Consider the following 52525-nt stretch of genomic DNA (forward strand, 5'->3'; position numbering starts at 1 on the left):
ATCGCTTTAAATCTTCTTAAAAAAGATATCAAAGCTAAAGTGGGTATTAAAAGCAGAAGACTAAAAGCGGCTATCAATAATCAATATATGCTAAAAATACTCAAATTATGATGCGTTTGCCCTGCTAGATGAGTACTCTTATTCGTTTTAGTGAAGAAAATTTTTTAAATTAGCTTATAATAGTTTATTGCCATGGAATTTCAAGAGAAACTACAAGAAAAATTATTAATTAAAGAAGAAGTCGTCAAGCAAAACGAGATTGTATTGTTTAATGACGATGTTAATACTTTTGACCACGTCATTGATACGTTAATATATGCTTGTGATCATACACCAGAGCAAGCAGAGCAGTGTTCTATTCTTGTGCACTATAAGGGAAAGTGTACTGTGAAAACAGGTCCGTATGAAGACTTAAAACCACGATGTTCTAAGCTTTTACAGGCCGGACTCAGTGCTGAAATAGTATAAATAAAAAATCCCGTAATAAAGGTTTTTTTTTATTTTGTCATTCGCCCTACAGCACAACTTACAAAAGACTTTGCTTTTTTAGGAAGAGAATTATTTTTCCCAATTAAGGGATAACCTAAATTTGAAAGTCTTTTTGTTACGCGCTCTAATTGTGTTTCAGTATCAAAGTTGAGAGAAACTACCTTGGTGTCATTATTTACGATAACATTAGAAACACCTTCAATTTTTGAAAGTTCTGTAACGATTGTATTGGCACAGCCACCACATTTTAAATTCTGTATTGTGAAGCAAGTTTCCATATTATTGATTTATCTATTTTATTTGCGTTTACAAGTGCTTATCCCAAATGGTGTATACAAAGGACAAAAACTAACAAAACTTGTCAATAAGAAAATGATAGCCAGTGCCATTAAAACATAAGCTAATGTTCCTTCAATAACATTGAAATAGTATAGTGAAGCAATTGCAGCTGCAATTACCACTCTTATACCTTTGTCTAAATCACCCATATTTTTTTGTACGAATAAATTATGTTTAAAGTTCATGTTTTCAACATTTTTTTCACAACGTTGTTGGACATACAAAATCTGTAGTTGGTAAATCTGTTTTTTTAATAGCTCCAAAGCCACCAGAGATGTCCACTAATTTGTCAAAACCTCTAGCTTTTAAAATCGAAGCAGCAATTACTGAACGGTAACCACCAGCACAATGTATGTGGTAGGTTTTGTCTTTACTAATTTCATTCATGTTATCATTAATAAAGTCTAAGGCAAAGTGTTGTGCATCTTCTAAATGCATAGATTTAAACTCACCGTCTTTACGTACATCAAGAATATTTATGTTTCCGTCTTTAACACGTTTAGCAAACTTTTCAACAGAAATAGATTCTAATGTATCAATTTCTTTTCCAGCTTTTTGCCAAGCATCAATACCACCTTGTAAGTAACCTAAAGTATTGTCATAACCTACACGAGATAAACGTGTAACAGCTTCAGCTTCTTTTCCTTCTGGTACTACTAAAATTAGAGGTTGTTTTAAATCCGTAATTAACGCGCCAACCCATGGTGCAAATTGACCATTTAGTCCAATAAAAATTGAATTAGGAATATGACTTTTTATATAGTCTGCTTGAGGGCGTACATCTAAAACTAATGCAGATTCATGATTTGCTAAAGCTTCAAAATCTTCTGGTTTTAGAGGTGTATCTCCTTTTTGTAGTATGTCTTCAAAAGTGGAGTAGCCTATTTTGTTCATCATGGCATTCTTTGCAAAGTATTGTGGAGGTGGAGTAATACCATCGAGTACTTCTTTCACAAATTCAGCTTTTGTCATGTCTGCACGGAGCGCATAGTTGGTTTTCTTTTGTTCTCCTAAAACGCCAACTGTTTCTTTACTGAGATTTTTACCACAAGCGGAACCAGCGCCATGAGCAGGATACACAATAACATCATCCGCTAAAGGCATAATCTTACTTCTAAGTGAATCGAAAAGCATAGCTGCCAAATCTTCTTTTGTTAAATCAGATTTTATAGCTAAATCTGGTCTGCCAACATCACCTAAGAATAATGTGTCTCCAGAGAAAATAGCATGGTCTTTTCCGTTTTCATCTATTAGAAGATAAGTTGTAGACTCTAGTGTATGGCCAGGTGTGTGTAAAACTTTAATTGTAAGTTTTCCTAATTTAAACTCTTCATTATCCTTTGCTGAATGAATATTGTATTCGGTTGTTGCTCCTGGTCCAAAAACTATAGTTGCTCCTGTTTTTTTTGCTAAATCTACATGACCAGATACAAAATCTGCATGGAAATGCGTTTCAAAAATATATTTGATTTTAGCATTATTGGTTTCTGCTTTATTAACGTATTGTTGTGTTTCACGTAAAGGGTCAATAATAGCTACTTCACCTTCAGATTCAATGTAGTAGGCACCTTGAGCTAAGCATCCTGTGTACAATTGTTCTATTTTCATGATTTTTCTTTTTTAGTCTTACAAATTTACAAAACCTAATTTTTACATATGTGACATTTATCACATTGTGTTAAAAGATTTCTTTCCAAATAATATAACCACCCATTATTAAAGTAAAATATCCAAAGCCTTTCTTTAGTTTTTTTTCATCAATAAATTTTGAGAAGTAAAGTCCTAAAATAATCCCAATTATGGAAAGAACTGTAAAGCTTAAGAGAAAATTCCAATCAATATCTATAGTCTTCAAATCACCTAAAAATCCTATCAAAGACTTCATTGAAATTATAAACAAAGAAGTACCAATAGCTTTTTTCATTGGTAATTTTACAAATAACACCAAAACAGGAATATTTAAAAAACCACCACCTGCTCCAACAAAACCACTTATTGTCCCTGTGAGTAGGCCTAAAATAAAAACGGTTACTGCATTGTAATCAATGGTCTGGTCTGTGTCATTGATTAACCTTCTTTTATCAGAAATCATTGAATAGCTAGCCATAAGCATTACTATGGCGAAAACAATCATTATAAAAATACCACTAGTGACTTTAAAATCACCAACAGTAAACATGATATCGGGTAAAATAGGAACTACATAACGGCGGGTTAGATACACACCAATTATTGATGGAATAGCAAAAATAAGTGCTGCTTTTAAGTCTACAAGCCCTTGCCTTAAACTTTGAAATGCGCCAACTGTAGAAGTAGCACCGACTACAAATAAAGAATATGCTGTCCCAACTATTGGATTAAAGCCCAATAAATAAACTAAAATCGGAACGGATAATATTGAACCGCCACCACCAATTAAGCCCATAATGATACCGGCTATTACTGATGCTAGATATCCTAGAATTTCATTGGTTTCCATTTAATGCGGGAGTTTGTCTTTTAGTAGGCCATAAATATAAGTTCCAAAAAGTGCAGCAGCAATCACTATTAATATCGAAAAAACACCTGTGCCAACGAGAATATACATGGGTCCAGGACAAGCACCGCATAATGCCCAGCCTAGCCCAAAAACACTTCCTCCAATAAGGTATTTTTTAAAACCCTTATCCTTTTTCGGAACTCTTATTAATTGACCATCTGTTGTCCTTTGCTTTTTTGAAATAATTAAAAGTAGCGCTCCAGTAAATACAGCAGAGCCAATAATACCGTACATGTGAAAAGATTGAAATTTAAACATTTCAAAAATCCGATACCATGATACAGCTTCAGACTTTACTAAAACGATACCAAAAAATATACCCACCAAAAAGAATTTTATGTACTTGCCCATAATTTAAAATAAGATTGGATATATAACATGAATCATGATTAGTCCACCAATAAAAAAGCCGATAACAGCAATTAAGGATGGTAATTGTAAACTACTTAGCCCTGTAATGGCGTGTCCAGAGGTGCAACCTCCAGCATATCTAGTTCCGAAGCCTACCAAAAAGCCACCAATACTAAGTATTAGTATTCCTTTGATACTAAATACATTTTTCCAATTAAACAATTCTGGTGGAAGTAATGATTTACCAGCATTTTCGAAACCTAAAGTATTTAAGTCCTTAATCGTCTCTGGACTTAGATTAATATCCGTAGGATTAGACAAAAGATGTTGTGCAATAAATCCACCTACTATAGCGCCTAAAACAACTATGAGGTTCCATTTTTGAGCTCTCCAATCAAAATCAAAAAAAGGTACTTTTTTTCCGGCTCCACCAATAGCACAGAGCGTTCTTAAGTTTGAAGACATGCCAAATGTTCTTCCAAAATATAAAAGCAAATACATAACTATTGCTATGCATGGCCCAGAAATATACCAAGGCCAAGGTTGTAAAATGTAATCCATAGATGTTTTTTGCAAAAATAAACTTATAAATTATAGTAAATGTGACAAAGGTTACTAAAAGTCCAAAACCTCAATTCTATTCCTGCCAAGTTTAATTTTCCCTTTGTTTTCTAATTGCTTAAGTAATCTTGAAACAACAACTCTAGAGGTGTTTAAATCTTCTGCAATGTCTTGATGGCTTATATTAAGTGTAGTAGAAGCGCTGAGTTTTACTTTATCTGTCAAGAGCTTAAATAAACGTTTATCCATTTTCATAAATGCCAAGGTGTCTATAGTTTCTAGCATTTCGTCAAAACGAATTTGGTAACTTTGAAGGATGAAATTTCGCCATTTTTCGTTATTATGAAACCAAAGTTGCATGTAGGCTATAGGAATCATAATAACATCAGTATCTCCATCAGCAACAGCTCTAATTTTACTAGAAGATTTAGACATACAACAAGTTAAAGACATAGCGCAAGTGTCTCCTGACTCTAGTACATATAACAGCAACTCTTCTCCATTTTTATTTTCTCGTGAAACTTTGATATTTCCTTTTATAAGTAGTGGAATATAAAGAAGCTGTTGGTCGACATCGATTATAATATCGTCTTTTTTAAAAGATTTTAAATTTGCAACATTTGCAATTTCTTCTATCAGCCTTTCGTCGAATAAATAATCGTACGATTGAAGCATTTCTTTGTTTATCATATTCAAAAATAATCATTTCAATTTTTTGAAATAAATAGTTTGGTTGTTTTTTAAATATTGTATTATATTTGCACCCACTTTAAAAGGCCTCGTGGCGCAACTGAATAGCGCATCTGATTACGGCTCAGAAGGTTACAGGTTTGAATCCTGTCGAGGTCACAACTTGAAAGTGTAAGATGTTTTAAATGAGTGTCTTACACTTTTTTTTATTTCTTTTTTCCCCATATTTTCACGACAATATTGTTTCTTATTGTACGCTATTGTACGCTTTCTCTACGAAAACAACTTCACAATTAAAGACTTTACAATATTTGTCTATTATATTTTGGTTCATTGCTTTCATGTGATTTTCAATATCAGAAATTACATTGACGCTATCTTTCTTTCCATAAATTAGGTATACTAATTTTGTTTGGCTCAATCCTAATGCTATACGTTTCTCTCTAAAAAGTTTGAGGTTGTAATACCAAAAGGTGATGTTATTTTTTATATTCTTCTTGCCATTTTGTTTTAAAAGAATTTACGGTAGATTATAATTGCAACGATTATTAAAGTAGTTGCATTAGATATTTTAGCGTTTCTTACTGTTCTTTTTTCTTGTTCTTCTGGTGCGAACTTGCAATACGTATTTTGGTTGACGTAAAAAATGTGCTTTATCAAACATACTACCTTTAGATAAGTCTATTACAATACGTTTAAATATGAGGTGTTTACGCAAAAAGACATCTTAACTCATATTACAACAACTCTTAACGCAGAAGAACTTCAAGAAAAAGATGGGGAGCGTATTAGGTCACGGATGCGCGAAATGTTCAACTTAATTAGCTTTTCTGCAAATTGTAAAGACAAACATAGTTGAACATTTACAAGTACTTATTTATACCAATTGTTATTTAAAATGAGCTATAAATAATTTGGAATATATTGTGTTTAGACGCAATAGAAGCGAATTATATGGCTTATTTTGAGTAATAATTGGTATTACAAAATAGATAACAGAAATAATGCACAACACCGACGCAACACCGACAAATCTCAGATAAAATAGTATCAATGAAGATGCGTTAAAAGACAACAAGCAGTATCATAAGTTATTTATATTTACCAATAAAATGGTTATTTTAATAAAATATATGTATATTTAGACATTATAATGGTAATAATATGTTAGAGGTAATAACAATAAAAGATGTAAAAGTCAAGATTGGAGAGGCGTGTAAGGCACTTCGTAAATCAAATGATCTATCTAGAGAAGATTTAGCAGAGGTGTTAGATGTCTCAAGCACAACCATTCAAAACATCGAAAAGGGTAAAAATGCTACGCTCGACAATGTGCTAAAAGTAGCAAATCATTTTGGGTTATTGCCATCTATTACCAAAGAAATAGATAAGACTATAACAAATCAAAACGATATTTCACTGTATTAATAAATGGCTAGAGATAAAATCATAGATATACTTGCTTTTGGCTTAGAAATCGGAAAATTAGGTTATGACTTAGATCAGGGTAAATCCTTTTTTCAATACAATCCGGGATTCTTAGATTCTGGAAAGTATTCAAAACTATTTCCGTTTATTTTCAAACACACAAAACAAGTACAGGTGTTCACAGAATACCAACAAGACACTTTTCAAGGCTTACCACCTATGATAGCAGATTCCTTGCCTGATACTTTTGGTAATATAATATTTCAAGAATGGCTAACTACACGAGGAATACAAAAAGTAACACCTTTAGAGCAATTGGCCTATGTCGCAGACCGTGGTATGGGTGCACTAGAATATAAACCTATTAGAGAATTGCCCAATGCAACAAATATTAATATTGATGAGGTAATCACAATCTTAGAAAAGGTTCTTAAACTAAAAGAAGACACAACGGGTAAAGACCTCAGCGAATTAGCATTACTAAACGTTTTTAAAATAGGAACCTCAGCAGGTGGCGCAAGACCAAAAATAGTAGTATCAGAACATAAAAAAACAGGAGAAATTATTGCGGGTGATAGAGAAATTAGTGAAGACTATAATCACTATTTAGTAAAACTTCATATAGATGATAGTGATGGCTATAATAAAGAAAAAGTAGAATATGTCTATTACTTATTGGCAAAAGAAGCAGGTATCGATATGATGCACTCTAAGCTGATAGACAATAAACATTTTGCTACACTTAGATATGATAGACAAAACGGAGAAAAACAGCACGTATTAACCGTTACTGGTTTAACGGGTTGGGACTTTAAGAGTCAACCGGAAAACTCTTCCTATGAGAATGTTTTCAAGGTAGCTTTAGGTCTAGAAGTGCCACATAAGGATTTACAGCAACTATTTAAGCGTATGGTATTCAATTTGGTTTTTAAAAATGTAGACGACCATTTAAAAAACCATAGTTTTATCTATAACAAAGAAAGTAATCGTTGGAATTTAGGGCCTGCATACGATTTAACCTATGCGCTCAATCCACTATTCACATTCAAAACAACATCTAGAGCCTTATCCATTAATGGTAAGCGTACTTCATTAACTATTAAAGATGTCCTTACTATTGCTGAAGAATTTTCTATAAAAAACCCTAGAGGCATTATTGAAGATGTCCAAGCCTTAATTCCGCGATGGTCAGCGCTTGCTACTGAATTAGAAATACCTGAGAATATTATTAAAGCAATTCAAAAAGAAATAAAAGAAATAGAATATGGCAAATAGCACACACGCACATTTGAGATATAATATTCTAGACCATTGCTTTCGCAATAAGTCTTATGGTTTTGAGGAATTATTGAATGTAGTTAATGAAGGTATTGAAGAGCTATATCCCGGAGAAAATATTTCAGAAAGAACCTTACGTGAAGACATTAAAGTGTTCAGAGATAAGAAAGACGGATTTGGAGCACCACTAAAAGAAGGTATGAGAATTTATAAGTACTCAGATACTAATTTCTCTATTGCACAGCGACCTTTACAAAAATACGAACACTACTTAATTGAAGCTGCACAACAGTTGTTGTCTAGATTTGAAAATCATCCTAAGTATAACAAACTGGCAGAAGCATTAATTAAGTTTCAAGATGAAGAGGAGCAAGAAAACGATGCATCCAGAATACTGTTTTATGACCATAACGAAGAATATAAAGGTATAAATCACCTTAAGCCGTTATATCTAGCTATCAAGAAAAAGCAAGTTTTACAGGTAATTTATAGAGGCTTTAAAGATAAGGAATCCTCAGTTTTTGAATTTCACCCACATATCTTAAAACAATACAATAGACGATGGTTTGTTTTTGGTTTTAACAAAACTAGAGCCATTAAAGCATGGAGTATACCATTAGATGAAAGACTTATCAGTTTTAAAACACTCGAAGATGTCAATTATTTAGATGCAGACAAAGATTGGGAAGCCTTTTTTAGATCTATGGTTGGTGTTGTAAGACATAAAGACGCACACTTAGAAAGAGTTGTGCTACGTTTTTATAATGGCAGAGAACAATATTTTAAAACCAAACCATTTCATCCAGATTATGAAGAATTTTTTGCGGATGACAAACAAGACCAAATTTGGTTTGAAACAATTCTTAACCAAGAACTTATTCAGCAAATCTTATCCTATGGGCAAGATGTAGAGGTTTTGGAGCCAGCGCTATTAAGAGAGCAAATAAGAGCCCATACTCAAGCAATGCACCAATTTTATAAAAACTAACTATGCAAACACCCTGCACACTTCAGCCCTAAATTCGTAGTGTTATCAATATAAAAAATAAATTATGAATAAAGACAACACCGTAAAATGCCCAAATTGTAAAGAAGTTTTCAAGGTAGATGACAGCGTGTATACAGACATCGTTAAACAAGTACGTGATCAACAATTTCAAGACGAGCTAAACAATCGTTTGGAGTCAGCTAATAAAGAAAAGCAGACAGCATTACAATTAAAAGAGTCTGAATTAAATAGTGCTTTCCAGCAACAGTTGGCACAAAAACAAAGTGAAATAGAAGCACTAAAACATAAAAGTAAATCTGAACTAGTTGATGAGGTTTCAAAAAAAGAAAAACAGATTCAAGAGTTGCAATCTAAAATTGATAAATCAGAAACTGAGAAAAAACTAGAACTACAGCAAGCTGTTAATGCTATAGAAAAACAAAAAAATCAGCTAGAAAATGATATCAAACTCAAAGAAGCAGAAAAAGAAAACCTAGAAAAATCTTTAAAAGAAGATTTTAGACGCGAATTAGATCATGTTGCTAAAGATTTAAAATTAAAGGACGAAGAAATAGAGCGCTTAAAAGATTACAAGCAAAAGTTATCTACAAAAATGACCGGTGAAACTTTAGAATTGCATTGTGAAAATGAATTTAATAAATTAAGAGCCACAGCGTTTCAAAATGCTCATTTCGAAAAAGATAACGATGCTTCTGGTGGTACAAAAGGCGACTATATCTATAAAGAAGACGATACTAACGGAAATGAAATTATTTCCATCATGTTCGAGATGAAAAATGAAAACGACCATACAGCTACCAAAAAGAAAAACGAAGATTTCTTTGCAAAACTTGACAAGGATAGAAAAGCGAAAGGTTGCGAATATGCCGTACTCGTATCTATGTTAGAAGCAGATAATGAATTATACAACACGGGTATTGTAGACGTATCTTACAAATACCCAAAAATGTATGTCGTAAGGCCTCAGTTTTTTATTCCTATAATTACATTATTACGAAATGCTGGCATGAAGTCTTTGCAATATAAAACAGAATTAAGTGTCATTAGAAATCAGAATGTAGATGTCACTAATTTTGAAGAAAAACTAAATATATTTAGAGAAGGGTTTAACAAAAACTACTTTAATGCAGCCAATCAATTCGATACAGCAATGAGCGAAATTGATAAAAGCATTGATCATCTTAATAAGATAAAGGAAGCCTTGCGTTTAACATCCAATCATTTACGTTTAGCCAACAACAAAGCAGACGGTCTAACCATCAAAAAATTAACCCATGGTAACCCTACCATGAAGCAAAAGTTTGAAGATTTAAAATAACGTTAATCCAAAGATTTAAAACTACATTTACAACACTAAAAAAACAGCATATTTAACCAATGATTACAGGCGAAATAAAATCTAAAATAGACAAAATCTGGAACGACTTCTGGACAGGCGGTATTGCCAATCCACTCACGGTAATAGAGCAATTTACCTATCTCATCTTTATCAAACAATTAGATGATAAACAAAACCGTATGGAAAAACAGGCAAGCCTATTAGGTGTTCCTATGGACAAACCCATTTATACAGAGCATCTCAAACCCTTACGTTGGAGCAGTTTTAAACACAAAGACCCAGAGGTGTTGTTTGATTTGTTTACCAAACCACAACGCGATTTGGATGACCTTACAGCTTTTGATTTTATAAAAACCATTGGCGACCATGGCGGCGAGTTTGCCAAGTTTATGAAAGGTGCCATTTTTATGATTCCATCAGCGAAGTTGCTGGATAAGGTAATACAACAAATAGACACCTTACCATTGGATAATCGCGATACCAAAGGCGATTTGTACGAGTATATGCTCTCTAAAATTGCAGAGGCAGGTACTAATGGACAGTTTCGTACACCACGACATATTATTAATATGATGGTAGAGATGGTACAGCCACGACAAGACGATGTCATTTGTGACCCATCTTGTGGTACCGCAGGATTTTTAGTAAGTGCTGGCGAGTATATCTACGACAACCATAAGGATTGGTTTACCAACAAAAATTTTAGAGCGCATTTTAATACCCATATGTTTCATGGCATTGAGTTTGACCCATCCATGTTGCGTATTGCCGCAATGAATTTGCAATTGCACGGTATAGAAACCCCAACTTTGGTAGGTAAAGATGCCTTGAGTGAAGCCAATGCAGATGTGGAAGATGACTACACACTTATTCTTGCCAACCCACCATTTAAAGGCAGTTTAGACTACGATGCTGTAGAAAGCAGTTTGCTACAAACTACCAAAACCAAAAAAACAGAATTACTGTTTTTATCTCTAATGCTACGTGCCCTAAAAGTGGGTGGTCGTGCGGCAGTAATTGTACCAGATGGTGTGCTCTTTGGCAGCTCTAAAGCCCATAAAAGCTTACGTCAAGCGTTAGTAGAAAAACAAAAATTAGATGCAGTAATATCTATGCCAAGTGGCGTTTTTAAACCCTATGCTGGCGTAAGTACTGCCATTTTACTATTTACCAAAACCAACTCTGGCGGAACTGATAACGTTTGGTTTTACGATATGAAAGCCGATGGGTATAGCCTAGACGACAAGCGCAACGCCATAAAAGATAACGACATCCCAGATATATTAGAGCGCTTTACGTCATTGCGAGCGGATGCGAAGCAATCTCAAGAACACCAACGCAAACGCACAGCCCAAAGCTTCCTAGTACCATTCTCTGAAATAAAAACCAACGACTGGGACTTAAGCATTAACCGTTATAAAGAAATTGTTTATGAAGAAATCAAATACGATGCACCAGAGGTAATTATTAATGCCATTGAACAATTAGACCAAGACCGCCAGCAGGCTTTAAAAGAACTTAAAACATTGTTGGGATAATGAAAGAAGTCAAATTAGGCGAAATAGCAAGTTTTAGTCAAGGGCAACAAGTACCAATTTCAGACCAGAAAATTGAAAAATTTTTCAATTCTGATACTTTTCTTAGAATCATTAATTATACTCAAAGCTCTAAAGAATTCAGATACATACCAAAACAAGATAAAAAATATCACGTAAAATTTGATGATATTATAATGGTTAGATATGGTGCAGTAGGTTTTATTGGTAGAGGACTTTCAGGTGTACTTGCAAATAATATGTTCAAGATTAATTTTAATAAAGACATTGTATGTCCAGATTTTCTTTACAGAGTTCTATGGAGTGATTTAGCTCAAAAACAATTACTTAAAGCTTCACAGAGCACTTCAATGGCAGCTATTAACTTTAAAACAGTTTCTAGAGTCAAAATCCCACTACCACCACTACCGCAACAACAACACATTGCCAAGGTATTAGACACCGCAGATGCTTACCGCAAAAAAACAAAAGCCCTCATAGATAAATACGATGCCTTAAAACAAAGCCTGTTTTTGGAAATGTTTGGGGACGTTAGAGTCAATTCAAAAGGATGGGATAAAATAAAATTTGAGGATGTCGTTTCTTTAAAGAGGGGTTATGATTTACCACATTCTAAGAGAGTAAATGGAGATATTCCAATTGCAGCATCAACTGGAATAGTTGGTTATCATAACCAATTTAAAGTTAATAAGAATATTGTTGTCACTGGACGTTCAGGTTCAATAGGTAAAGTTCAATTGATTAAAGGCAAAAGTTGGCCTTTAAACACAAGTTTGTATAGTTACAAAACCTTTGAAAATAACATTGTTTATTTGAAATTTTTTATAGAAAAATTTGATTTAAAAAGGTTTTCGCATGGCGCTGGGGTTCCTACTTTGGATAGAAAGTTAGTACATAGAGAATTAGCACCTATACCACCAATAACATTACAAAATAAATTCGCTCTGCGCATTCAAGATATAGAGTCCCAAGAAGCCATTGCCCAAGAGCAGCTTAAGCAAGCAGAGCACTTGTTTCATAGTTTGTTGCAAAAGGCGTTTAAAGGAGAGTTGGTTGGTAGCAGCTTAGACCCTGAATCCTGTTCAGGGTGACAAACCGTTATTATTATGATGCACCACAAACCTGTCATGCTGCACCACAGACCTGTCATGCTGAACTTGATTCCGAATCAAGTTCGGAATGACAACATATGGGAGGAATGACAACATATGGGAGGAATGACAACATAAGTTAGGCATCAAAAAGCGGAAGTAATATAAAATAGCCTATCTTTAATTTATGAAACGTGCCTATCATAACTATTGGGTATACATCCTTACCAATAAACCACATGGCACGCTTTATATTGGCGTTACCGGTGGTTTAGATAACCGAATGGAACAACACGTATCTGGAAAAGGCAGTACCTTTACTACAAAATACAACCTAAAACAACTGGTGTATTACGAAGAATTTAAGTACATACAAGAGGCTATAAAACGCGAAAAACAACTCAAAAATTGGCATCGGCAATGGAAAATAGACCTTATAGAACAAGAGAATCCTAATTGGAATAACTTGTGGAAACCCTTAGATCCCTAATCAAGTTTGTAATAACAAAGATAAACTTGCCTATCCAGTGAAAATTTAACATCTTTAAATTCTAAAACTCAGCAGCCTTTGCAAACCAATTTCAATTTCATACAAAATGACTTTCCAGACCTCTATAAAGAGGCTTCGGAGGCAGAGCAGTATGTGTATATTGCACCTAAATATGCGGCGCTACAATGCCGTATTGTTTTAGAACTTACAGTGAATTGGCTGTATGATAATGACCCAGATTACGAGCGTCCTTACGATACCACACTAGCGGGTTTAATGTATGATAACTCCTTTAAATTTGATGTAAGTTCCCAACTACTACAAGAGCTAACTCTTGTGCGTAAAATTGGCAATGACGCTGCTCACGGTAAGTCCATAAAAAATAGACAAGCACTCATTTGTTTGCGGAGTATTTTTAGGCTACTGTCCTTTTTAGCCATTCATTATAATGAAGCATATCCAGAGATACCTAGCTTTCGCGAAAGCATAATTCCACAAGGTGCTGTAGATGAGAAAACAAAACAAGAGTTACAGGATAAGTCGGAAGCCATTGGTAAATTAATTGCAGAAAACAAGGAGAAAGAAGAAAAAGCCAAACAATTACAAGAAGAAAATGAGCTTCTAAAGCGTAAAGTAGAAGAACAAGAAGCGCAATTAAAAGCGCGTAAGGAAGCACGCCAAACGGAAGTTATTTTTGAAGAAGTAGTACCGCCTTTAACACCAGAAGCAGAAACGAGATTGCTATACATTGATGTGCTGTTACAAGAGGCAGGATGGCACAATTTAAAACCAAAACAAGACCTGGAGTACAAGGTCACAGGAATGCCTACATCCGTAAATCCTTCAGGCATTGGGTATGTAGATTATGTGTTGTGGGATGATAATGGCAAGCCATTGGCTGTTGTAGAAGCTAAAAAATCACTTGCTGATGCTAAACAAGGCAAACATCAAGCCCAACTATATGCCAATTGTTTGGAGGCAGAAACTGGGCAACGCCCAATCATCTTTTATAGTAATGGTTTTGAGACCTATTTATGGGATGACCTATTTTATCCAGAACGAAAAGTGAGTGGCTTCTATACCAAAGAAGAGTTACAGTACCTCATAGAACGCAGAACAACTCGTAAAGATGTAAGGCAATTTCAGGTGAATACCGATATTGCTGGAAGACCATACCAATTAGAAGCCATAAAGCGTGTCGCAGAAGCTTTGGTGACGACCAAAAATCATCAACTTAAAGGCAATAACAGAGAAGCCTTACTAGTAATGGCTACAGGTAGCGGAAAAACAAGAACGTCTGCGGCTATAGTAGATATGTTAACCAAGAGCAATTGGGCAAAACGTGTGCTATTTCTTGCCGATAGAAATGCCCTAGTAACACAAGCCAAAAATGCGTTTAAAGAACACCTACCACATTTAAGTGCCATAGATTTAACAAAGGAAGAAGAAGACCATTCCACACGATTGGTTTTTTCTACCTATCCTACGATAATGAACCGTATTGATGAGTTAAAAAATGAAGATGGGCGTTTTTATGGTTCTGGCCATTTTGATGTGATCATCATAGATGAAGCACATCGCTCAGTCTATCAGAAATATGGCGCTATTTTCGATTATTTTGATGCTATATTAATTGGTCTTACAGCAACCCCAAAAAAGGATATTGATCATAATACGTATGATTTATTCAAAATAGATGACGATAATCCCACCTTTGCCTATGAACTCAACCAAGCGGTAAAAGATGAATATCTAGTGCCACCAAAAGCCATTAACGTACCAGTAAAGTTCGTACATCAAGGGATTAAATATGAAGAGTTGTCTGACAAGGATAAAGAAAAATTTGAAGCCACCTTTTTAGATGGCGCTGAAGGCGATGATGATATACAGATTGGTAAATCTGCCATTAATTCATTTTTATTCAATGAAGCCACGGTTGATGTTGTGCTAGACCATTTGATGCATAATGGCATAAAAGTAGAAGGTGGCGATAAACTAGGAAAGACCATCATATTTGCTAAAAACCATAAGCACGCATTGTTCATTGAGGAACGCTTTAATAAAAACTATCCAGAATTTTCAGGCAATTTTTTACGTGTCATTGATAATTACGAGAGTAAAGCACAGGATTTATTAGAAAATTTTTGTGAAGATAAAATAGAATTGGAACCTCAAATTGCGGTTTCTGTAGATATGATGGACACAGGTGTAGATGCGCCAAGAGTCGTAAATCTAGTGTTTTTTAAACAAGTTAAATCGTATTCAAAATACTGGCAGATGATTGGTCGCGGCACACGCTTGCGCCCTAATTTATTTGGTCCAGGTATGGATAAAACAGCGTTTGTTATTTTCGATATCTGCGATAACTTCAGTTTTTTTAATGAGTTTCCAGATGGCTTGAAAAGCACAGCGTCTAAAACATTATCGGCTAAGATATTTGATGCGCATCTTAATGTGATTATGGCAATCCGTGATAATACAGAAAGCACCCAAGAAGATGACCACCTCGCAGAGCAATATACCAGTCACTTACATAATATTATTAGTAATCTTGATAAAAATCGTTTTGAAGTACGCAAGCATTTAGCCCTTGTTGAAGCATTTAAAAATAGACAACGATGGGATAATTTATCTCAGGTAGATGTTCACGACATTAGTGAAAACCTATCAGGCTTGGAGGCCTATAATCCTAATGATGATGAAGGTGCAAAACGCTTTGATTTATTGATGCTCAATTTTCAATTAGCACTGTTGTTAGGTGCCACTAACAAACAGCATCAGTATATCGGTAAATTAGTGAGTATATCTCAAGGTTTGCTTAAGAAACGAACCGTACCAAATGTAAAAGCCAAACTACCATTATTAAAAGAATTACAAGAAGAAACCTTTTGGAAATCTGCTAATGCAAGTGTTTTAGAACGTATTAGAATAGAAATTAGGGATTTATTACAATTTTTAGGTAAAGAACAGCTTAAGCCTGTTTACACAGATTTTGATGACCATATTGAGCGCGATAAAGTTACTGAGGTAGATATACTACCTACCTATGCCAGATTAAAGAGTTATAAAGACCGTGTGGAAACCTTCATTCGCAAAAATAAGACACATTTAGTGATAGATAGGCTCCATAAAAATATTCCAATTACACAAAAAGAATTAGAATTATTGGAAACCTTTTTATTTAATGACGAATTGGGCTCTAAGGAAGAGTATGAAAAAGAATATGGTGAGCAACCTCTAGGTAAGTTTGTTCGGAGTATTGTTGGTTTAGATATTAAAGTGGTAAACCAATTATTTTCAGATTTTATTCAAGATAAAAATTTAAGTCCTGTTCAAATTACATTTATTCAAACCCTAATCAATTATCTAAATACCAACGGTACATTAGACAAAAAAATATTGACGCAACCGCCATTTAACGAAGCTAGTGATGATGGTATTATTGGGTTGTTTGAAGATAATAAAGTTAAGACCATAGTATCCATTATTGATGAAGTGAATTTGAATATTGGGTAATAACTAGTTCTTTTCCATTGTGCAGTTACACTGCATAATTATCCTTTAATATTGCAGTATTTATCTTTAATACTTTTAGTATGACTGCATATCAAAACTTTTGGGACGCTGAGATAGAAACGCTTCTTTAGCAATTAGACACACCACAATCTCTAGAAGAGAATATCGTGGATACATTAAACAATTCGAGAAGAACCGGAATCTTCCCTAATCAAATTATTAATGCACTTCGTATTGGTTTGTCTTTAAAAGAGGCTAATCATCGCTTTCAGATAAGAAATACATAAAATAGAAGAATCAGATTTGTCAGAATCAGAAAACTCATTTCTAGGAATACAAATATCTAAGGATTTCTTACAACAACTAAGGTTAATTGTTAGAGATAGACATTTTCAATCGATACAAGATGAAATTAAATTTTTTAAGGTGTAAAAACCCTATGTTTATGCAAGGTTAAAATTTTTCGTAACACTACTTAAAAATACTTTAGAGAAGCCTAAAGGATCAATAATAAGACAACGTAAATATATTGATCAGCAAATAGAAAATATCGATAAACACATTGTCAATTCTCTTTTTGGAAGACCAGAAGAATGCCACAAATGGCAAAGCTCTTGTGAAAATATCTTTTTTAGAAATAATGGAACTCAAAGTATAGTAAGTAATCAGGTGTTTAAGATTTTATTGCCAAGAATATAACCAAGAAATAGAAACTTACAACGTCTTTAATAAGATAAATAATACTTATTTAATCCAAAGCATTTTTGGTTACATAAGCACGCCAACCAATGATAGCTAACTGAAATTTACTTGCTTTAGCTAGGTCTAGTTGTTTTTTTGTAAATGATGGTAAGATTAGCTTATTTGCTTTTGCTAAAATTTTAAAGGCTGCTTTTTTCATATTGTTTAGTCTCAAAAGTAACTAAAAAAAGAAAACTTAGCTTTTGGCTAAGTTTTTCTGTTTTGATTGATTGATTTAGTTTTTGATTGGTTGGTCTTTTTTTAAATTGAGAATATTATTTCTACAATTACTTTTACAATAGTTAGCATGGTTTTTAAGGTTTTAAAAGGTTAATATTTTACTCTAATTTTTTGATTGAGTTTTCAATATATATAGGTAATTAACCTCCTGCCAAATAGTTTTGTCAAAATCTGTGAATTTAAATATGAATTTATAAGTAAAAAAATATATTTAGTTTTAATATGAAAGCTTATATCCTTGAATGAAGTTATTATATGAAATGTAAATAGTCGTATATAGTTATATATTATAATAATTGTAGGGTGTTTTTGGAACTATTTTTTTAAACTAAGGGATAATTTTTCAATAAATCTTCAATATTTTAATGTTTCGTCTTTTTTTTAAATTCAACAGGAGCATTTTTCAAAATAAGAACTGACAAAAATCATATGTTTTTTAGTAAAAATTATTTAATGTTTATAAGCAAGTATTAGGTGTATATTTGAAAAAAAAACTAATATGCGTAATATTTTTATCTCTTTTTTTCTTGTGTTCGTCACTTATGGGTGGTCTCAAGTATTGGTAATTAATGAACTAGATGCCAATGACACAAGTATAGATGATGAGGAGTTTATTGAAATAAAATCTCAAACACCTAACTTTACTTTAGATGGTTATATATTGGTGTTTTTTAACGGTAACAATACCGCAGAAGGAAATAACTTAAGTTACTTGGCTTTTGATTTAGCAGGTCTTAAAACCGACGGTAATGGCTTATTTGTTATGGGTAATAAAAACGTATTTCCATTTCCGCAAGTAGTTATAAATGATGGGTTGTTTCAAAATGGACCTGATGGTGTTGCCATCTACCAAACTTCCATAAATAATTTCCCAGATAAAACACCAGCGACTTCAGGTTTTAATCTTGTAGAAGCTTTAGTTTATGATACATCAACTAATAGTCCAGTAGATAATGATTTATTAATGGCGTTAGGTGAAACTACTCAATATTTTGAAGGTTCTAGTTCAACTAACTTATTAAATTCCATACAAAGAAAAGCAGATGGAACTTATGAGTCTAAATTGCCAACACCAAGAGCACTAAATGATGCTAGTGGTGTAATAGTTAATCCAGTTACTATCATAGTAGACCAAATTGAATATAACGAAGGTGATAGCTTTTTTATCACATTTACAGCGGCAACAAATGTAGATACGGATACTAACTTTAATATCACTTTAGTAAATGGCGAATTTACAACAGGAGATTATTCTGGCTCAACTAATATTACCATATCTCAAAATACAAATACAGCAAGTACATTTATAGTGCTTTTAGATGACTTTTTAGATGAAGGTGATGAAGAATTGATTATAGAAATTGAAAACCTAGAGCAAGAATTTCAGCCTACATCTATAAATCCTGCTGTTGCTGGAAATAATTTTATAACTATTAGAGTCATAGATAACGATTTTACAACAGCACCTTGGGGGACACCACTTATGCCTACCTATACTTTTGTTACTAGCACTCAACCAGCAAATTATTATAGTAGTTTAAATGGTAAATCAGGACAAGCACTTCGAGACGCTGTAACTGCAATTATAGCAGATGAAAATACCGTAAGGACACATAGTTACGCAGACGTTTATGATATTTTGGCAGAAGCGGATCAATACCCATTAAATAGTAATCAAGTTTGGATGCTATACGTAGAGCAGCCAAGGTCTAAATTAGATAGACAAACTACGGGAAGTAGTACTGGAAAATGGAATAGAGAACACACATTTCCAAGATCTCGAGCTGATTTTGATGAATGGGAAGATTTTGATGATTTTGCTACAGGAATTAATTCATTTATTTCTACAAGCGTTGATTCATCACGACATGGTTATTCAGATGCGCATGCATTAAGAGTTGCTGACGGAGGAGAGAATAGCCGGAGAAATAATAGGAATTACAGTAATAATTTTGGAGCAGAAGAATACAATGGTGCTATAAAAGAGGATATGTCTATATCTACAAGCTTTAGAGGAGATGTAGCGCGTAGTGTTATGTATATGGAGTTAAGATATAACGGATTAACAGTTGTTAATGGCTTTCCTCCTTTACCATTCCCTAGAACAGGCGAGTTAGGCGACTTAGCTACATTGTTACAATGGCACCAAGATGATACACCTGATGATTTTGAGATGAATAGAAATAATATTGTATATCAGTGGCAGCGTAATAGAAATCCATTTATAGACTTACCAGATTTAGTAGATTATATTTGGGGAGATAAAGTAGGAATGATATATAATGGTGCTTTAAGTACTGATGACAATGAATTGAATAGATTTACCTTTTATCCAAACCCTGTGAATAACAAATTGATTTTTGAAGGGTTAAATTCTGAAGCTAAAGTAGTCGTTTATTCTATCGAAGGCCGAAAGATTTCAACTTTAAAGATAGATGCAAATAATACAGCACAATTAAATTTAGATCCTGGTATTTACTTACTGAAAGTGAAACAGAATGAAGCTATCCAGACCAAACGATTGGTTGTAAAGTAAAATAAAAAAACCTAAACACTTAATTTCAGGCTTTATTCTCTCAAAAATTTTACGCTTAAAACTTCTTAGAAGAAACCACAAGTGTACCGCCTTGTTATCCAAAATTAATAGTTGGTATGCTGTTTTTGTTTTCAAAAGTAGCAGTGCTAGAGTTGGCGTTTTTATCTTTAAGACTAATTTTAATCTTTACAATTTCACCAGATTTATTACGCTTTAGTTTAGAAACTTTTGCAGTAATGCCATTAGATTTTAATCAAAAAGAATTCCTCGAGGCTCTGCCTCGGGATGTAGCTGAATTTCGATTTATGGGAGAACACATTTTCAAGAGACATAACAAAACGTTACTTCTTTATCACTTAGTATTTCCTTTGAAATACAGAAAGTCAGTTATAAATGAAGAAATAGGAGAGGGATTAAAACAGATTTGTATAGAAATTTCAGCACGATATGGGTTCATTTTATAGAAATAGGTTATGAATCAAATTACGTTCATTTATTAGTACAAAGTGTTCCAAATTATTCGGTTTCAAAAATGATTAGGATGTTAAAAAGTATAACAGCGAAAGAATTGTTCAAAAGATATTCTGAAATTAAATTAAAATTATGGGGAGGTAAATTTTGGACGAGTGAATTTTATGCAAATACAGTTAGACAGTATTCAAATGAGGAAGTTATAAAAGCATATGTAAAAAATCAAGGTATGTATAAAGAATACAGAAAAGTACATTCTGATCAACTAACTTTAAGATTGATACTCAAATTTATTTAAGCTAATTTAATAATGCTTGAATTCAACCAATAAACGCAACTTTTAGGGAGTTGTTTTTATAGCAATTTTTAAGATTTTGTGAATTGATTAATATTGATAAAAAGACTAGTTCAATCTTAAGTAGTATCTTCGCAAAAATTGTTTTTTTGAATGAATGTTTTACTAATATTAATAGGTCTATCATTACTTGTTATTGGTGGAGATTTTCTTGTACGAGCCTCAGTCGGCTTATCTTTTAAACTAAAGCTTTCTAAGCTTGTTATTGGTATGACAGTTGTTTCTTTTGCGACTTCTGCTCCAGAGCTTTTAGTGAGTATACAAGCCGCTTTAGATGGTGTTAGCGACATCGCTTTGGGTAATGTTATTGGGTCTAACATTGCTAATATTGGTCTGGTTTTGGGTATTACGGCTTTAATCTCTCCATTGGCTATAGACAGGGAGTTTTATAAACTCAATTGGCCTATGCTTATGTTTATGTCATTTGCTTTATATTTTTTCTTGAAAAACGACAATTTACTCTCTAAAATAGAGGGAACTATACTTTTTATTGTTTTGGTTTTATTCTTAATTGTTTTGGTTTGGGATTCACGAAAAAAAACTAAAGCTAGTATTGTAGATGTAGTTGATGAAAGTTTAGCTATAATTTCCAATTTTAAAATAGGAGCTTGGTTAGTTATAGGTGCAGCAGGTCTGTATTTTGGTTCAGAGTGGTTAGTTGATGGGGCAAAAGGGCTTGCTCAATCTTTTGGTATTAGTGATTATGCGATTTCGGTGACAGTTATAGCTATAGGTACAAGCGTGCCAGAGTTAGCTGCTTCTGTAATAGCAGCTATTAGAAAAGAAAAAGCCATATCTCTTGGAAACCTTATAGGTTCAAATATTTTTAATATAGCTTCCGTTTTGGGGCTTACGGCAATTATAAAACCCATAGCTGTAGAATCTTCAAAAATATTATCGACTAATATATTTTGGATGATTGGTTTTTCAGGAATACTTATTCCTCTGGTATTTTTTGGAAAACGATTTGAGATTGGTCGTAGAAAAGGACTATTGCTTTTTATTTCTTATCTGGTGTTTGCTGGATTGGCTTTTATTTAAGATACGCTTAATTTTATTAGCGAATTTTACTTTGCTAAAACTATTTCTACGCGTCTATTTTTTCTTATCCCTTCAATCACCATATTAGTTGCGATAGGATTTTTTTCCAAAACCTTGAGACTTTAACCTATTAGGGCTTATTTCATTTAAAATCAGTAGTGTCCGATAAATATTTTAAAAAGCGGGATTTGCTTGATGGATTTTCCGCTTTAGTTTATATCTTGATTTTTACTACAAAATTAGATATATAAACAAAAGTAATAACTTTAGCGGACAGCCTATTATCAAACAACTACTAAAGCTAATTTCTCCTTCTATTATTACTCGGACAGCTCTACAGCGTTTAGACCTATGTTGAATGTCCAAGGGTTATAACGGTCTTGTGCATTTGCTTCATTAAAACAATATAAAAAAAAGAGTACTAGAACTACTTTGTGTAAATTCCCCATAATTTAAACACTTAGTTATTAAATAAATTTGTGTTCAAATATATAAATAAAAAAGCGACTCATACACGAGTCGCTTTTTTTAAAATACTACCTTATAGGTAGTTATGAAATATTTGCAGACTTTACAGTTTGAACAATACGTCCAGCGATTTTATAAGGGTCACCATTAGAAGCAGGTCTTCTGTCTTCTAACCAACCTTTCCATCCTTTTTCAACAGTTATGATAGGAATACGAATAGAAGCACCTCTATCAGAAATACCATAGCTAAAGTCATCGACGTGAGCCGTTTCGTGTAAACCAGTTAAACGCTCGTCATTAAACTCACCGTAAACAGCCATGTGCTCTTTTACTACAGGTCTAAAAGCTTCACAGATTTTTTCATAAACTTCTTGACTTCCGCAAGTTCTTAATGTGGTGTTAGAGAAGTTGGCGTGCATACCAGAACCATTCCAATCACCTTTTACAGGTTTTGGATGGTACTCAATATAATAACCGTATTGCTCGGTTAAACGATCTAGTAAGTATCGTGAAACCCAAATTTCATCTCCAGCTTTTTTAGCACCTTTTGCAAAAAGCTGATATTCCCATTGACCAGAAGCAACTTCTTGGTTGATACCTTCAAAATTTAATCCAGCAGCAATACATAAATCGGCATGTTCCTCAACAAATGAGCGACCGTGTGTATGGCGTCCTCCAACAGAACAGTAATACATACCTTGTGGTCCAGGATATCCTCCTATAGGGAAACCTAAAGGCAATTGCGTATGCTTATCCATAATAAAATATTCTTGCTCAAAACCAAACCAGAAATCATCATCATCATCATCAATAGTCGCTCTTCCGTTTGATTCGTGAGGAGTGCCATCAGCATTTAAAACTTCCGTCATAACCAAATATCCATTTTCTCTTGTAGGATCAGGATAAATTGCTACTGGTTTTAAAAGACAGTCTGATGAACCACCTTCGGCTTGTTTTGTCGATGAACCGTCAAAAGACCATATTGGACAGTCTTCTAATTTTCCACTAAAGTTTTCTTCAACCTTAGTTTTACTTCTCATGTTTTGTGTTGGCTTGTAACCATCTAACCAAATATACTCTAACTTGTATTTGCTCATTTTGTGTTGTGTTAAATTAGCGAAAGCCCAAAGATAATTTTTTTTTCATTTTTAGCCATCAACAAAGGGGCGTGTTTTGTTCATTCTTATTAACATCTATATGTAATTTATTAACTATAAGGTTTTCGCTTTTGATTTGTAGGTTTTCAAAGGTTGCTAGAAGCAGAAACAGGATTTACTAGAAATGAGCCTATACAGTTGGCTGTCACCGAAGCAGTTGAAAAAGCTATACACGCTCTAGTTATTGAAGGTGTTTCGGACAATCTTTGGGCAGTAAGTGATGAAGATTCAGAGGCGGTTAACGACTTATTGACAAATTATTACGAAGAAAAAAACATAGTGGGAGAAACCAAACGCTATGATAGATTGTATAGAGATCGTCGTGGTAAAGGAACTATAAGTTTAGCTGCTGGTACCAGTATAATTGATGGCGATTTACCTGCATCTAGACCTGAGATTTTTGGTCGTATTGGTTACAAAAGATACTTAAACCCATATCTAAATCTTAATGCATCAATTAATCAATTTAATTTAAAAAATGAAGGAGTGCTGAATGAAGCTTTTACATCAATCGACTTTAATGCTGAGTTTACAATATTACCTTAAGGGAATCTCTAAAAACAATAAAATTCTCTTTTAAATGTTTTTTGTTTTATTTTTTTCAATCTTGAATTTTATTCTCTTTTATATATTCACATAATAAAGCATTCAATTTTTTGGATGCTTTTTTTCTTTTAGGATTAGTAATAGAAATTAATTCAATTATTTTTGTGCTTTATACCATTTATGATGAGCCAAGACATTAGTAAAAGATATGCGCAAAGAGGAGTTTCAGCATCTAAAGAAGACGTCCACAATGCCATAAAAAATATAGATAAAGGACTATTTCCTAAAGCATTTTGTAAAATAGTACCAGACTATTTAACCAATGACGAAGATTATTGTCTCATTATGCATGCGGATGGTGCAGGTACAAAATCGTCTTTAGCTTACATGTATTGGAAAGAAACTGGTGATATCTCCGTTTGGAAAGGTATAGCCCAAGATGCACTTATTATGAATATCGATGATTTACTTTGTGTTGGAGCAACAGATAATATCATGTTATCTTCAACTATAGGAAGGAATAAAAATTTGATTCCTGGCGAAGTCATTTCAGCTATCATTAACGGTACTGAAGAGCTGATTAAAGATTTAAAATCTTTTGGTGTTACAATACATTCCACAGGTGGTGAAACTGCCGATGTTGGTGATTTGGTACGTACTATTATTGTAGATTCTACTGTAACAGCAAGAATGAAACGCATTGATGTTATTGATAATGCAAATATTGTACCTGGAGATGTCATAGTTGGGTTAGAATCTTTTGGTCAAGCTACTTATGAGACTGAATATAATGGTGGTATGGGAAGTAATGGTCTAACATCTGCACGACATGATGTGTTTCATAAATATTTAGTCAAAAAATATCCTGAAAGTTTTGATGCTGCTGTACCAGAAGATTTAGTTTATTCTGGAAAAACTAAGCTTACCGATGCGGTTGAAAACTCACCAATAGACGCAGGTAAATTAGTGTTATCTCCAACTCGTACCTATGCGCCTATTATAAAAGAAATCTTATCTAAATTCTCTTATAAAGAAATTCACGGTATGGTACATTGCTCTGGTGGCGCACAAACAAAAATTCTTCATTTTGTAGATAATCTTCATATTATAAAAGATAATATGTTTGACATTCCGCCCTTATTCAAATTGATACAAGAACAATCCAAAACAGATTGGAAAGAAATGTACCAAGTGTTTAACTGTGGACACCGAATGGAACTTTACGTGAAACCAGAAATTGCAGAAAAAATTATCGCTATTTCAAAATCGTTCAATGTTGATGCAAAAATAGTTGGTCGTGTCGAAGCATCTGATAAAAAGCATTTAACCATAAAAAGTGAATACGGTACTTTTGAATATTAAGTTTTTGTATATAAGCTAACTATCATAAGCTAAAAATAAATCTGATTTTCTGTATTTTCGAGCGTGGTCACAAAGCATGGTCACAGAGCGTAGTCGAAGTGTAGTCGAAGTGTCTTTAACTAACTGGAATGCTGGAGGCGCTCACTCAATTTCGGCAATATTTAATGGCAAATCACAAGCTAATTATAAGAGCATAAGCTATTCTACAATTCGAGTTTACTAATAACCTATGGCGTCAATAAACAAGAAAGTGAACCCTTAAGAAAGACAGAAGATGCTCTTTCTATAATTTCAAACTTTGGTTACGAAAAAAATAAAAATAGCAATTGGTTTTATTCAGCAAGATCTAGCTTTAATACACAATTTGCAGACGGATTTAATAATCCTGATGAAGACCCAATTTCTTGTTTTATGGCTCCAGCGTATCTTTTTTTAGGTGCAGGATTAGAGTATGGAAGACTTATAGAAAAGTTATCGTTCTATGCCTCTCCTGTAACTTTCAAAACTACTTTTGTTTTGGACAATGACTTGGCTAATTCTGGAGCATTTGGTGTTAATCCAGTAATTTTTGATATGGATGGCAACTTACTTCGTGAAGGCGATAATATAAGAACAGAATTTGGCTTTTTATTGACCAATCAATATTCAAATGAAGTCTCATAAAATATTAAATTAAATAGCTTGATAAGGCTTGATTCTGACCATCTAAATAATTTTGGAAACATAGATTTGTAATGGCAAATTAATTTTAATTTCACAGTAAACAAGTAAGTTAGCGCTATTTTTGGTTTACACTTACGTTATGATGATGATATTAAAACCGAAGTGATACAGAATGAAATCACTGACGAAACCATTGTTGTTGAAGGTCCAAAACTTCAATAGAAACAGCTTTTAGGTGTCGGCTTTGTAGTTAATCTCAATGAGGTTTTACACAAGAAAAATGATGTTAATTAATAACTGCTACTTGGTAGATATCCATAATCCTCAAGCTCAGTTAGCTTATTAATAAGTTTGGTAGTACCGTTATTCAATAGGTAAAGTTTGTCAGTTGTATTAATAACATCTTCATATTTGTGATCGGTTAGGATAATTATTTTATTGCTTTTCTCTTCAGCAATTAATGCTTTTACACCTTCAATCATTAATGGCGAAATACCATTAAATGGTTCGTCCAGAACTACTATTTTACTTTTAGTCTTAAGGATAATATAGATTTCAATAAATCGGCGTTGACCCCCAGAAAGATTACCGAATTTGTAATTTTTGTATGTTGAAAATTCTTCAAATCGTTCAGAGAAAGTAGCCCAGTTTATTTCAAATACTTCGAAAAGTCTGTACAGTCTAAAATCTTTAGGAGCAGAATCATATTGAGGTAGGTATTTTACAAAGCCTGTTTTGTAGAGTGGCTTTAAAATAGGTTTACTATCTATTCTGATAAGCTTGTATTTTGGTTTTAGATTACCAAAAGCAATATCCAAAAGACTCGTTTTTCCACAACCGTTTCTACCTAAAATACCAGTCACTTTTCCAGTTTCTGCTTTCAGATAAATACCGCTGAGTATACGTCTATTCTTAAAGTGAAGTTCTACATTATCGAGTTCAAATAGCATTAGAGTAGTTTTAATTCATTTATAAAATTTCTTTATTTTTTTGTTTAATCTATTGGTCGGTTATTGGGTTTAATAAGTAATATCATGTAAATTCCTTAAATATAATAAGGAAGATTATGGTTAATATAATGTCTATTATACATAAAGTTGAAAATAGTTTTAAGGGTGAAATTCCCAAGTTTTTATAAAAGGTCAATTTTCTTCGTTGATTAGTTTCGTGAACATAATACCAAGCGAAAATCGTGAGAAATAATTTAGTGATTATACCAGGAATTATTTGCGCACTAAAAAATGCAACAATAAAATTGGTAATAAAAGACCAAGTTACAAACGGTTTGTAAAATGCAAGTATAGCTAGGAGACGATGCATATACTCTTGATAACGCTGTTTAAATTCAAATATTTCAATAGTTAATATCAACCAGATAAAGTCTCAGGGAAATTGAATAATTATCGTATTTTTATCCCTCAATTTTGGATGATAGATGTTAGAAAAAATACAAATAGTTAAGCAGCGTTTTGATGAGGTAAATGATCTTATCATACAACCAGATATTATATCTGACCAAAAGCGTTATGTTCAACTAAATAAAGAATATAAAGACCTTAAAAAAATTGTCGATAAAGGCGAGATTTATAAAGAGCTTATAGAGAATATATCAGAAGCCGAAGAAATTATCGCCGATGGTTCTGATGAAGAAATGGTAGAAATGGCCAAAATGCAGTTAGATGAAGCCAAAGAGCAATTACCTGCTTTAGAAGAAGAAATTCGCTTTATGCTTATTCCTAAAGACCCAGATGACGCTAAAAATGTCGTTGTTGAAGTTAGAGCAGGAACAGGTGGAGACGAGGCTAGTATTTTTGCTGGAGATTTGTATCGTATGTATTCCAAATATTGCAGCAACAAAGGCTGGAAAGTAGATGTTGTAAGTACAAGTGAAGGAACTTCGGGTGGTTTTAAAGAAATTATTTTCGAAGTTTCAGGCGAAGATGTTTATGGAACAATGAAGTTTGAAGCTGGAGTTCATCGTGTGCAACGTGTACCACAAACGGAGACTCAAGGGCGTGTTCATACAAGTGCAGCTACTGTAATGGTATTACCCGAAGCAGAAGAATTCGATGTAGAATTAGATATGACGGAAGTACGTATTGAACGTACAACATCTACTGGTCCTGGTGGACAATCTGTAAATACTACCTATTCGGCAATTAAACTACATCACGAACCAACCGGAATGATTGTAAGTTGCCAAGACCAAAAATCATCACACAAAAACTTAGAAAAAGCCCTAAAAGTACTCCGTTCACGTTTATATGAATTGGAGTTGGCCAAAAAGCAAGCTGCCGACTCCGAAAAGCGCAAAAGTATGGTGAGTTCTGGTGACCGTAGTGCAAAAATTAGAACTTATAACTATCCGCAAGGTCGCGTTACAGATCACAGAATTGGTTTGACACTTTATGATTTATCTAATATCATTGATGGTGATATCCAAAAAATAATAGACGAGTTAATGTTAGCGGAAAACACAGAGTTGTTAAAAGCTAATGACGATGTAATTTAAATATAAAGCCTCTTTTTGAGGCTTTTTTTATACAATGACAACAGAACAACTAATAGAGAATATCAAAAAAAAGAAATCCTTTCTATGTATAGGTTTAGATGTGGATTTAAATAAAATTCCAAATTATCTTTTAGAAAAGGAAGACCCAATTTTTGAGTTTAATAAAGCTATCATAGATGCAACACATCATTTGTGTGTTGCCTATAAACCTAATACGGCTTTTTATGAAGCCTACGGCATAAAAGGATGGCAAGCTTTAGAAAAGACTATAAAATACCTTAACAGGCACTATCCCGAGATTTATACAATTGCTGATGCCAAACGTGGTGATATTGGTAATACAAGTACCATGTATGCCAAAGCCTTTTTTGAGGATTTAGGATTTGATAGTGTCACTGTAGCACCTTATATGGGTAAAGATTCAGTAGAACCATTTTTAGCCTTTGAAGATAAGCATACGATTCTGTTGGCATTGACATCTAATAAGGGAGCATTCGATTTTCAAACTAAAGCGGTTGATGGAAAAGAGTTGTATAAGCACGTATTAGAAACATCAAAAACATGGGAAAATTCTAAAAACTTAATGTATGTTGTTGGCGCAACAAAAGCAGAATATTTGGCTGATATAAGACAAATTATTCCTAATAGTTTTTTATTGGTACCTGGTGTTGGTGCTCAAGGAGGAAACCTAAAAGATGTTTGTAAATACGGAATGACAGATACTGTTGGTTTATTAATTAATTCTTCAAGAGGCATTATTTATGCTTCTCAAGGAAATGATTTTGCTGAAGCAGCTGCTAAAAAAGCAAAAGATTTACAATCTCAAATGCAAAAAATTCTTGAAAGTTAGGTTTTATTACAAAGTCTAATTAAGACTTTAAATATTAAATAAACAAAAAGTCGATACTGGTATACCGACTTTCTAACTAACTATTAGATTTTGAAATTTCACTAAATCTAACAATACAAATATCAGCCTTTATGACCTAGTAAATGTTACGTAAACATTAGTATATGATTAAGTTTGCTTTAAGGTATGTATAATAAAGACGGAACGGCAAAGTAATTTTGGAAGGTGATTTCCCAAACAAAAAAAAGGAAAAGCTAAAGCTAGCTTTTAACGGTTTGTATACAAGAAAAGATTAAAGACTAAATTGACTATCTGTAACAACAAACTTTAATTCATTAATTCTATTTAAGACTTGTATAGCTTTGAATTCTGACAAGTCACTATAGGCTTGATCTATTTGTTTATGGTTGTAGGAATCTTCAATTAAAAACAGATATTTTTGTTTTAGTTCTCTTTTTTCTTGAAGCAACCTTTCAGCACATGACATAATGATATTAGTTTAACAATTAGTTTATAAAAATATAGTTTTAAATGTTTAAAAACCATAATTGTTTAATTTTTTTTAAATAAAAATAAACAATTTTTAATCTTGTAGAGCAAATACCTTTTTTAGCAAGTCTGTTGTTCTTGAAGATATTTTAGTTCTTATTTCTTTTTCTTCAACAGCAATCATAGTATAGATGCCATCCAATGCTTCATTAGTAACATAGTCTGTAAGATCTGGATTTACATTGCTAGTCAATGGTAATGCATTGTACTTGGTAATAAGATTAGTCCATATTTGGTCTGCACCAACTTTGCTAAATGAGTTATCAATAACAGGTTTGAATTTATTATACAACTCTGTTTGAGTTTTTGAAGTTAAATACTCAGTGGCTGCATTATTGCTACCTAATAATATGTTTTTTGCATCTTCAAATGTTATGTCCTTAACAGCATTAACAAAAATGGGCGTAGCCTCTTTTACAGCATCTTCAGCAGCGCGATTCAAAATTTTAAGACCTTCATCTGCCAAATTTCCAAGCCCTATATCTCGTAAAGTTTTATCAACTTTTTGTAATTCTTGTGGAAGTAAAATTTTCACCAATTCATTTTTAAAAAAGCCATCTTTTTGTGTAAGCTTGCTTACCTGTTTATCAATTCCTATATCTAACGCTTGCTTTAATCCAGAGGCTATATCTGTATTACTAATCGTTTCAGTTTTGGGTAATTGGTTTATAACTTGTTGTAATTCTGCACATGATGTAGCCAGCATGATAAATGATATAAATAGAGATAAACTTTTTGTAGACATAGTTTTATTAATTTAATTAGGATTCAAATATAATTAATGATTGTGTATATAAGTGGTAATATATTGTCTAAATAAGAGCTACTTAATAGATTAAGATTAATAATTAAAGATTTCCTAATAAAAACAAGTGTTTTTTGAAAATTCAGTAAATTTGCAGCTCTAAAAAGCAATAGTATTACGAATGGAACAAATCGCACCATATAAGCCAAAACATAAAGTACGTATAGTAACTGCAGCATCATTATTTGATGGACATGATGCAGCAATTAACATCATGAGACGTATTATACAATCTACAGGAGTTGAGGTGATTCATTTAGGACACGACCGTAGTGTTGAAGAAGTTGTAAATACTGCCATTCAGGAAGATGCAAATGCTATTGCAATGACCTCTTATCAGGGCGGACATAATGAATATTTCAAATACATGTACGACCTGCTTAACGAGAAAGGTGCAGGTCATATAAAAATATTTGGTGGCGGTGGTGGCGTCATTCTTCCTGAAGAAATCAAAGAGTTGATGGATTACGGAATCACTCGAATCTATTCTCCTGATGATGGTAGAGAGCTTGGGCTTCAAGGAATGATTAATGACTTAGTTGAAAAATCAGACTACGCCATTGGTGATAGTCTCAATGGTGAAGTAAAAATACTTCAAGAAAAAAATCCAAAGCATATTGCACGAGTTATTTCAGCCGCAGAGAACTTTCCTGAAGTGGCAAAAGATGCTTTAACTTATATTGAAGAAAAGAATAAAACGTCTAAAACGCCAGTTCTAGGAATTACGGGAACAGGTGGTGCAGGTAAATCATCTTTAGTGGACGAATTGGTAAGACGTTTTTTAATTGACTTTCCAGATAAAACAATAGGATTAGTTTCTGTTGACCCTTCAAAAAGAAAAACTGGCGGTGCGCTTTTAGGTGATAGAATTCGGATGAACGCTATCAATTCACCTCGTGTTTATATGCGTAGTTTGGCGACACGACAGTCTAACCTAGCGTTATCAAAATATGTAAATGAAGCTATTGAAGTTTTAAAGGCAGCAGAGTACGATTTAATTATTCTAGAAACTTCTGGTATTGGACAATCTGATACTGAAATCATGGAGCATAGCGATGTGGCTTTGTATGTAATGACACCTGAATTTGGAGCTGCAACTCAGCTCGAAAAAATTGATATGTTAGATTTTGCCGATGTAGTGGCCATCAATAAATTTGATAAGCGTGGTGCTTTAGATGCTTTACGTGATGTTAAGAAACAATACATGCGTAATAACAATCTTTGGGATATTCCTCAAGATAAGTTGCCTGTATTTGGTACAATCGCTTCGCAATTTAATGACCCTGGAATGAATACGCTCTACAAATTTATTATGGATAAAATTGTAGAAAAAACAGATTTCGATTTAAAATCTACTTTCGAGATTTCTGATGAGATGAGCGAGAAGATTTTTGTAATTCCGCCCAAGCGTACACGTTACCTTTCTGAAATTGCAGAAAATAATCGTGCTTATGACGAAACAGCTTCAGCTCAAGTCGAAGTGGCTCAGAAGTTATATGGAATTTTCAAAACTGTAGAATCTGTAGTTGGAGAGACTCCAAAACTTGATAAGTCAGGTATTGATTCTGAGTCTGTAAAATTAAATTCAGAAAACAAAGATTTTATAAAACTTTTAATCGGTGAATTTGATCGTGTAAAAATGGATTTAGACCCATATAATTGGGAAATCATTACAGGTTGGGATGAGAAGGTAAACCGCTATAAAAATCCAATTTATACATTCAAAGTTAGAGATAAAGAAATTAAAATTGAAACACATACAGAATCCTTATCACATTCTCAAATTCCAAAAGTGGCACTTCCTAAATATTCTGCTTGGGGTGATATTTTAAGATGGACATTACAAGAAAATGTACCTGGAGAATTTCCATTTACAGCAGGTTTATATCCTTTTAAAAGAACTGGAGAAGACCCGACACGCATGTTTGCCGGTGAAGGTGGACCAGAGCGTACAAACAGACGTTTCCATTACGTAAGTATGGGATTGCCAGCAAAGCGTTTATCTACAGCTTTTGATAGTGTGACTTTATACGGAAATGACCCAGATTACAGACCAGATATTTACGGGAAAATTGGTAATGCAGGTGTTTCTATTTGCTGTTTAGATGATGCTAAGAAATTATATTCTGGTTTCAATTTGGCAGATGCTATGACATCAGTAAGTATGACTATTAACGGTCCAGCACCTATGTTACTTGGTTTCTTTATGAATGCTGCCATTGACCAACAATGCGAAATCTATATCAAAGAACATAATCTTGAAAAAGACGTTGAAGCTAAAATTGTTGATATCTATAAAGGTAAGGAGCGTCCAAAATATAATGGTGATTTACCAGAAGGTAGTGACGGCTTGGGATTAATGCTATTAGGCGTTACTGGAGACCAAGTGTTACCTACAAATACTTATGCTCAGATTAAAGCAAAAACAATAGCTCAGGTAAGAGGTACAGTTCAGGCCGATATTCTAAAAGAAGACCAAGCGCAAAACACGTGTATCTTTTCAACGGAGTTTGCCTTGCGTTTAATGGGTGATGTGCAAGAGTACTTTATAAATAACGGTGTTCGTAATTTTTATTCGGTTTCAATTTCTGGATATCATATTGCTGAGGCAGGAGCTAATCCAATTACTCAATTGGCATTAACGCTATCCAATGGATTTACTTACGTAGAGTATTACCTTTCAAGGGGTATGGATATCAACAAGTTTGGACCAAACTTATCGTTCTTTTTTTCAAATGGTATCGATCCAGAATATTCAGTAATTGGTCGTGTAGCAAGACGTATTTGGGCAAAAGCTTTAAAAAATAAATACAGTGCCAATCCTAGAGCGCAAATGTTGAAGTATCACATCCAAACTTCAGGACGTAGTTTACATGCGCAGGAAATCGATTTCAATGATATAAGGACAACATTACAAGCGCTTTACGCTATAAACGACAATTGTAATTCGCTACATACAAATGCTTATGACGAGGCGATTACGACACCAACAGAAGAATCTGTTCGTCGTGCAATGGCAATTCAGTTAATTATTAATAAAGAATTAGGTTTAACTAAGAACGAAAATCCCATTCAAGGTGCTTTTATTATCGAAGAGTTAACCGACTTGGTTGAAGAAGCTGTACTTATGGAGTTCGATAGAATCACAGAACGTGGCGGAGTTCTTGGTGCAATGGAAACCATGTATCAACGTTCTAAAATTCAAGAAGAAAGCTTGTATTACGAAACCCTGAAGCATAATGGCGAATTCCCTATTATTGGTGTAAATACATTTTTAAGTAGTAAAGGTTCGCCGACGGTACAACCTGCTGAAGTTATAAGAGCAACTGAAGAAGAAAAAGAATTTCAAATTCAAACGTTGAAGAATTTACATGAAGCACACGACACTTCAGAATTATTAAAAGATTTACAAGACAAAGCTGTAAATAATCAAAATATTTTTGAAGCCTTAATGGAAGTTTGTAAAGTATGTTCTCTAGGGCAGATAACTAATGCTTTATTTGAAGTTGGTGGCCAGTACCGTAGAAACATGTAAATTATGTCGTTTAAAAAACTAAACTCTTTATTAAAAGAATCTCTAGCAACTTTAAAAATTGAGGAACCATTACCTTTTCAAAAAAAGGTGATGCCTATTATTAAAGGTGGAGCTGACGCTTATGTTGTTGGTAAAGAGGGAAGTGGTAAAACGACAGCCTTAATTATTTATACAATACATAAACTTAAAGCTGAGGCATTCGAAGATTCGCCTAGAGCTTTAATACTTGTAGAAAACCAAGAAAAAGTAAATCAACTCAAGGATGAGTTCAATAGATATTCTAAAAACACAGATTTAAGGATATATGCCACGAGTGAGCGCTATGATTTTGAAAAGCAAAAAGTTGAAATTTACTACGGGCAAGATGTAGTAATTGGTACGCCAAGTTTTATAACAAAGTTATATTTTCAGAATGCTTTACATATAGGGCAAGTTCAAGTTTTTGCTTTGGATGATGCGGGTTATCTAGGTCGCAATAATGCATATAACCACATCTTGCGTTTAACGGAAAGTATGGATAAGTTTCAGTCTATAATAATAGCAAATGAATGGAATTCTAAAATTGCCAATTACCAGAACGGTTATATGAGTAATGCTAGAGTGTTAAAAAAATAAAGATTAACAGACTATAAGGTCAGCATCCAATTACGCTGAAGTTTTCTGAATTTTTTTAATTCATTTCGTAAAATAGGTAAGTAGTCTTTACCATTACTTTTTGTATTCTCTAATCGTTTGCAATTTTTATAAAGACGGTAAGTTAGTCTATCTAAACTTTCAATGTGCTTATACTTTTTGTCTGAAAAGCGTTCACGTTCAGCATTAATAATTTCTGGAGCTAAACTTGACGATTGTTGTACGATGTCACCGGTAAAGTAAATATCAGAATCTTCCGTCCCTTCTAAATTTAATACACAGATGTCATCACTGAGATACGTAGATATACTTCGGGATAATATGAAGATATCCATAGCTTTTTTATAAAGCGGAATGTTAGAAAGATGAGATGGTATCGTGTAATTCACTTTGAATAATAATTTTAAACGAAATTACGCACTCAAAAGAGTAAAACACTTTAATTATTAAAGTAAAATATTATATTTGCTTTAAATAGTGTGTTAATTTTTGTAAAAAAGTTTAAATGAGTGTAGATTTTCTTAATTGGCAGATTTTAAAGTGTTTGCAGGAAAATGCTAGGATGACAAATGCCGAAATAGGTAGACGTGTTGGTGTAAGTTCTCCTGCTGTGGCTGAGCGCATCAAAAAATTGGAAGATGCTGAAATTATCCAATCCTATTCAACTATAGTATCTCCTTTAAAATTAGGGTATCAGCTTAAAGCAATTATCACTTTACGCGCATTTATGGGGATGTTAAAACCGTTTTTAGAAAAGGTAAAAACCTATGATGAGGTTGTTAACTGTTATCGCATTACCGGTAATGAAAACATTGTTATGGAAGTAGTGCTAAAAAACCAAACACACCTTGAACAATTTATAGACCAACTCATTGTCTACGGAGAAACTAAGACGCAAATTGTGCTCTCACATGTGGTCAAATACAATGCGGTTAAACCACCTAAATAATCAATTTTTTACTCTAGGTTGTTTTAGCTGCCAATTGGTTTTGGCTTTTTCATGATCAACCATGGCCTTTAACTTCTCTGAGTAATTTCTTAGTGTAGAAAATCACACCATCTTTAATAGTGTATTTAATGCCACCAACTCTAACGACGTCATTATCATCGGTCAATTTTATAGCAGCAGTACCATAAAGCACCTTTAAATTTTCAAGAGGATTTTCTTCAACAATCACAAAATCTGCTAATTTTCCTATTTGAACACTGCCAATTTTATTGCCCCAACCTAATGCCTCAGCGCCATTTAATGTTGCTGTGAAATTTTATAAACTATTTATTGAAATATGGTATGCTTAAAAATCAAATATTATCTTAATTTTAGACTAAAATAGGAATTTTAAAAGTTCGAATAATTTAGTGAAATATATTAAGTACATAATTATAACATTTGCAATTTATGCGTGTTCTGAAAAAAAGCAAGCAGCTATAGGCGAAACTCCTTTTCAGATTAATTTGAATAACACCTATAAGGACGCTTCAAAATCACCTTTAAAAGCTAAGGATTTAAAGAATTTTGAAGGCTTAGATTTTTTCAAATTCGATTCTACTTACGTTGTAATTGCAAGAATAAAGCGTCAAGCTAAAGCAGAATGGTTTAATATGAAAACCACTACTGAGCGTTTATCTAGAGAGCGTATTTACGCTGTGGCTAAATTTCAATTGAAAGGAAAAGATTTCAAATTGAATATCTATCAAGGCGAAGAAAATATGAATTCTGAAGATTACAAGGATTATCTCTTTTTACCTTTTTTAGATAACACAAATGGTGAAGAAACTTATGCTGGCGGACGTTATATTGATTTAAAAATTCCTGACGAGCATACAATTGAAATAGATTTTAATAAAGCATACAACCCTTTATGTGCTTATAATGAAAAGTTTTCTTGTCCAATAGTTCCAAGAGTCAATTATCTAGACTTGAAGGTTGAAGCAGGTGTGAAAGCCTTTAGTAAAAATTAGAATGTAGACTTCTAAAAAAGTCTATTTAACGAAATACATACCGCCAAAAACAGCCAAAAAACCAATTATAAAACTCGCAATTGTATAGATAGCAAAAGAGGTGAAGTCCCCCGATTTTAAAAATACATGATTTTCATAAGCAAAAGTAGAAAACGTTGTGAAACCCCCACAAAATCCAGTAGCAAGTAAAAGTGTTTGAGACTCAGAGAGGCTATCATTTTTTGCGGCTATACCCAATATAACACCGATGAGAAGACTACCAATAATATTGGCTACAAAGGTTCCGTAGGGGATACCATTTTCAGAACTATTGAGCCATTTCCCAATTAAAAAACGGAGTGCACTACCAAAACCACCACCCACAAAAACAAGTAATAATTGTTTCATTTATTTTATGGCTATATAGATTTCTGTTATCCAATCTGCAGGATTGGGATGACTTGTAACATCGGTCAAATAAGCTTCAATCATCGGACCCGTCTCATCGGTTTCAAGATTATTACTTTCTATGTATGCCATGGTCTTTTCCCATGCTTCTTTTAGATTTTCATAATTGCCATTTAAAATTGTTTTTACAGCTTTAAAAGATTCAAGCTGACCAGTAAGAATTTCAGACTCATTGGTAGTCATCTTTGAAGTCGTTGGGATAGCACAAGAAAACATTACGGCATCATTAACTTCATCCCATTTATGATAAATAACAAACGGAGCTCCAGCCATACGTATATTGTTCGCTAGTGCATAGCCTCCAATCTTTGGAAACATCTCAGTCATTTTTTCTTTAAAATCAGACATTTTACAAGATGTAGTGTTGTACAAATAAAAGCCGCCACTGTGCCGTGTTACGCCTTCAACGTTTATAGAATACCGTTTCATGTCTTTTTGAATTTCTTGGTCTAACAACTCAAAATCTCTTTCGTAATAGGGACCAATAAGTTTTTCCATTCCTCCCATTAGTGTTGTGTATGCCTTAAATACAAAAGGTAAGTCTTCTCCATTTATACTTCTCTTTACAGTTGTGCTGCCATCCTCATTAGATGTAAATTTCCAATAAACATTAGATGTAGGAAATTCATCAAACTGCATAGTCTGCGCTATATATTTGTTTTTTTCAGTGTCGATGGTCTCCATCTTTCCAATAGAATCTTCGTCTTCCCAAGAATATGAGCCACCAATACCATTAGTTTTTTCGGCTAATGTTATTTGTATTTCTGGTTTCTTCTCTTTCCAAGAGTTCCAGACTTCCCAATTCTTAAAATCAATAATAGTATTATATACTACTTCTACTGGAGCATTTATAGTTCTGCTCCGCTCTACCTCAAAAGAGTTTGGTTGTACAGCGATATATATGGAAAAACCTATGATTAAAATTAGAAGCAGAAAAAGGATGTACTTTATAGCTTTCATGGGATTGATTTTGGTTAACAATCAAAGATAGTAATTTTATGATATGTCTTTTAAATGTTACATTTGTGTACAACTAAAATAATATCAAAAATGAAATTCAAATCAATATTAGGCATCGCTTTGTTGTCTACATTTTTATTTTCTTGTGGAGAGGATAAAAAAGAACCAATTGAGCAAACAAAAGAATTTAGTTATAATGTCGAGCAATTTGCAGATATTAAAATTTTACGCTACAAAATTCCAGGTTGGGAAAACCTATCCTTAAAAGAGCAGAAGTTAGTTTATTATTTGACAGAAGCTGGATTAGCTGGTAGAGATATTATGTGGGATCAAAACTACAGACATAACTTAGCTATCAGAAAAGCACTTGAAAATATTTACACCAACTACTCTGGAGATAAAACTACTGATAATTGGAAAGCTTTTGAAGTTTACTTGAAGCGTGTTTGGTTTAGTAACGGTATTCACCATCATTATTCAAATGACAAATTAAAGCCAGAATTTGATAGAGGTTATCTAAATACTTTACTTGCAGAAACCAATACAAAACTGGACGGAATGGCCTTTGATGCTATTTTTAATGATAAAGATTTAAAGAAGGTGAATCAAGGAAAAGGTGTTGATAATGTAGCTATGTCTGCTGTAAACTTCTATGGACCAAATGTTACCAATGAAGATGTCGAAACGTTTTATGCAGCAAAAAAATCTCAAAACCCTGATAGACCATTATCTTTTGGTTTAAATTCACAATTGGTTAAAGAAAACGGAGAGTTAAAAGAACGTGTATACAAATCTGGAGGATTATACGGAAGTGCTATAGATGAAATTACAAAATGGTTAGAAAAAGCAAAGTCTGTAGCAGAAAATGAAGCCCAAGGAAATGCAATTGGCTTGTTAATTGAATATTACAAAACGGGAGATTTACAGACGTGGGACGATTATAACGTAGCTTGGACAGCTGCTACCGAAGGTAACGTAGATTACATAAACAGTTTTATTGAAGTCTACAACGACCCATTAGGTTATAGAGGAAGTTATGAAACCATTGTGCAAATCAATGATTTTGATATGTCACAGAAAATGGCCGTACTTTCTGAAAATGCCCAGTGGTTTGAAGACAATAGTCCATTAATGGATGAGCACAAAAAAGATAGTGTTGTTGGTGTGACATATAAAGTTGTTACAGTAGCAGGTGAAGCTGGAGATGCATCGCCAAGCACGCCTATTGGTGTTAATTTACCAAATGCCAATTGGATTCGTAAAGAAGTAGGAAGTAAATCTGTTTCATTAGGAAACATAATTAACGCCTATAACAATGCAGGAAGTACAGGAAGATTAAAAGAGTTTGTACATGATAAGGAAGAATTAGAGCTTGAAGAAGAATATGGACAAGTAGCAGATAAGTTACATACAGCATTGCATGAAGTTATTGGTCATGCATCAGGGCAATTAAATCTTGGTGTCGGAGAAACTAAAGAAACATTAAAAAATTATGCATCTACACTTGAAGAAGGTCGAGCAGATTTAGTAGGTCTTTACTATTTGTATAGCCCAAAATTGCAAGAGTTAGGCTTGGTTGATGATTGGGAAAAAGTAGGTAAAGCTGCTTTCGATGGTTATATCCGTAATGGTTTGATGACGCAGTTAATTCGTTTGAATTTAGGAGACGACGTAGAAGAAGCACATATGCGTAACCGTCAGTGGGTTAGTGCCTGGGCTTACGAAAAAGGAAAAGCGGATAATGTAATTGAAAAAGTAACAAGAGACGGAAAGACCTATTTTAACATTAATGATTATGAAAAACTACACGATTTATTCGGACAGTTGTTACGTGAAACACAACGTATAAAGTCTGAAGGCGATTATGCTGCTGTTGAGACTTTAGTAGAAGGTTACGGCGTTAAGGTTGACCAAGCTATACACGCTGAGGTTTTAGAACGTAATAAGCAATTTACATCAGCACCTTACAGTGGCTTTGTAAATCCAGTTCTAGTCCCAGAAATGGATGATAATGGTGAGATTACTGCTATTAAAGTAACCCAGCCAGATGGTTTTCCAGAGCAGATGTTAGAGTATAGCAAAACATATAGTTTTCTGCCGACCAAAAATTAAGAGTTGTATTAAATAAAAAATGAAGGCAGTCCAGTTTTGGTCTGCTTTTTTTTACATAAACATAAACTTCACTGTTGCAATCATTGCAATAAAACCAATAAAGGCTAGTAGTATCCAAATAGTACCTTTGTAGTATTTTTTATGAAGTTTTAAATCTTTACGATACTGAAACGCTATTACCGTTGCAAAAGCAATAAAAAATAATAATCCAAAAACTAATTGACCAGTCGTAAACATCTTCTTATTTTTAATGCAAATTTAAGGATAACTCGACTAAAAAACTAAAGACAATATGCAAGATAATATAGATGCTGTTAAAGCATTTCATACGGCTTTCAAAATAGGACATAGAGAAACGCCAAAAGCCGATTTGGGATTAGAAAAAAATATGCTTCGTTATAAGCTTATGCGAGAGGAAAATGAAGAATATTTAGAAGCTGCAAATAACAACGATTTAGTCGAGGTTGCAGATGCGCTTGGAGATATGCTTTACATTTTATGTGGTACAATCATAGAGCATGGTATGCAGCATAAGATTGAAGAAGTCTTTGAGGAAATTCAACGAAGTAATATGAGTAAACTGGGCGAAGATGGAGAACCGATTTATCGAGAAGATGGTAAGGTTTTAAAAGGTCCAAATTATTTTAAACCAAATATAAAAGAGATTCTTGACAAGTAATATTAATTACCAAGGCTAGATTTTTTCTTAAAATCGTAGACCCATGCATCAAAAAAAATCCGATTGAAAATTATTCTTCGATCGGATTTTTATAGCTCTATAAAACATGTCAGATAGAGTCAGTTGAAGCGTTTAGATAACTTCATGTCTCCAGCCATGCTTATCTTCTGCAAGGTTATGTTGAATATTAAGTAATGTAGACTTGAAAAGCTTTGCATAAGAATTTTCATTTTCAACAATTTCAAAAACTTCACAGTTATGCCCAAAAGCAGATACTGGACTTATCACAGCTGCAGTACCAGCACCAAAAATTTCTTTTAAACTACCATTTCTAGAGGCTTCTTTGATTTCTGTTACGCTAACACGTCTTACTTCACATTCTATGCCTAAATCTTCAGCAAGTTGTATTACACTTTTACGAGTTACACCATCTAAAATTCTGTCATTGTTTGGAGCAGTTATGAGTTTGTCTCCAATTCTAAAAAAGATATTCATTGTTCCAGCTTCTTCTAAATAATCATGTGTACTTGCGTCAGTCCAAATGATTTGTTGAAAGCCTTCCTTTTGTGCTAAATTAGTTGGGTAAAACTGTGCGCCATAATTTCCAGCAGCTTTTGCAAAACCAACACCACCATCAGCACAACGGCTATATTTTTCTGCGAATAAAACTCGCACAGGCTCGTTATAATAAGCTTTCGCAGGAGAACAAATAATCATAAAACGATATTCATTTGCTGGAGATGCAGAAATTGCTGGTTCTGTTGCTATAACAAAAGGTCTTAAGTATAGTGAATTATCAATCCCAGACTTTATCCAATCTTTATCAAGGTTCAATAACGTTTCAAGCCCTTCAAAGAAATATTCTTTAGGAAATTCAGGTATAGCCATACGTACTGATGACTTATTTATACGTTCAAAATTTTGGTCTGGTCTAAATAGAAAGACCTTATCATTTTCATCTTTATAAGCTTTCATGCCTTCAAAAACAGCTTGACCATAATGGAATACACGAGCAGAAGGCTCAATAGACATAGCCTGATAAGGCATTATCTGAGGTTTCTGCCATTTTCCATCTTTAAAATCACAAAGAAACATATGGTCTGTAAATACAAGACCAAAGGCTAAATTATCAAAATCAACACTGGTAATTTTTGATGTTTCTGCTTTTACTATATCGATTTTGTTAGACGTTATGACGTTCATGTTTTGAATTTTTTTTGGTGTTGCAAAAGTACAGAATCATTACCGTTGTAAAGACTAAGATTCCCTTAAATTTTGTAAATTCGTAAAACAATTTATTAACAAAAATCATAGATATAAAATGAAAAGATTTTTAAACTTATTGATAATTACAGTTTTAATAGTTTCATGTAATAACGAAACTAAGACTAGTGAAACAGAACAACAAATAGAAACTAAAGATATAGCCTACAATAGTTTTGGAGATAAAATTACCGATAGTGATGCACTGACATCGGAGCGAATGATGGTGCACTATGAGTCTATGAAAGTAGGCGATACGGTCAACGCAAAAATGAGAGGTACAATCTCGGAAGTATGTTCTAAAAAAGGATGTTGGATGAAGTTAGATATGGGAGACGATAAGATTGTTCGTGTTACTTTTAAAGATTACGGTTTTTTTATGCCTTTAAATGCTACAGGAGAAGTGGTTGTAAATGGTAAGGCCTTTGTTTCAGAAACGTCGGTTGATGATTTAAAGCATTACGCTGAAGATGCAGGTCAGTCTGCTAAAGAGATTGCTAAAATTACTGAGCCAGAACGAACATTTTCTTTCCTTGCAGATGGAGTGCTACTTAAACAATAGATTTAAGGTTTCTGCACTATTAATTTGTTTATTTTTTGTTTTAGGTTGTAAAGATAATGAAGAGCAAGCACAAGTTGATGAGAAAGAAACATTAGTGATGTACCAGCCATCAGAAATGGCTAAACTTATGAATGCCTTTTACGATTATAACCAATCGTTAAAAGCTTCGATTGTAAAGGGAGAATCCTTAAAGCCTATGCCAAAGGATTTTTTAAAAATCCATACAGCCCAAATGACAGATGCAAACGGTAGAAATGCAACTTTTCGAGGTTTCGCACCAGCATTTTTAAAGGCTCAACAAAATGTTTTAGATTCTTTATCACAAACAAATTTAAAATCTAGATATAATAATACAATCAATCTTTGTATAGCTTGCCATAAAACTGAATGTGTAGGTCCTATACCGAGAATTAAAAAATTATTGATTCAGTAGCTATTGAAACGAAACATCATCACCACGGCTGATGGTTCTAAAACCATACAGGTAGAAGATTGGAATGAACAATATCATTCCATACACGGTGCAATTAATGAAGCAAATCATGTGTTTTTAAAACATGGTTTGCTTTATTTTTATTCAGAACTTATTTCAAAATCTTATCAAAACGAAATTAGTATTTTAGAAATCGGCTTTGGGACAGGTTTAAATGCTTTTTTAACACTAATTGAAGCTGAAAAGCAAAGTCTAAATATTAATTATGTAGGTGTAGAGGCATATCCTGTAAAAACTGAAGAGGTTGAAGCTTTAAATTATTCAGAATTAATTTCCGAAAATTATGAGACTGAATTTGAAAAACTTCACAATTCACTGTGGGAGAAAAATTTAAGAATCACTGACCATTTTCAACTCAAAAAAGAAAAAAAATTCTTCAAAGATATTACAGCGATTTCAGAGTTTGATATTGTGTATTTTGATGCGTTTGGAGCTCGTGTTCAACCTGATTTATGGACAGAAACGATTTTTAAAATCATGTACAACGCTATGAAACCTAATAGTGTTTTAACTACTTATTCTGCTATGGGTAGTGCTCGGCGTGCTATGCAAGCTGTTGGCTTCGAGGTGCAAAGGTTAGAAGGACCACCCAATAAGCGTCACATGCTAAGAGCTATTAAACGTTAAAACTTAACTAAAGTCTTATTTCTAGCTTTTTAGCTCCCTTATCTTTGTTCAAAGATTTAAACATATGAGGGTTTTAATTACAGGAGCTACAGGTTTAATTGGTCAAGAAATTGTTAAGCTTTGTCATGAAGAAGGTATAGCTGTTAATTACCTTACCACCTCAAAATCGAAACTCCAAACTCAAGATAATTATAAAGGCTTTTATTGGAATCCTCAAAAAGGCGAAATTGATAAAGATTGTTTCAAAGGAGTTAACTCTATAATAAACTTAGTTGGTGCATCAATATCTAAGCGTTGGACCGATGCTTATAAGAAAGAAGTATTAGAAAGCCGCACCAAAACTGCAGCGCTTCTTAAAAAAACAATAAATAAAAACAACTTTCCTGTTAAACAAGTTGTCTCTGCAAGCGCTATTGGGTTCTATCCATCATCGTTAACTAATTATTATGAAGAAGATTTTGAAACGGTTTCAGATACTTTTCTAGGAGAAGTCGTCGAACAATGGGAGACGGCCGTAGATGCATTTACAACATCAGGAATAAATGTTTGCAAATTGAGAATAGGGTTAGTTTTATCGCAAAAAGGCGGTGCTTTACCAGAAATTATAAAACCCATGAAAATTGGTGCTGGTGCAGCTTTTGGTAGTGGAGAGCAATGGCAGAGTTGGATACATATTGAAGATTTAGCAAGGTTATTTGTTTATGCCGCTAAACAAGACTTAACAGGTATTTATAATGCAGTAGCGCCAAACCCAGTAACAAATTCAGAACTGACAAAAACTGCTGCAACAGTACTTAGTCGCTCTTTGATTTTACCAAATATCCCCAAGTTTGCAATGAAATTAGTCTTAGGCGAAATGCATATTATCTTGTTCGAAAGCCAACGCGTAAGTTCTCAGAAAATTGAACAAGAAGGTTTCGATTTTAAGTATCATCATTTAAAACCAGCTTTACAAGATTTATTGGCTTTAAATTAAGTTGAAGTCAAATTGTGTTATTGAATAGGAGCGAAGCACCAAGCCACAATTCTACTTATTTTTTGACCTTGCCCCATTTTAATAGTTTTAACTTTACTAGCATTGACCGTTTCTAAATGTTTGTAAATACTCTCAAGGTTTGAAGCTTTTGAAACCAAAGTTGTAAACCATTGACACTGTTTTGCAAAGTGTCTACTTTCAAAAATTAAATCTTTAATAAAACGCACTTCTCCACCTTTACACCACAGCTCATTATGTTGGCCACTAAAATTGAGAACTAATTTTTTGGTGTCCTTTCCTTTAAGGTTTTTTAGTTTTCGCATTGTAGCTTTTTTAGCATCTTCTGCTGAAGCATGAAAAGGAGGATTACATATTACAAAATCAATTTGTTCATCAGGCTTCAAAATACCCTTTAGCTTAAGTGCTTTGTTTTCTTGCAATCTTACAGCGATGTCATTTTCTAAAGCATTTTTAGATATAATGACTTTGGCACAAGCAATAGCATTTTTGTCAATATCAGAACCTATAAATTGCCAGCCGTAAGTTTTATTTCCGATTAGTGGATATATACAATTAGCTCCTGTGCCAATATCAAGTGCCTTAATAGATGTATTAAAGGAAGTGTCTTCAATTAAATCGGCGATGTAATGAATATAATCTGCTCGGCCAGGAATTGGAGGACATAAGTGTTGTGTTGGGATATCCCAATAATCAATATTATAATGATATTTAAGTAATGCTGTGTTGAGTACTCTTACGGCGTTAGGATTAAAAAAGTCAATAGATAAATTACCGTACTTATTTGGCTTTACAAAAGGTTTTAGCTCTTTAGAATGCTCTACTAAAACATTAAAGTCATAGCGTCCGTGATGTTTGCTTCTTGAATGAAGCTTAGATGTTGCTGATGGTTGCGTTTTCTTTTTCAAAATTTAGTTGCACATGTTTCTATCTAGTCCCAAATCTAAGCATAATTTTTGGCGTCTCACATTAGATTTCTTTGGGTTTGTTCTTAGGAATTTAACGGCAATAGGATATCTATATATGAGTGATTTTCTCTTGTCTTTTTTTATTATAGAAGCAGTGGTATATGCACCGTACTTTTTTGTTATTTCTTTTTCATGTGTCTATCTCATCGGGAGTAAGCGGCATATCTTTAAAAATAGTTTTTGTTTTAGGGTTATCACTTTTTCATTAGTAGTGATTAAAAGTAAATTAAGTTAAGAAAAAGTAAACACTATAGCTAAAATTAACATTCTTATAAAAAGAAAAACCACTTTGATTTTATAAAGTGGTTTTACTTATATGCAAGTGAGATACTAAAAAATACTTTTGATTACTTTATCATATCATAGCTTCGTTTAATAAAATTTGTCAATTCTTCGCCCTTTAAGAGACCTTGTGATAAACGTGCTAAGTCTAGACTTTGATTAATTAAACGCTCTTGTTTTTTCTTTGTTTTGGTATTCAAAATCTCACCAACCAATTCATGGTTTGTATTAACTACAAGATTGTACATTTCTGGCATATTTTGCATACCAAACATACCACCGCCACCAGTTTGTTGCATCTCTTTCATACGACGCATAAACTCAGGTTGTGTAATCATAAATGGAGATGCACTACTATCCATAGCTTCTAGCTGTACCATAAATTTTTCAGAAGGTACTACTTCTTTTAAAAGTTCGTCTAGAGATTTCTTTTCGTCATCAGATAATTTTGAAATCGTAGTCTCCTCTTTTTTAATGAGGTTATCAATATGATCTGCATCAACACGAGCAAAAGAAATATTTTCTTTAGATGTTTCTAACTTTTGCATTAAGTGCGAAACGATTGGAGAGTCTAACAATAAGACTTCGTAATCTTTATTTTTAGCAGCTTCGATATAGGCGTGTTGCTCATCTTTATTAGACGCATAAAGAATCACCATTTTATCATCCTTATCTGTTTGTTTAGCTTTTATAGCATTGGTCAACTCTTCGAAGGTGTAATATTTACCATCAACTGTTGGGTATAAGGCGAAAGCATCTGCTTTTTCGAAGAATTTTTCTTCAGAAAGCATTCCGTATTCTATTACAATTTTGATATCATTCCATTTAGCTTCAAAATCTTCGCGATTATTGTTGAATAATGACTTCAACTTATCTGCTACTTTACGCGTGATGTATGATGAAATTTTCTTCACTGCGCCATCTGCTTGCAAATAACTACGAGAAACATTCAAGGGAATATCTGGCGAATCAATAACACCGCGAAGCATAGTTAAAAATTCAGGTACTATACCCTCTACATTATCTGTTACAAATACTTGATTTTGGTATAATTGAATTTTATCCTTTTGAATTTGCATATCCGAACTCATCTTTGGGAAATACAAAATACCTGTTAAATTAAAAGGATAATCAACATTCAAGTGAATGTTAAATAATGGCTCTTCAAACTGCATTGGATACAATTCTCTGTAGAAGTTTTTATAATCATCTGCTTCTAAATCTGCTGGCTGTTTTGTCCATGCGGGATTAGGATTGTTGATAATCTCGTCTACAGTAATCTGTTTGTGTGGCTCAGTAGTTTCTTTACCATCCTTATCTTTTGTAGTTTTTGGAGTAAAGTCTGGGTCATTAATTTCTTTGGTGCCAAATTTAATTGGCACAGGCATAAATTTATTATACTTATTTAAAAGCTCTCTAATTCTACTGTCTTCTAAAAATTCAGTCGAATCCTCTGCGATATGAAGAATAATCTCTGTTCCTCTATCGGTTTTATCAGCTTCCTCTAAAGTAAATTCCGGAGAACCGTCACATGTCCAGTGCGCTGCAGGAGTATCTGTGTGTGATTTAGTAATGATTTCTACCTTATCTGCCACCATAAATGCAGAATAGAATCCTAATCCAAAATGACCAATAATTCCTGAATCTTTAGCAGAGTCTTTGTACTTGTCTAAAAATTCTTCAGCGCCAGAAAATGCAACTTGGTTAATGTATTTTTCAACTTCTTCTGCTGTCATACCTAAACCTTGGTCAATGATGTGAAGCTTTTTTGCATCGTTATCAATCTTTACTTCAATCTGAGGATTGCCGTACTCAACTTTGGATTCTCCAATATTAGTTAAGTGTTTTAGTTTAAGTGTCGCGTCTGTCGCATTACTTATTAACTCACGAAGAAAGATTTCGTGGTCACTATACAAGAATTTTTTAATTAACGGGAAAATGTTTTCTACCGATACATTAATGTTTCCTTTTGTCATGATATTTTAATTTTATTGCTTCTGCATGAGCAGAAATAAGAATTATGATATTTATTTTTACTTATTTTTAGTATTCAAATAAAATACCAAGTCTGTATCAATGACAAGTTGACATAAAAAAAACCATTCATATTTATGAATGGCTTTTTTTTGATCTGTTTTTAAATTTACTTTCCTTTTACCTTAGACTTTTTATTTTCAATCTTCTTTTCTTCTTTCATTTTGTTTTTCACGTGCTTATCTAACCACTGGTCTTGTTCCCAAAGCATATGCATAATAGATTCTTTAGCTCTATAGCCATGACTTTCTTTTGGTAACATAACCAATCTCACAGGTGCGCCAAGACCTTTAAGGGCATTAAAATACCGTTCACTTTGCAATGGATAAGTTCCAGAATTATTATCTGCCACACCATGAATAAGAAGTAAAGGGGTTTTCATTTTATCGGCATGCATAAAAGGTGACATATTATAATAGATCTCTGACGCTTCCCAATAGCTGCATTGATACTGGCATCTGTTAACTTTTTTACCGAGCCAGAATTTACATCTAAAATCCAGACTTCAACGCCCTTATTGGTAGTGTTTAAGCAGGCCATCGTACTTTCATCTGGAGACCATCTAAAACCTCAAAGTCTAGGGTTTTCTGGTAGTCAAGTAACCTGCTTTACAACTTTTTGAGATGTTTTTTAACTTTAAAATTACTATAAAACGTTGTTCTACTCCCTATATTAGTTACAGGGTTAATACGTAAATCTGCAAGTCTCATTTTCGGTTTCAGAAAGTTCAGCAATATATTTATACTGGTTTCTGTAAATAAGAACCATGTTTTGGCCTTTACTGTCAATTTGTACATCTGGTGCTAAATCAACATCTGCTAGTTCAAGGATTTCATCAGAAGGTGTCTGATACGTTAAACTCGTCTGAGCATAACTTGCACATATGAAAAGTGCTAGACAAAAATTTAGACTGTTTTTTATGATAGTGAAAATGCTTTTTTATCGTTTATACAATTGTTAAAATTAAACCATGCCATTGGCTTTTTAGAATACTATGCATGCATAACGAATAGACTTTCCTATAGCCTTTAAATGGTTAAATTTGTATTTCCTCTTAAAAATAAATTATGTACAATTCAAAAATTATAGGCTTAGGCAAATATGTCCCAGATAATGTGGTCACAAATGATGATTTATCCAAACTCATGGACACCAATGATGAGTGGATTACCGAGCGTACTGGAATTAAAGAACGTCGTTGGGTCAAAAATGGTGATGGTAATACAACTGCTACCATGGGCGTTAAAGCTGCAAAGCAAGCTATCGAGCGAGCAGGCTTACATAAAGACGATATTGACTTCATAATTTTTGCAACGCTTAGTCCAGACATGTATTTTCCTGGTCCAGGCGTACAAGTTCAACATGCATTAGATATAAAAACTGTTGGTGCTTTAGACGTACGTAATCAATGTTCTGGTTTTGTATATGCACTTTCTGTTGCCGATAATTTTATAAAAACGGGTATGTATAAAAATGTGCTTGTTATTGGTAGTGAATTACATAGTCATGGGTTAGACAAAACAACACGTGGACGTGGTGTTACCGTAATATTTGGAGATGGAGCAGGAGCGGCTGTTTTAACTAGAGAAGAAGACACAAGCAAAGGTGTTTTATCAACGCATTTGCATTCTCAAGGAGAACATGCAGAAGAATTGGTTTTAGTTGCTCCGGGTATGGGAAAACGTTGGGTTAATGATATTTTGGCGGATAACGACCCTAGTGACGAAAGTTACTTTCCGCATATGAACGGCCAATTTGTATTTAAAAATGCAGTAGTTCGCTTTAGCGAAGTAATCATGGAAGGCTTAATGAAAAATAAATTAAGCAAAGAAGATATAGATATGTTAATTCCGCATCAAGCTAATTTACGTATTGCACAATTTATACAGCGAAAATTCGGGTTAAGTGATGACCAAGTGTATAACAATATTATGCGCTATGGGAATACTACAGCAGCATCAATACCTATTGCTTTAACTGAAGCTTGGGAAGAAGGTAAGATTAAAGAAGGAGATAACGTTGTTTTAGCTGCTTTTGGTAGCGGATTTACTTGGGGAAGTGTCATTATTAAGTGGTAATATGAAAAATTAAAAACTATAAAAGCCGAAACGGGAGTTTCGGCTTTTTCTGCTATTAACCAACTTTAACTAACACTATGTTATAACTAAGATATATAACATTAATTACTTAAAACTTATCTATTATATAGACGTAAACGTTTATCTTTTATTGCAAACTTTAACTTCTGGTTAACAAAAAAATCCAAAAGCGGACAACTTTTCGATTTTACTATATCTAATGCTCTAGTTTGTTTTATGTTTTGAAGACTAACTCAAATAATTGTAAACTATAATTAGTTATAGCGTAAGTCGTTATGATATTTATAGCATTACAAAATTAGTGATCAAACAGTGTGCCAAATAAAAACCCGAAGTAATTTTACTTTGGGTTTTCGTTTTAATAACCTAACACTAACACTAACCATCAACTATTAAGAAAGGCTACTAAAATAAAATTGTTTAGAAGAAACCACCATCATTTTTCTCATCATTATCACGATTTTTTCTTGATTTAGCTCTGTACTTACCGCCGCCAAATCGGTAAGATAATCCTGCGAATATTTGTTTAAATTCACCTTCAAAGTTTACCTGTGTTGGTATTGGTCGTGCACTAAACACACTAACTTCTTGGGTGTTAAGTACATTATTAAAGTTTAAACTAAAGGTTGCTCTATTGTCTTCTAAGAAGCTGTATCTCATACCTAGGTTAAGAAAGTAAATAGGGTCAACTTCAAAGTTTAAGCCTGTTTCTGTATTTCTAAAGAACCCAAATGCAGATAATGAAAGACTTTTTGTGACTTTAAAATTATTGAATATTCTAAAATTCATTATTAAGTTATCAACTTCTACAACATTAACATTAATATCATTTTCTGTTGGGTTTGGTAAAGTTGGGTCAATAGACTCTGCAATACCTTTCTGTTTTTGGTTATACAAATCGAAACTTGCATTTAAGCTCCACCATTTTGTTACTTTGTAATTTGATGATAATTCAAAACCATAAGCACTGGTTGTGTCAAAATTTCCTCGAGTTAAAATCACACGACCAGCGGTTAAATCTGAGCGGTCTACAATTACAACTTGATTAATTTCATCTTCTATGATTCTGTAGAATACACCACCAGTAATACTTCCTTTTTCAAGATTTCTGGTATAATTGAATTCTGCTGAGTTTGTAAACTGTGGTACCAATTCTGGATTTCCGAATTCAGAAATCAAAGCCGTGTTAAATTCTGGTACAGGATTTACATCACCTACGCCAGGTCTGTCTACTCGACGACTTACGCTAAATTGGTAAGCGTTCTTTTCTGAAGGTTTATAGTTAACAAATATTGATGGATACAATTGGAAGTAATCATTCTCAAATGGAAAGTTCGTTGTTGTGTTATTTGATAAATCAGTATCCACAGCAAAGGCGTCAACTTGCACACTTTCTGCCCTTAGACCTAATTGATAAGACCATTTATCTAACTGTTTACCATAACTCTCATAAGCCGAGTAAATATCTCTAGTATAATCGAAAACAGTTTCTGTAGGTACAAAATTCCCGATCATGTTTCTCACACGACCGTCAGAGCCGTATCCTAGATTGTTTTCAAATAGTCGCGCTTGTAAACCAGTTTCAAGTTTTGCTGTTTCAGAAAACGGATGCACATAATCTAAATTTATCGTAGTTCTCGTTCGTTCAGTATTTGTAAATTCTAAAAAATTTGGTCGTTGTGCACCAGAGAATAAATTATTAGTGTCAGCGGAACTGTCAAAAATATTATGGTCAACTTCTAGCTCAATATTTTGTCCTTCAGCTATATCGTATTTGTAATGCGAATCAAGAGTTAAATATTAGTGTTATAAAGGCTGCGGCTAATCGTCCATAAACATGTAGACTCAGTCCTTTAGTAGATCTCACCTTACTCGCTTTCTGTATATCTGATTTTTCAATAAG

47 protein-coding genes, 1 tRNA gene and 5 pseudogenes are annotated in these 52525 nt (G+C 33.4%); 31 read left to right on the forward strand and 22 right to left on the reverse strand.

All coding sequences use genetic code 11. The features are described 5' to 3' along the window. Positions 1-192: 192 nt before the first annotated feature. A complete protein-coding gene (locus HKP48_RS10060) occupies positions 193-468 on the forward strand; it encodes an ATP-dependent Clp protease adaptor ClpS (protein WP_296345438.1) in 276 nt (91 codons plus the stop codon). Positions 469-497: 29 nt separating this feature from the next. Here the strand turns inward: HKP48_RS10060 and HKP48_RS10065 are convergent, their stop codons facing one another. From HKP48_RS10065 to HKP48_RS10095, 7 genes are all read right to left on the reverse strand, one after another. Continuing rightward, positions 498-767: a heavy-metal-associated domain-containing protein gene (locus HKP48_RS10065; RefSeq protein WP_296345441.1), complete on the reverse strand. Its 270-nt coding sequence runs from the start codon at positions 765-767 to the stop codon at positions 498-500. A gap of 18 nt (positions 768-785) precedes the next feature. Continuing rightward, positions 786-1013 carry a DUF2892 domain-containing protein gene (locus tag HKP48_RS10070; RefSeq protein WP_296345443.1) on the reverse strand — a complete coding sequence of 76 codons (228 nt, stop codon included), beginning with the start codon at positions 1011-1013 and terminating at the stop codon, positions 786-788. Between the two features lie 16 nt (positions 1014-1029). Continuing rightward, positions 1030-2436: an MBL fold metallo-hydrolase gene (locus HKP48_RS10075; RefSeq protein ID WP_296345445.1), complete on the reverse strand. Its 1407-nt coding sequence runs from the start codon at positions 2434-2436 to the stop codon at positions 1030-1032. A 70-nt stretch (positions 2437-2506) separates the two neighbouring features. After that, on the reverse strand, positions 2507-3307 hold the full coding sequence (locus HKP48_RS10080; RefSeq protein WP_296345447.1) for a sulfite exporter TauE/SafE family protein: 801 nt from the start codon (positions 3305-3307) through the stop codon (positions 2507-2509). Beyond that, on the reverse strand, positions 3308-3718 hold the full coding sequence (locus HKP48_RS10085) for a DUF6691 family protein (protein ID WP_296345450.1): 411 nt from the start codon (positions 3716-3718) through the stop codon (positions 3308-3310). Between the two features lie 3 nt (positions 3719-3721). Continuing rightward, on the reverse strand, positions 3722-4279 hold the full coding sequence (locus HKP48_RS10090) for a YeeE/YedE thiosulfate transporter family protein (RefSeq protein ID WP_296345451.1): 558 nt from the start codon (positions 4277-4279) through the stop codon (positions 3722-3724). Positions 4280-4333: 54 nt separating this feature from the next. Further along, positions 4334-4969 carry a Crp/Fnr family transcriptional regulator gene (locus HKP48_RS10095; protein WP_296345453.1) on the reverse strand — a complete coding sequence of 212 codons (636 nt, stop codon included), beginning with the start codon at positions 4967-4969 and terminating at the stop codon, positions 4334-4336. Positions 4970-5054: 85 nt separating this feature from the next. Here HKP48_RS10095 and HKP48_RS10100 point away from each other — a divergent pair. The 9 genes from HKP48_RS10100 (at position 5055) to HKP48_RS10140 (ending at position 16676) form a co-directional block, all read left to right on the forward strand. Continuing rightward, positions 5055-5128, forward strand: a tRNA-Arg gene (locus HKP48_RS10100). A gap of 1005 nt (positions 5129-6133) precedes the next feature. Continuing rightward, positions 6134-6397, forward strand: a complete 264-nt coding sequence (locus tag HKP48_RS10105; protein WP_296345455.1) for a helix-turn-helix transcriptional regulator — start codon at positions 6134-6136, stop codon at positions 6395-6397. 3 nt (positions 6398-6400) lie between these two features. After that, positions 6401-7672 (forward strand): type II toxin-antitoxin system HipA family toxin, encoded by a 1272-nt coding sequence (locus HKP48_RS10110; RefSeq protein WP_296345457.1) that lies wholly within the window; start codon positions 6401-6403, stop codon positions 7670-7672. Next, positions 7662-8663 (forward strand): WYL domain-containing protein, encoded by a 1002-nt coding sequence (locus HKP48_RS10115; protein WP_296345459.1) that lies wholly within the window; start codon positions 7662-7664, stop codon positions 8661-8663. The genes HKP48_RS10110 and HKP48_RS10115 overlap by 11 nt, the downstream gene beginning before the upstream one ends. 64 nt (positions 8664-8727) lie before the next feature. Continuing rightward, positions 8728-10002, forward strand: a complete 1275-nt coding sequence (locus tag HKP48_RS10120) for a DUF2130 domain-containing protein (protein WP_296345461.1) — start codon at positions 8728-8730, stop codon at positions 10000-10002. Positions 10003-10061: 59 nt separating this feature from the next. Next, positions 10062-11561 (forward strand): class I SAM-dependent DNA methyltransferase, encoded by a 1500-nt coding sequence (locus tag HKP48_RS10125; RefSeq protein ID WP_296345463.1) that lies wholly within the window; start codon positions 10062-10064, stop codon positions 11559-11561. Next, positions 11561-12670, forward strand: a complete 1110-nt coding sequence (locus HKP48_RS10130) for a restriction endonuclease subunit S (protein ID WP_296345465.1) — start codon at positions 11561-11563, stop codon at positions 12668-12670. Before HKP48_RS10125 ends, HKP48_RS10130 begins: the two co-directional genes overlap by 1 nt. Positions 12671-12857: 187 nt before the next feature. Then, positions 12858-13160 (forward strand): GIY-YIG nuclease family protein, encoded by a 303-nt coding sequence (locus HKP48_RS10135; RefSeq protein ID WP_296345466.1) that lies wholly within the window; start codon positions 12858-12860, stop codon positions 13158-13160. A 78-nt stretch (positions 13161-13238) separates the two neighbouring features. Then, on the forward strand, positions 13239-16676 hold the full coding sequence (locus HKP48_RS10140) for a DEAD/DEAH box helicase family protein (protein WP_296345468.1): 3438 nt from the start codon (positions 13239-13241) through the stop codon (positions 16674-16676). A gap of 748 nt (positions 16677-17424) precedes the next feature. Here HKP48_RS10140 and HKP48_RS10145 read toward each other — a convergent pair. Then, complete coding sequence (locus tag HKP48_RS10145) at positions 17425-17577, reverse strand: SsrA-binding protein (RefSeq protein ID WP_296345470.1); 153 nt, start codon at positions 17575-17577, stop codon at positions 17425-17427. 579 nt (positions 17578-18156) lie between these two features. On the opposite strand from HKP48_RS10145, the gene HKP48_RS10150 reads away from it, so the two are divergent. The 3 genes and pseudogenes from HKP48_RS10150 (at position 18157) to HKP48_RS10160 (ending at position 22060) form a co-directional block, all read left to right on the forward strand. After that, positions 18157-20193 carry an endonuclease gene (locus tag HKP48_RS10150; RefSeq protein ID WP_296345473.1) on the forward strand — a complete coding sequence of 679 codons (2037 nt, stop codon included), beginning with the start codon at positions 18157-18159 and terminating at the stop codon, positions 20191-20193. A 305-nt stretch (positions 20194-20498) separates the two neighbouring features. Continuing rightward, positions 20499-20962, forward strand: a pseudogene (tnpA, locus tag HKP48_RS10155) (IS200/IS605 family transposase). A 150-nt stretch (positions 20963-21112) separates the two neighbouring features. Next, positions 21113-22060 carry a calcium/sodium antiporter gene (locus HKP48_RS10160; protein WP_296345475.1) on the forward strand — a complete coding sequence of 316 codons (948 nt, stop codon included), beginning with the start codon at positions 21113-21115 and terminating at the stop codon, positions 22058-22060. Between the two features lie 551 nt (positions 22061-22611). On the opposite strand, the gene HKP48_RS10165 is transcribed toward HKP48_RS10160, so the two are convergent. Next, positions 22612-23625, reverse strand: coding sequence for a glutamine synthetase beta-grasp domain-containing protein (locus HKP48_RS10165; RefSeq protein ID WP_296345477.1), 1014 nt, complete (start codon positions 23623-23625; stop codon positions 22612-22614). A gap of 147 nt (positions 23626-23772) precedes the next feature. Between HKP48_RS10165 and HKP48_RS10170 the strand changes: the two are divergent. The 5 genes and pseudogenes from HKP48_RS10170 to HKP48_RS10185 all read left to right on the forward strand — a co-directional run. Beyond that, a pseudogene (locus tag HKP48_RS10170) lies at positions 23773-24231 on the forward strand (CsgG/HfaB family protein); the annotation flags it as partial. A 183-nt stretch (positions 24232-24414) separates the two neighbouring features. After that, a complete protein-coding gene (locus HKP48_RS10175; protein ID WP_296345479.1) occupies positions 24415-25593 on the forward strand; it encodes an AIR synthase related protein in 1179 nt (392 codons plus the stop codon). Between the two features lie 76 nt (positions 25594-25669). Continuing rightward, complete coding sequence (locus tag HKP48_RS10180) at positions 25670-25816, forward strand: hypothetical protein (protein WP_296345481.1); 147 nt, start codon at positions 25670-25672, stop codon at positions 25814-25816. Next, positions 25816-25911 (forward strand): annotated as a pseudogene (locus tag HKP48_RS12290) (DUF3078 domain-containing protein); the annotation flags it as partial. The gene HKP48_RS10180 and the pseudogene HKP48_RS12290, both read left to right, overlap by 1 nt. Positions 25912-26004: 93 nt before the next feature. Next, positions 26005-26256, forward strand: coding sequence for a hypothetical protein (locus HKP48_RS10185; RefSeq protein ID WP_296345483.1), 252 nt, complete (start codon positions 26005-26007; stop codon positions 26254-26256). 290 nt (positions 26257-26546) lie between these two features. Here HKP48_RS10185 and HKP48_RS10190 read toward each other — a convergent pair whose 3' ends face one another. Next, on the reverse strand, positions 26547-27206 hold the full coding sequence (locus HKP48_RS10190; RefSeq protein WP_296345486.1) for an ATP-binding cassette domain-containing protein: 660 nt from the start codon (positions 27204-27206) through the stop codon (positions 26547-26549). 485 nt (positions 27207-27691) lie between these two features. On the opposite strand from HKP48_RS10190, the gene prfA reads away from it, so the two are divergent. Both prfA and pyrF read left to right on the forward strand, forming a co-directional pair. Beyond that, complete coding sequence (prfA, locus tag HKP48_RS10195) at positions 27692-28768, forward strand: peptide chain release factor 1 (protein ID WP_296345488.1); 1077 nt, start codon at positions 27692-27694, stop codon at positions 28766-28768. Between the two features lie 34 nt (positions 28769-28802). After that, positions 28803-29618, forward strand: coding sequence for an orotidine-5'-phosphate decarboxylase (gene pyrF / locus HKP48_RS10200; RefSeq protein ID WP_296345490.1), 816 nt, complete (start codon positions 28803-28805; stop codon positions 29616-29618). A gap of 292 nt (positions 29619-29910) precedes the next feature. On the opposite strand, the gene HKP48_RS10205 is transcribed toward pyrF, so the two are convergent. Beyond that, entirely contained in the window at positions 29911-30105 is a 195-nt protein-coding gene (locus HKP48_RS10205; protein WP_296345492.1) for a Lacal_2735 family protein, read from the reverse strand. Between the two features lie 96 nt (positions 30106-30201). Further along, positions 30202-30912 (reverse strand): DUF4197 domain-containing protein, encoded by a 711-nt coding sequence (locus HKP48_RS10210; protein WP_296345494.1) that lies wholly within the window; start codon positions 30910-30912, stop codon positions 30202-30204. Between the two features lie 181 nt (positions 30913-31093). Here HKP48_RS10210 and HKP48_RS10215 point away from each other — a divergent pair, with 181 nt between their 5' ends. Beyond that, complete coding sequence (locus tag HKP48_RS10215) at positions 31094-34507, forward strand: methylmalonyl-CoA mutase family protein (RefSeq protein WP_296345495.1); 3414 nt, start codon at positions 31094-31096, stop codon at positions 34505-34507. Between the two features lie 3 nt (positions 34508-34510). Further along, positions 34511-35122, forward strand: a complete 612-nt coding sequence (locus HKP48_RS10220) for a DEAD/DEAH box helicase (RefSeq protein WP_296345497.1) — start codon at positions 34511-34513, stop codon at positions 35120-35122. 11 nt (positions 35123-35133) lie between these two features. On the opposite strand, the gene HKP48_RS10225 is transcribed toward HKP48_RS10220, so the two are convergent. Then, positions 35134-35529, reverse strand: coding sequence for a hypothetical protein (locus HKP48_RS10225; RefSeq protein WP_296345499.1), 396 nt, complete (start codon positions 35527-35529; stop codon positions 35134-35136). A gap of 116 nt (positions 35530-35645) precedes the next feature. Between HKP48_RS10225 and HKP48_RS10230 the strand changes: the two genes are divergently transcribed. After that, positions 35646-36089, forward strand: coding sequence for an Lrp/AsnC family transcriptional regulator (locus tag HKP48_RS10230; protein WP_296345501.1), 444 nt, complete (start codon positions 35646-35648; stop codon positions 36087-36089). Here HKP48_RS10230 and HKP48_RS10235 read toward each other — a convergent pair. Next, positions 36090-36399 (reverse strand): annotated as a pseudogene (locus HKP48_RS10235) (amidohydrolase family protein); the annotation flags it as partial. A 100-nt stretch (positions 36400-36499) separates the two neighbouring features. Here HKP48_RS10235 and HKP48_RS10240 point away from each other — a divergent pair. Further along, the gene (locus tag HKP48_RS10240; RefSeq protein ID WP_296345503.1) at positions 36500-37102 is read left to right on the forward strand and encodes a DUF1684 domain-containing protein; all 603 of its coding nucleotides are present in this window, start codon (positions 36500-36502) and stop codon (positions 37100-37102) included. Between the two features lie 21 nt (positions 37103-37123). On the opposite strand, the gene crcB is transcribed toward HKP48_RS10240, so the two are convergent. Together crcB and HKP48_RS10250 are read right to left on the reverse strand one after the other, a co-directional pair. Beyond that, entirely contained in the window at positions 37124-37489 is a 366-nt protein-coding gene (gene crcB, locus HKP48_RS10245; RefSeq protein ID WP_296345505.1) for a fluoride efflux transporter CrcB, read from the reverse strand. Continuing rightward, positions 37490-38509, reverse strand: a complete 1020-nt coding sequence (locus HKP48_RS10250; protein WP_296345507.1) for a GyrI-like domain-containing protein — start codon at positions 38507-38509, stop codon at positions 37490-37492. Between the two features lie 90 nt (positions 38510-38599). Between HKP48_RS10250 and HKP48_RS10255 the strand changes: the two genes are divergently transcribed. Then, positions 38600-40621, forward strand: a complete 2022-nt coding sequence (locus HKP48_RS10255; RefSeq protein WP_296345509.1) for a dihydrofolate reductase — start codon at positions 38600-38602, stop codon at positions 40619-40621. A 51-nt stretch (positions 40622-40672) separates the two neighbouring features. Here the strand turns inward: HKP48_RS10255 and HKP48_RS10260 are convergent, their stop codons facing one another. After that, positions 40673-40858, reverse strand: coding sequence for a hypothetical protein (locus tag HKP48_RS10260; protein ID WP_296345511.1), 186 nt, complete (start codon positions 40856-40858; stop codon positions 40673-40675). A 55-nt stretch (positions 40859-40913) separates the two neighbouring features. Here HKP48_RS10260 and HKP48_RS10265 point away from each other — a divergent pair, with 55 nt between their 5' ends. Beyond that, positions 40914-41300, forward strand: a complete 387-nt coding sequence (locus HKP48_RS10265; protein ID WP_296345513.1) for a nucleoside triphosphate pyrophosphohydrolase family protein — start codon at positions 40914-40916, stop codon at positions 41298-41300. A 132-nt stretch (positions 41301-41432) separates the two neighbouring features. On the opposite strand, the gene HKP48_RS10270 is transcribed toward HKP48_RS10265, so the two are convergent. Then, positions 41433-42503, reverse strand: coding sequence for a branched-chain amino acid aminotransferase (locus HKP48_RS10270; RefSeq protein WP_296345516.1), 1071 nt, complete (start codon positions 42501-42503; stop codon positions 41433-41435). Positions 42504-42621: 118 nt separating this feature from the next. Between HKP48_RS10270 and HKP48_RS10275 the strand changes: the two genes are divergently transcribed. The 4 genes from HKP48_RS10275 to HKP48_RS10290 all read left to right on the forward strand — a co-directional run bounded on the left by HKP48_RS10275 (position 42622) and on the right by HKP48_RS10290 (position 45221). Continuing rightward, the gene (locus HKP48_RS10275) at positions 42622-43125 is read left to right on the forward strand and encodes a DUF4920 domain-containing protein (RefSeq protein ID WP_296345518.1); all 504 of its coding nucleotides are present in this window, start codon (positions 42622-42624) and stop codon (positions 43123-43125) included. After that, positions 43103-43558, forward strand: a complete 456-nt coding sequence (locus tag HKP48_RS10280; RefSeq protein ID WP_296345520.1) for a hypothetical protein — start codon at positions 43103-43105, stop codon at positions 43556-43558. Before HKP48_RS10275 ends, HKP48_RS10280 begins: the two co-directional genes overlap by 23 nt. A gap of 3 nt (positions 43559-43561) precedes the next feature. Continuing rightward, positions 43562-44245: a tRNA (5-methylaminomethyl-2-thiouridine)(34)-methyltransferase MnmD gene (gene mnmD / locus HKP48_RS10285; protein WP_296345522.1), complete on the forward strand. Its 684-nt coding sequence runs from the start codon at positions 43562-43564 to the stop codon at positions 44243-44245. Between the two features lie 64 nt (positions 44246-44309). Continuing rightward, positions 44310-45221, forward strand: coding sequence for a TIGR01777 family oxidoreductase (locus HKP48_RS10290; protein WP_296345523.1), 912 nt, complete (start codon positions 44310-44312; stop codon positions 45219-45221). Between the two features lie 17 nt (positions 45222-45238). Here the strand turns inward: HKP48_RS10290 and rlmF are convergent, their stop codons facing one another. The 3 genes and pseudogenes from rlmF to HKP48_RS10305 form a co-directional block, all read right to left on the reverse strand. Continuing rightward, on the reverse strand, positions 45239-46150 hold the full coding sequence (gene rlmF / locus HKP48_RS10295) for a 23S rRNA (adenine(1618)-N(6))-methyltransferase RlmF (protein ID WP_296345529.1): 912 nt from the start codon (positions 46148-46150) through the stop codon (positions 45239-45241). 404 nt (positions 46151-46554) lie between these two features. Continuing rightward, a complete protein-coding gene (htpG, locus tag HKP48_RS10300; protein WP_296345525.1) occupies positions 46555-48465 on the reverse strand; it encodes a molecular chaperone HtpG in 1911 nt (636 codons plus the stop codon). A 167-nt stretch (positions 48466-48632) separates the two neighbouring features. Further along, positions 48633-48971 (reverse strand): annotated as a pseudogene (locus HKP48_RS10305) (prolyl oligopeptidase family serine peptidase); the annotation flags it as partial. Positions 48972-49590: 619 nt separating this feature from the next. Here HKP48_RS10305 and HKP48_RS10310 point away from each other — a divergent pair. Next, complete coding sequence (locus HKP48_RS10310) at positions 49591-50601, forward strand: beta-ketoacyl-ACP synthase III (protein ID WP_296345527.1); 1011 nt, start codon at positions 49591-49593, stop codon at positions 50599-50601. Between the two features lie 441 nt (positions 50602-51042). On the opposite strand, the gene HKP48_RS10315 is transcribed toward HKP48_RS10310, so the two are convergent. Further along, on the reverse strand, positions 51043-52389 hold the full coding sequence (locus tag HKP48_RS10315; protein WP_363928612.1) for an outer membrane beta-barrel family protein: 1347 nt from the start codon (positions 52387-52389) through the stop codon (positions 51043-51045). Positions 52390-52525: the final 136 nt, after the last annotated feature.

Origin of the sequence: Winogradskyella sp., assembly GCF_013042245.1 — a bacterium.
GTDB lineage: Bacteria > Bacteroidota > Bacteroidia > Flavobacteriales > Flavobacteriaceae > Winogradskyella.

What these genes read in the sequence shown, in the direction of transcription:
- HKP48_RS10290 (WP_296345523.1), top strand. Translation starts at nt 44,310, where the DNA reads ATGAGGGTTTTAATTACAGGAGCTACAGGTTTAATTGGTCAAGAAATT.
- HKP48_RS10075 (WP_296345445.1), bottom strand. Translation starts at nt 2,436, where the DNA reads ATGAAAATAGAACAATTGTACACAGGATGCTTAGCTCAAGGTGCCTAC.
- HKP48_RS10260 (WP_296345511.1), bottom strand. Translation starts at nt 40,858, where the DNA reads ATGTTTACGACTGGTCAATTAGTTTTTGGATTATTATTTTTTATTGCT.
- HKP48_RS10160 (WP_296345475.1), top strand. Translation starts at nt 21,113, where the DNA reads ATGAATGTTTTACTAATATTAATAGGTCTATCATTACTTGTTATTGGT.
- HKP48_RS10190 (WP_296345486.1), bottom strand. Translation starts at nt 27,206, where the DNA reads ATGCTATTTGAACTCGATAATGTAGAACTTCACTTTAAGAATAGACGT.
- HKP48_RS10150 (WP_296345473.1), top strand. Translation starts at nt 18,157, where the DNA reads ATGCGTAATATTTTTATCTCTTTTTTTCTTGTGTTCGTCACTTATGGG.
- HKP48_RS10180 (WP_296345481.1), top strand. Translation starts at nt 25,670, where the DNA reads ATGGTCACAGAGCGTAGTCGAAGTGTAGTCGAAGTGTCTTTAACTAAC.
- HKP48_RS10205 (WP_296345492.1), bottom strand. Translation starts at nt 30,105, where the DNA reads ATGTCATGTGCTGAAAGGTTGCTTCAAGAAAAAAGAGAACTAAAACAA.
- HKP48_RS10090 (WP_296345451.1), bottom strand. Translation starts at nt 4,279, where the DNA reads ATGGATTACATTTTACAACCTTGGCCTTGGTATATTTCTGGGCCATGC.
- HKP48_RS10120 (WP_296345461.1), top strand. Translation starts at nt 8,728, where the DNA reads ATGAATAAAGACAACACCGTAAAATGCCCAAATTGTAAAGAAGTTTTC.
- HKP48_RS10105 (WP_296345455.1), top strand. Translation starts at nt 6,134, where the DNA reads ATGTTAGAGGTAATAACAATAAAAGATGTAAAAGTCAAGATTGGAGAG.
- HKP48_RS10265 (WP_296345513.1), top strand. Translation starts at nt 40,914, where the DNA reads ATGCAAGATAATATAGATGCTGTTAAAGCATTTCATACGGCTTTCAAA.
- HKP48_RS10230 (WP_296345501.1), top strand. Translation starts at nt 35,646, where the DNA reads ATGAGTGTAGATTTTCTTAATTGGCAGATTTTAAAGTGTTTGCAGGAA.
- HKP48_RS10275 (WP_296345518.1), top strand. Translation starts at nt 42,622, where the DNA reads ATGAAAAGATTTTTAAACTTATTGATAATTACAGTTTTAATAGTTTCA.
- HKP48_RS10130 (WP_296345465.1), top strand. Translation starts at nt 11,561, where the DNA reads ATGAAAGAAGTCAAATTAGGCGAAATAGCAAGTTTTAGTCAAGGGCAA.
- HKP48_RS10215 (WP_296345495.1), top strand. Translation starts at nt 31,094, where the DNA reads ATGGAACAAATCGCACCATATAAGCCAAAACATAAAGTACGTATAGTA.
- HKP48_RS10080 (WP_296345447.1), bottom strand. Translation starts at nt 3,307, where the DNA reads ATGGAAACCAATGAAATTCTAGGATATCTAGCATCAGTAATAGCCGGT.
- HKP48_RS10310 (WP_296345527.1), top strand. Translation starts at nt 49,591, where the DNA reads ATGTACAATTCAAAAATTATAGGCTTAGGCAAATATGTCCCAGATAAT.
- HKP48_RS10220 (WP_296345497.1), top strand. Translation starts at nt 34,511, where the DNA reads ATGTCGTTTAAAAAACTAAACTCTTTATTAAAAGAATCTCTAGCAACT.
- HKP48_RS10210 (WP_296345494.1), bottom strand. Translation starts at nt 30,912, where the DNA reads ATGTCTACAAAAAGTTTATCTCTATTTATATCATTTATCATGCTGGCT.
- HKP48_RS10060 (WP_296345438.1), top strand. Translation starts at nt 193, where the DNA reads ATGGAATTTCAAGAGAAACTACAAGAAAAATTATTAATTAAAGAAGAA.
- crcB (WP_296345505.1), bottom strand. Translation starts at nt 37,489, where the DNA reads ATGAAACAATTATTACTTGTTTTTGTGGGTGGTGGTTTTGGTAGTGCA.
- HKP48_RS10165 (WP_296345477.1), bottom strand. Translation starts at nt 23,625, where the DNA reads ATGAGCAAATACAAGTTAGAGTATATTTGGTTAGATGGTTACAAGCCA.
- HKP48_RS10065 (WP_296345441.1), bottom strand. Translation starts at nt 767, where the DNA reads ATGGAAACTTGCTTCACAATACAGAATTTAAAATGTGGTGGCTGTGCC.
- HKP48_RS10135 (WP_296345466.1), top strand. Translation starts at nt 12,858, where the DNA reads ATGAAACGTGCCTATCATAACTATTGGGTATACATCCTTACCAATAAA.
- HKP48_RS10115 (WP_296345459.1), top strand. Translation starts at nt 7,662, where the DNA reads ATGGCAAATAGCACACACGCACATTTGAGATATAATATTCTAGACCAT.
- HKP48_RS10125 (WP_296345463.1), top strand. Translation starts at nt 10,062, where the DNA reads ATGATTACAGGCGAAATAAAATCTAAAATAGACAAAATCTGGAACGAC.
- HKP48_RS10270 (WP_296345516.1), bottom strand. Translation starts at nt 42,503, where the DNA reads ATGAACGTCATAACGTCTAACAAAATCGATATAGTAAAAGCAGAAACA.
- HKP48_RS10185 (WP_296345483.1), top strand. Translation starts at nt 26,005, where the DNA reads ATGGCTCCAGCGTATCTTTTTTTAGGTGCAGGATTAGAGTATGGAAGA.
- HKP48_RS10070 (WP_296345443.1), bottom strand. Translation starts at nt 1,013, where the DNA reads ATGAACTTTAAACATAATTTATTCGTACAAAAAAATATGGGTGATTTA.
- HKP48_RS10255 (WP_296345509.1), top strand. Translation starts at nt 38,600, where the DNA reads ATGAAATTCAAATCAATATTAGGCATCGCTTTGTTGTCTACATTTTTA.
- pyrF (WP_296345490.1), top strand. Translation starts at nt 28,803, where the DNA reads ATGACAACAGAACAACTAATAGAGAATATCAAAAAAAAGAAATCCTTT.
- HKP48_RS10250 (WP_296345507.1), bottom strand. Translation starts at nt 38,509, where the DNA reads ATGAAAGCTATAAAGTACATCCTTTTTCTGCTTCTAATTTTAATCATA.
- htpG (WP_296345525.1), bottom strand. Translation starts at nt 48,465, where the DNA reads ATGACAAAAGGAAACATTAATGTATCGGTAGAAAACATTTTCCCGTTA.
- HKP48_RS10145 (WP_296345470.1), bottom strand. Translation starts at nt 17,577, where the DNA reads ATGAAAAAAGCAGCCTTTAAAATTTTAGCAAAAGCAAATAAGCTAATC.
- HKP48_RS10095 (WP_296345453.1), bottom strand. Translation starts at nt 4,969, where the DNA reads ATGATAAACAAAGAAATGCTTCAATCGTACGATTATTTATTCGACGAA.
- HKP48_RS10280 (WP_296345520.1), top strand. Translation starts at nt 43,103, where the DNA reads ATGGAGTGCTACTTAAACAATAGATTTAAGGTTTCTGCACTATTAATT.
- HKP48_RS10110 (WP_296345457.1), top strand. Translation starts at nt 6,401, where the DNA reads ATGGCTAGAGATAAAATCATAGATATACTTGCTTTTGGCTTAGAAATC.
- HKP48_RS10085 (WP_296345450.1), bottom strand. Translation starts at nt 3,718, where the DNA reads ATGGGCAAGTACATAAAATTCTTTTTGGTGGGTATATTTTTTGGTATC.
- HKP48_RS10175 (WP_296345479.1), top strand. Translation starts at nt 24,415, where the DNA reads ATGAGCCAAGACATTAGTAAAAGATATGCGCAAAGAGGAGTTTCAGCA.
- prfA (WP_296345488.1), top strand. Translation starts at nt 27,692, where the DNA reads ATGTTAGAAAAAATACAAATAGTTAAGCAGCGTTTTGATGAGGTAAAT.